This is a genomic window from Streptomyces sp. NPDC004838, from assembly GCF_053600955.1.
In genome coordinates this window covers 266,537-324,207 of the sequence record NZ_JBSGAW010000001.1, presented here as the reverse complement: position 1 = coordinate 324,207, position 57,671 = coordinate 266,537, and the positions used below count along the sequence as shown (strand labels likewise).

Here is a 57,671-nt window from a genome sequence, read left to right as displayed (position 1 = left end):
CCCGGCCGAGATCCTCGACTCGCTGGAGGTGCACCCGGTGACGGACGTCCGCCAGGTGCTGGACATCGCGCTGGCACCGGCGGAGTTGGCGGTTCCGGCAGCCGCGTAGGTCTGGCGACCGGCCGGCGGCCACGGCGGACCGCTTGGGTCTGCCGTGGTCGACCGGCCGGTCGGCCGCGGAGGGTGGTTCCGGGGCCCGCTCGGTACGGGGTGCCTGCCGTGCGGTGGTCCGGGAGTCTTGTCCGGTGCGGGGCCGGACGCTTCAGGCCCGACGCCCGAACCCTCGGGTCCGCTGGGCTCGGGTCTGACGGGCAGTGTGTTTCTCACCCGGTGTCAGGAGGTCGCGGACTTCAGGCTGCACCCCCACCCGGACCACACCGCGCGCCGGCCTCCGAGCCCAGCGCGCGGTGTGCGCGCACGGGTGTCATCCACTGGCGAGGGCCGCAACCCGGTCCAGGCCGCCGTTGTACTTGTCGTGGTCGCCGACGATCGGCCCGGTCGAGGTGTACTGCCACATCGTGTGGGCGTCCCAGCCGGCCGGCAGGGGACCCGGTGTGGTGTTGTACCGGGCGATCCACAGCGGGTTCTGGGCGCCGAAGCCGCTGTAGCCGCCGGTGCACTGGGTCCACCAGCTGGTCGCGGTGTAGATCACCGCGTCCCGGCCGGTTCGGGCCTTGTACCGGTCCAGGAAGTTCCTGATCCAGGTCACCATCCCCGACGGGGTCTTGCCGTAGCAGGCCGCGCCGTACGGATTCCACTCCATGTCGAGAGCGCCCGGCAGGGTCCTGCCGTCGGGCGACCAGCCGCCGCCGTTGTCGACGAAGTAGTCGGCCTGCGCGGCGCCCGAGGCCGTGTCGGGTGTGGCGAAGTGGTACGAACCGCGGATCATGCCGACGTCGTACGAGCCGCCGTACTGCTGCGAGAAGTAGGGGTTCTTGTAGTAGGTGCCCTCTGTGGCCTTGTTGTAGGACCATCTGACGCCGCTGTTCCAGAGCGCGGGCCAGTTGACGTCGCCCTGATGACTGGAGACGTCGACGCCTTCCGTCCCGGTGGCGCGGGCATAGCCCGGCAGACCTCCCTGGCCGTCGTGTGCGATCACGCCCATGCCGAGATGGGCGGAGCCGCGTGGAGGGTGGTCGCCGTCGCCGACGGCCGCACGGGCATAGGACGGGGGAAGGAGAGAGAGGGGGGAGAGGGGGGAGAGGACAGCGAGGAGGGCGCCGACCGCTGTGATGAGCGTACGGCGGGATCTCCTCGACGGACGGTGGGGAACGGTCGTTCCGGATCTCTGCACGGACATAAGCGTGCCTCCGACGGGCCTCGGTGAGAGGCAAGGCCATGTACCGACATTCCCGCGATGGAGCAATTTGCTATGTACATGTCGCATGTGAAGCTACGCACGTAGACCGCGGCCGGTGAAGGGGGGCGGGGTGCTGTCGTCGGTCGACGCCTGCGGAATACTGGCCGAGCTGCGGAGAGGGTGCCGCTGAAAAGAACTTTCAGGAATCGGAAAGCCTGCGAGGGGTGCTGACGTGCACGGAAGCGGTACGGGGAGTGAGGCCGACCCCAAAGATGTGAGTGGTGTGGACCAGGTATTCCTGGCCCTGGAGCGGGAGTTGGCCGTGTTCCTGCGCAGGGCCCGCGCCAATTCCGGCGAGATGGCCCGCGAGGTCCACCCCGGACTGGAGCCCGCCGCCTACGGGTTGCTCGTGCGACTCGAGGCCGCGGGGTCTCAGCGCGCCACCGACCTCGCGGCCTACTTCGGCGTCGGCAAGGCGACGATGAGCCGTCAGTTGCGCGCGCTCGAAGAGGTCGGACTGGTGGCGCGGGAGCCCGATCCGGCGGACGGCCGGGCCTCACTCGTCCGGCTCACGGGAGAAGGTCTGGAGAGATTCCGCCGAGTGAGGGACGCGCGTCGCGACCGCTATGTCCGCAAGCTCGCGGGCTGGGACCGGGGCGAGATCGCGGAGTTGGCGCGGCTGCTCTCCCAGCTGAACCAGCGGGCGGGGCAGTGAGCCGGACGCACGGAGACGGGAGCCGGGGCAGCCCCCGTGTGAGCCGAGTCAGGGGCGGGCGGAAGCGAGCCGGGGAGCCGTGCGTGAATCGGGCGGCAGGCGGGGGAGTGAGCAGGCCGACGGGAGAGGTCGGTCGGACGCGGGGGCGGGGGATCCCCGGACGGATCGCCTACAGCTCCGCGTAGACCACCGCCGCGTCATCGTGCAGCTTCCAGCGGACGACTTCCGTCCGCTCCAGCGCCGCCGCCGTCTCGACCGCGCGGACACGGTCGATCAGGCCCTGGGCGCCTTCCTTCCGCAGGACCGCCACGCACTCCGTCCAACTGCCCTCGGCGAACATGTCCACCCAGCGCGAGGCGCCGTCGGTCAGCGCGGCGATCGCGCGGACCCCGGCGCGGGGGACCCGGCCCGTCACCGCGCGGGAGGCGACCGCCGGATCGGCCGCGGCCGTGAAGAAGCCGCCCTCCGCGTTGCGCAGCGCGTCCGCCGAGGCATGGGTGCGCAGCCGCTCCCGGGGCAGCCGTGCGATCCGGTCGTCCAGCACCGCCCGGACTCCGCCGTCCGGCGACTCCAGCAGCAGCGTCGAGTCGGAGAGCACCAGAAACTCCACGTCCTCCGCCGGCCCGCCCCAGCGGACGACCACCACCGTGGCCTGCGGAGTACGTACGTGAGAAAGGTCACAGGTGGCCCGATGGTGGTCGGCGGTGCGCCGAATTGCCGCGGAGAGGATTTCGGTCAAGGTCAGTTCGTGTCGTGAACCGGACAGTTCGAGCAGGGCACCGCCGAGCCGGGCCGTGAACCACGGAACTCCGTGCACACACCCGTAGTCACCCTCCGGAGGAGTCACCCCGTCGAGCGCCACCAGGGATCCGCCCTGGCCCGAGGCGGGGAGGGCGACGGATACCCAGTCCTCGTTGGGCCGTTCGGCCGAGCCGGGAGAAGTGGCCAGTTCGATACGCATGATTCCCAGTCTGCATGACTCGTTCACGACGTCTGCACAAGCGAAGGATTCATCCGTACGGCCAGGTCAGGCCGTGTTCGGATAGAGTGAACAAGCCAAATCGCGGGCGCGGGCGCGCATCCTGCCAAAGCCGGGCCCGAAGATCCAGTCCGCCTCATCGGAGCCGTCCGTCCGACAACCGAGCGGAGTTGTTCGCCAACTCCTCGGTGATGTTCACTCGTTCAGGTGGCGGAGCGGCCGAAGTGTGCCATCCCTCCCAAAAGCACTGGAATCGTCTGAAGTCGTGCCAGGGGTGGGATCTCGCGTATGACCGGTCGTCATCTCTGCTTCATGGTTCAAGGGCTGGACGAGTCAAGCAGGATTGCGAGCACCGGTGCAGAAGAAGCGGCCTCAGGCCCCCCTGGTCCCTGAGACGTTCCCGGCGCAGGGCGCCGCATCGCCCGTCCCCGTCGCGAGTGGCCGCGCCAAGCGGCTGCGGAGCCGGCTGGTCGTGGGCGTCGCCGTCGTCGGCCTGGTCGTCGTGGCGGCGGGCGCGCCCGGCCTGCTGGACACCTCCCGGGAACTCCACGAGTCCCAGCGGCTGGTGACGCTCGCCCAGCTCAACAGACAGGCCGTCACCCTGGCCCACTCGCTCGCCGACGAGCGCGACGAGGTCACCGCGTACATCGCGGCCGGACGCGACGGACAGAAGGGCTCCGAGGCCGACCGGCGCGAGATCACCGACACCCGGAGCGCCCGCGTCGACCGGCAGATCGACGAGATACGGGACTCGGTCCCCGAAGACCGCGCCACGCTGCGCCGCGATCTGTCGGCCGTGCCCTCCGTCCGCCGCACCGCCCTCACCGGCGACGGCACGGCCATGGAGGCCCACCGGGCGTACTCCACCGTCATCGCCGGTCTGCACGCGCTCGCCGACGAACTCGTCGAGAAGACCCCGCCCCGCGCCGCCGACGGCACCCGAGCGCCGGCGGCACTCGGACTCGCCGTCGAACAGGCTTCCGCCACCCGAGGGCTTCTCCTCGCCGCGCTCTCCGTGCCGCGCGAGGAGCCCGAGGAGAGCTACGACCCCATCACCGGGCTCCCCGTCGAGGAGGAGCCGAGCGAGAGCGGCAAGGCCGCCGAACGTACCCGTGACGGGCTCAGCGCCCTCGCCCAGCAGTCCCGCGTACGGGAACTCGCCGCGCTCTCCGACTTCGACCTGGCGGCGAACAAGGAGGCCCAGGACTCCCTGGCCGCCACCGTCACCGGAGCGGAGGTCAAGAAGGCCGAGTCCTCGCTCGCCCGCCTCACCGACCAGCCCCACCTCACCGACGGCGACCTCAAGACCAACCGGCGGACGCTGGAGACCTCGCTCACCGCCCGCATCGAGCAGATGCGCGGAGTCGAGTCCTCCCTCGCCTCCGAGCGCATCACCAGCCTCGAGAAGCTCCGTGACGACGACGTCACCGCGCTGGAGATCGAGATCGCGATCCTCGGTGGCCTCTTCCTGCTCGCCATCGCCATCCTGGCCGCCCTCCTCCGTACGATCACCCGTCCCCTCGCCGTACTGCGCATCGGCGCGGCCCGGCTCGCCGCCGCGCCCGACACCGAGGAGCCGGTCGGCTTCACCGGCCGCAACGACGAGTTCGCCCAGGTCGTACGCTCCCTCAACACCCTGCACGACAAGGTCCGCGAGCTCGGCGTACGCGCCGGGCGAGCCGAAGAGGACCGGGGCGGGATGGCCGGGGCACGCGACGCCATGGTCACCGAACTCGCCGCCGAGCGCGCCGGAATGCACGCGCGCACCGAGGAGATGCGCCGTCACGCCGACGAGCTGACCGCCGAGATCCAGCGGCTGCGCCACGCAGTCGACCACACCTTCGTCAATCTCTCGCTGCGCACGCTCGGCCTCGTCGAACGCCAGCTCGGTGTGATCGAGAAGCTGGAGGAGCGCGAGCAGGACCCGGAGCGGCTCGCCACGCTCTTCAAGCTCGACCACATGGCCACCGTCATGCGCCGCCACAGCGAGAACCTGCTGGTGCTCGCCGGGGCCGAGCACTCCCACGGGCACCCCGGCGCCGTCCCGCTGGTGGACGTCCTGCGCGCCGCCGTCAGCGAGATCGAGCGGTACGAGCGGGTCGTCATCCAGTCACTGCCGCCGCACGCCCAGGTCGCCGGTTTCGCCGCCGACGATCTGAGCCATCTGATCGCCGAACTGCTGGAGAACGCGACCTCCTTCTCGCCGCCGGACGCGAGGGTCGAACTCTCGGGCTGGCTGCTGGAGAGCGGCGAAGTGATGCTCTCCGTCCAGGACAGCGGGATAGGGATGACCGCGAGCCGGCTCGCCGAGGTCAACGAACGGCTGGAGAACCCGGACGCGTTCGAGACCCCGTCCGGCCGGGAGGAGGGGCTCGGGCTGCGCGTCACCGCGCTGCTGGCCGCACGCCACGGCGTACGGGTGCAGCTGCGCGACCAGAAGTCCGGGGGCTCTCCGCGATCCCAGGGCGCGGGGGGAGGGATCACCTCGGTCGTCGTCCTGCCGCAGACGCTGCTGCCCAAGGAGCCGCCCGCCGAGCACCACATCGGGGCGCACGGGGACACGGCCCCGGTCCAGCTGCCCGGATCGGTCGCCGAGGCCAACTCCAACGCGCTGCCCGCCACCCCCCGGCACGCGGCGCCCACCCCGGCACCCGCACCCGAGCCCGTACCGGCGCCCACCCCGGCGCCTGAGCCCATGCCCACGTCCGAACCCGTACCGGCGCCCGAGCCCATGCCGACGCCCGAAACCGCGCGGGCCCCGCTGGGGATCGCACCGGGCACCGACCCGCTGGTGGAGGCGGCCGAGGCCGCCATACGCAAGGCTGAGCGGGAACGGGAACGGGAATCGGCGCAGGAGGCACACGGGCGGACGGCCGACGGCTACCCGGCCGACGCCTACCCGGCGGGGCCGACGGACCCGGCCTACCCGGCGGAGCCGACCGTTCCGGCACAGGGCATCGGCTACGACCGGACCCCCGGCTACGCGGGGGCCGACGAGGCCACCTTCGAGATGCGGCTGCCGGACCAGGAGCCGTACGGAACACCCACCGTCCCCGCACCCGCGCCCGCGTTCGACGACATCGGTCCCCACACCGCACCGGACCGCCACCACGAGTACGAGCACGAGTACGGGCGCCAGAGGGAAACGGCCGCGGAGTACCAGCCCGCGGCCGAGCCCGAGCGGGCCGGGGAGCCCGCATGGGCGCCCGTGTCCGGTCCGACCGGACCCGTCGACGCACCCACCTGGGACCGCGTCACCGACAAGGGCCTGCCCAAGCGCACGCCCAGGGTCGTCAAGCCCGCCGCCGCACCCGGTCAGCGCACCGGCAGCGTCGACGCCGAAGCCCTGCGACGCAGGCTCGGCGGCTTCCAGCGGGCGGCGGAGGAGGGCCGCCGTGAAGCACGCGCCGAGATCGCGCGCACGGCAGCGCCAGAAGAAGCGGGGGACACAGTCGAGGAGGCACGCAGTTGACTGCGACCGGGACATTCGGCCTGAGCACGGAGGCCCGCAATCTGCACTGGCTGCTGAGCAATCTGGTGGAGGAGGTACCGGGTCTGCGCTCCGTCGCCGTCGTCTCGTCCGACGGACTGCTCCTGCTCTCGTCCGATCCCGACCAGAACGTCGCCGCCCCCGCCCCCGCCGTACGCCCGGAGGGCCCCAGAGGCTCCAGCGCCGACCTCGCCACCATCGTCTCCGGCATCGGCAGCCTGACCGTCGGGGCCGCCCGGCTGATGGACGGCGGCGGCGTCAAACAGACGATGGTCGCCATGGAGGACGCCTGCGTGTTCATCATGTCGATCAGCGACGGCTCGCTGCTCGGGGTCCACGCCGACGCCGACTGCGACATGGCCGTGGTCGCGTACCACATGGGCCTGTTCGTGGGCCGCGCCGGACATGTGCTCACCCCCGAACTCCGCAGCGAGCTGCGCCAGTCCCTGGAAGGCACCCGGTGACCGCCTCGTCCACCCCCGCCGGACTGCCCAGGCGCGGCGAGAGCCGCCGCCCCGCCCGCGTACGGCCCTACTCGCTCACCGGCGGGCGCACCCGCTTCGGCCATGTACTGCTCGTCGAGACGCTGGTGGCCGCGCTCGAAGCCCCCGCCGACCGTCGGGAGCTGCCCCAGGGCGATCTGTCGACACGGGTCATGCCCGAGTTGCAGGCCATCGTCGAGCTGTGCCGCCGTATGCGTACCGTCGCCGAGATCTCGGCGATCCTCAAGATGCCGCTGGGCGTCGTCAGGGTGCTTCTCAGCGACCTCGCCGACCAGGGAAAGATCCGTGTGTACGGCACGGGGCACGGCCCCGGAAGACCGGAACGCGCACTGCTCGAAAGGGTGCTGAGTGGACTCCGCCGGCTCTGACACACTGCCCGCCCCCGAACAACCCCGGACCCCGGCCCAGGCCCAGGTGCCGCGTCAGCCCTCCGGCGCCACCCCGGTCACCGAGGCCACCGAGGCCACCGCGGTCCCCGCGGCCGAAGACGGCCTGCGGGACTGGCAGCTGGACCACGACCGCGCCCCCACCGTCACCAAGGTCGTGGTGGCGGGCGGTTTCGGCGTGGGCAAGACGACCTTCGTCGGAACGGTCTCGGAGATCACCCCGCTCCAGACCGAGGCCCTGATGACCCAGGCGAGCGAGGAGACCGACGATCTCTCCGCCACGCCCGGCAAGCTCACCACGACCGTCGCCATGGACTTCGGCCGGATCACGCTCGACGACGACCTGGTGCTGTACGTCTTCGGCACGCCCGGTCAGCAGCGCTTCTGGTTCATGTGGGACGACCTCGCACGGGGTGCGATCGGCGCGATCGTGCTCGCCGACACCCGGCGGCTGTCGGACTGCTTCCCCGCGCTCGACTACTTCGAGAGCAGCGGGATGCCGTACGTCGTCGCCGTCAACCACTTCGACGGTTCGGAGCTGTTCGAAAAAGAGGACGTGCGGGAGGCATTGACCATACCCGCGCGGGTACCGATCGTGATCATGGACGCCCGGCAGCGGTTCACCGTCATCGAGTCACTGCTCACGCTGGTCGCCCATGCGCTCGAAGCGACTCCCGAATAGCCGTCGGACGGTGAACGCATCCGTGGACGCACTCATGTGCCCACCGGCGGGCTTATGGACACAGCTTCGAGCAGATCTTCGAACGGATTCTTGAACAGCTCTCCGAACCGACGAAAGAGACACCCCGGATGCGGAAGATACTCATAGTCGGAGCCGGTCAGTCCGGTCTCCAGCTCGCCCTCGGCCTGCAGTCGCGGGGCTACGAGGTCACCCTGATGTCCAACCGTACCGCCGACGAGATCCGGACCGGCCGGGTCATGTCGACGCAGTGCATGTTCCACACCGCGCTCCAGCACGAGCGCGATCTGGACATCAACTTCTGGGAAACCCAGGCGCCGAAGATCCAGGGCCTCGGAGTCTCCGTCGCCGGACCCGAATCCCAGGACGCCCCCGGCGGGCCCAGGGGACGGCTCATCGACTGGGTCGGCAAGCTCGACGGCTATGCCCAGTCCGTCGACCAGCGCGTCAAGATGGCCGGCTGGATGGAGACGTTCGCCCAGCGCGGAGGACAGCTCGTCATCCACGGGGCGGCCGTCTCCGACCTCGACTTCTTCGCCCGCACCTACGATCTGGTGCTCGTCTCGGCGGGCAAGGGCGAACTGGTCTCGATGTTCGGCCGGGACGCCTCGCGCTCCCCGTACGACGCTCCGCAGCGCGCCCTCTCCGTCGCCTACGTCCACGGCCTCGGCCCGCGCCCCGAGCACCCCGACTACGACGCCGTCCGCTGCAATCTGGTGCCCGGCGTCGGTGAACTGTTCGTCATGCCGACCCTCACCACCAGCGGCCGCGCGGACATCCTCTTCTGGGAAGGCATCCCCGGCGGCCCGCTCGACGTCTTCAAGGGCGTCAAGGACCCGGCCGAGCACCTCTCGCTCACGCTGGAGCTGATGGAGCGGTTCACCCCCTGGGAGTACGCGCGTGCCACCAAGGTCGAACTGACCGACGCGGGCGGCACGCTCGCCGGCCGGTACGCCCCCACCGTGCGGAACCCGGTCGGGCGGCTGCCCGGCGGCGGACTGGTCCTCGGCGTCGCGGACGTCGTCGTCGCCAACGACCCCGTCACCGGACAGGGCTCGAACTCCGCCTCCAAGTGCGCGGCCTCGTATCTCGCCTCGATCACCGAGCACGGGGAGAAGCCGTTCGACGAGGAGTGGATGCGGTCCGCGTTCGACCGCTACTGGGAGACCGCGCGGCACGTCACCAAGTGGACCAACGCGATGCTCGCGCCGCCGCCGGAGCACATCCTGAACCTGATCGGCGCGGCCGGCCGGCTCCAGCCGGTGGCCGACCGGTTCGCCAACGGGTTCAACGACCCCGCGGACTTCGAGAACTTCTTCTACGACCCGGCGCTCGCCGAGTCCTATCTGGGCGAGGTCGCCGCCCGCGCCACCACGGGAGTCGCGGGGGCCGCGGGATCCTGAGGAGCCTCGGGAGCCGAGGGCGTCACAGGAGCCTCGGGAGCCGCAGGGTTCTCGGGAGCTGAGGGAGTCGCAGGAGCCTGGGGCGCCACAGGATTCTCGGGAGCCGTGGGACCCTCCGCCGGGGCCTTGGCGCCCGAGTAGCCCGTGTCCGGCCCCGCCGTGGCCCCGTCGGGGAGCCGCGGCGGGGTGTACCCGTCCAGCGGGGCGCCGTCCGGATCGGGCCGCACCGCGCCCAGCACCGGGTTCGACGCGAGGGGGGAGACCTTGACCTTCGCGCCGGGCCGCGGGGCCTGGACCACCATCCCGTTGCCCAGATACACCGCCACATGGGTCGCCTCGGGGAAGTAGACCACCAGATCGCCGGGGCGCAGCGAGCGCAGTGCCACCTTCGGCAGATCCCGCCACTGCTTCTGGCTGGTGCGCGGGATCTTCAGCCCGGCGGCGTTCCAGGCGCGGGAGGTCAGACCGGAGGAGTCGTACGCCTTGGGGCCCTGTGCGCCCTGGGCGTACGGCTTCCCGATCTGGTCGACGGCGTACTTGACGGCCTTGGCGCCCTGCGGGGTGGGCTTGCGCTGTTCGTCGGGAGAGCCGAACGCGCCCGACGCGACCAGACTCTCCTGGCCCTGCGGGGAGGTGAGCCCGGTGATCTGCTCGGGGGAGAGCGAGGCGAGGGTCTTCTGGACGTCCTTCAGCCGCGCGTCCGCCGTCGTCCGCGCCTTCTGCTGCCCGGCTGCGAGGGCCCGTTCCTTGTCGAGGGCCTTGTGGGAGGCGGCGGCGAGTGCCTCCGCCTTCTTCGCCCGAGACTCCAGCAGGTTCACGACCGCCATCCGGTTCGCCGCCACGCGCTGCATCAGATGGCGCTCGTCCAGGGCGTGCTGGGGGCTCGGAGCGAGAAGCAGCCGCAGATACGAGGACAGCTCGGAGTGGCCCTGGTACTGCTCCCGCGCCAGCCGCCCCGATTCCGCCCGGCTGGCGTCGAGCGCGTCCCGTGCCGTGGTCAGCTGCCGGCCGAGCCGCGCGGTCTCGGCACGCTGGGCCTTCAGCCGCTTCTCGGCGGCGGCGTACGTATCACCGGCTTCCTCGGCCAGCCGGTAGAGGGTCCCGAGCCGGGCGACCAGCTGGGGAACGGACTCCGGGGGACCGGGGGCCGCCGGGGGCGCGGCGGCTCCGGGATCGCCCGAGAGTTCGCCCCCGGGGGTGCCCTCAGCGCCTTCGGGCTCCTGGGCACCCTCGGGCTGCTGGGGCTCTCCGGCCTCCGGGGGCTCTCCGGCCTCCGGGGAGTCCTGGGAATCGTCGGATTCCTGGGCATCCCAGGAGTCCTGGGGGTACTCGCTGTCGTCTTGGGGGGCGGATTCGTCTTCGCCCTGCCCGTCGGTCGCGGCGGTGGCGTCGTCCGGCTCGACGGTCGCGGCGGCCGGGACCGGGTCAGCCCGGACGCCGCCCGGCGCGGTCGCGATCAGGGTGACCGCCGTGAGCGCCGCCGTGCACACTGTGCGGAGCAATCTGCCTGACACGCCTTCACCTCCGACCGGGGCGCGGCCCCTTGCCGCCCCACACCCGCGATCGTGCGGGCCCCTGGGTCCGTGCGCCTTCCGGGTGGCCGATTCGGCGGAACGACGTCACCCGTCCCAGGGGCAGTCCGGGGGTCCTACGGCGTGTCGGCTCGGCCCTGCGGCTTCGACCAGGGCCACTTCAGCTCGCGGCGCTCCCTGCCCTGTGGCGCGTACTCGTACCGCCAGCCACGCTGGAGCCCGAGCCGCTTGGTGTATCCGGCGGGGACGCGGCGGTAGGCGTGCACCGTCGGCGGGGTGCCGTCGTCGTTCGGCACGGGAATCTCGTACCACTTGGGCGGATGCCCGGTGGGCCCGACGAGCACGGGCAACGTTCGCCCGTCGAGGGGCCCGCCGATGAAGGGCGCGTTCTCGCTTCTCACCCGGCCCAGTCTCCCCCATGCGGGTGGGCCTCCCATGGTGGCCGCGCCCGCGCTCGGGCGAACCCGTGACCGCCTTGCCGGACGGGTTCCGGTGGAGCGGCCCGGCGGTCTGGCCGGTGCTGTGACCGGACTCCTCGGCGTCGTCGGCGTCGTCGGTGCCAGGGGCCGCCGTGGCCCCACGGCCTGCCGGGATCAGGCGAGCAGGCCGGACCGCTTCCACAGCCGCCGGCCCGGCCCCCGCAGCACCCCGATGTCGTCGAGGAAGTCCGTGAGCCGCTTGGCTCCGGACCGCATGACCTCCCGGCGGTGCCCGCTGGCCCGTACCTGGGCGACGGCCTCCCCGCGGTCGAGTCCGACGTCCGCGTACACCCGAGGATTGACGAAGCAGACGGAGAACACCCGCGCCGCGTGCCCGCAGCTGATCCGGGTCAGCTCCCGCTCCCAGCGGGGTGCGGTCACCATCTGGCGGCGCAGCTCCTCGCGGGCGTAACGGACATGACGGGCCTCCTCCACCACATGGATGCGGGTGACTCCGCGGACGAGGGGCTGCACCCGCTCGTCGGGGAAGGTCAGCCGCTGCATCCAGTCGAGTATCTCCTCGCCGAGGAGCGTGGCCGCGAAGGAGCCGGGCGTGGTCGAGACGGTCTTCAGTACGCGTCCCAGCTGGTGATGGACGCGGGGGACGGGGTACGCGGGTGTCCCGCCCTTGCGGATCATCCGGGCGAACATCATCGAGTGCCGGCACTCGTCGGCGATCTCGGTGAGGGCGTACCGCACATGACCGCTGGTCAGGGGCTTGTCGTAGATGTGCCGGACCAGTAGCTGCATCAGGATGATCTCGAACCAGATGCCGAGCGAGGCGAGGGACGCGGCCTCGTGCCGGGCGAGGTCCATCCGCTGTTCCTCGGACATCCGCCGCCAGAGCGGGGTGCCGTAGAGGGAGACCAGCTCCGGCGGCCAGAACCATTTCCCCTCCTCGAAGGGGGAGTCCCAGTCGAGTTCCGCGTCCGGGTCGAAGGAGTGCTTGGCGGAGGCTTCGAGGAGGCGCTGGGCGACCTGCTCACGGTCGCGAAGGGGGCCCAGAGCGTCGTGGAGCAGCGGGGTGTCGCGTTCGGACACTGTTGTCATGACCTTTATCAGACTCTGCGTCAGTAAGCGCGTCAAGCCTCTGCGTACGACTTGTTGACTCGTCGTCTACTAAGGGGCAGCCCCTTGGGGCCGGGCCGGGGTCGCCGGTGGGGCGGCGGGGTCCGGCGGTCAGTCCCGCAGCGCCGCCTCCATGACCGCCTTGGCGATCGGGGCCGCGTCGCCGCCGCCGCTGATGTGGTCGCGGACCGCGTTCGCGTCCTCGACGACGACCGCGACGGCCACCGCGGGCCGCATCGCGTCATCGGCCTGGGCCCAGGAGATGAACCAGGCGTACGGGGTACCGGAGTTGCCGAGGCCGTGCTGGGCCGTTCCCGTCTTGCCGCCGACCCGAGCGCCGGGGATCGCCGCGTTCGAGCCGGTGCCCTCCTCCACCACCCGCACCATCAGACGCCGCAGCTCCCGGGCCGTGGCCGGGTTCATGGCCCGCTGGTACGAGCGCTGGTGGTTCCGGGAGAGAGTGCGGCCGGTGCCGGTGGTCACCCGGTCCACCAGATAGGGGTACTTGAGGTCCCCGCCGTTGGCGACCGCCGCCGAGACCATCGCCATCTGGAGCGGGGTCGCCTTCGTGTTGAACTGGCCGATCGAGGAGAGCGCCAGTTGGTCTGCCGACATCCGGGCGTCGAAGTTGGAGGGCGCGACGCCGGACGGGATCCGGAGCCGGTGGTCGTTGAAGCCGAAGGCGGTGGCGGTGGCGAGCATCCGGGGCAGCCCGATCTGTACGCCGAGGTTCGCCATCACCGTGTTGCAGGACCACTGGAGCGCGTACGCGAGGGACGCGTCGCCGCAGCCCTCCGTGTCGTCGGGGAGCGTGGTGCGGGTGCCGGGCAGGACATAGGGGTCGGGCGTGTCCGTCGGCTCGTCCACGTCCGACACCAGGCCCGAGTCCAGCGCCGCCGCCGCTGTGACGATCTTGAATGCCGAACCGGGTGGATACGTCTGCCGGATCGCCCGGTTGAGCATCGGCTGGGTGCTCAGGGCGTTCAGTTCGGCCCATGCCTTCCTTGCGGCGGGACCGGTGCCGGAGAGCGTGCCGGGATCGTACGAAGGGCTGCTGACCAGCGCGAGGATCCGGCCGGACGAGGGTTCGACGGCGGCGACCGCGCCCCGCTTCCCGCCGAGTCCCTCGTAGGCGGCCTTCTGCATCGCGGGCTTGATGGTGGTGATGACATCGCCGCCCGGCTGCCGGGCACGGCTGAGATCGTTCCAGAGCGGGAGCGTGACGAGCCGGGGGTCGGTGCCGGAGAGCACGGAGTCCGTCGCGTTCTCGATCAGCGATGTGCCGTACGTCTGCGAGGAGTACCCCGTCACCGGTGCGTACAACGGGCCCTGGAGATAGGTGCGTTCGAAGCGGAGTTGCTGCCGGGTGTCCTTGGAGCCGGTGACCGGACGGCCGCCGGCGAAGATGTCGCCGCGCGGCTCCTCGTAACGGGAGATCGCGCCACGGCGGTTGGCCGGGTTCTCGTCGAGCGCGGCGGACTCGAAGACCTGCACCCGTGCCGCGTTGGCCAGCAGGGCGATCAGCAGGACCAGACAGAGCGCGGCGGCGCGCCGGATGTACCGGATCAACGGTCCTCCCCGGGGACCAGGGTGAAGGAACCGGGACCCTGGGGGGCCGCCGGCTCCGGTGCCGGTTCGGGCTCCGGGCGGGGCTCGCGGGCCGAGTCGCTGGCCCGGATGAGCAGCGCCACGATGATCCAGTTGGTGACCACGGACGAGCCGCCCTGGGCCAGGAACGGCATCGCCATGCCGGTCAGCGGGATCAGGCCGGTCACCCCGCCCGTGATGACGAAGACCTGGAGGGCGACGATCGAGGCCAGACCGACGGCCAGCAGCCGTCCGAAGGGGTCGCGCAGACTGAGCCCGGCCCGGAATCCGCGCGCCACGAGCAGTGCGTACAGCAGCAGAATGCCGGTCAGGCCGACCAGGCCGAGTTCCTCGCCCGCCGTGGCGAGGATGAAGTCCGACTTGGCGGCGAAGCCGATGAGGGTGGAGTGCCCGAGCCCGAGGCCCGTGCCGAGCAGGCCGCCCGCGCCGAACGAGAACAGCGACTGGGCGACCTGGCTGGGGCCCTGGCCCGCCTCGATGGAGGCGAAGGGGTTGAGCCAGTCGTCGACCCGGCCGTGCACATGCGGTTCGACCGTCCCGACCGCGAACGCGCCCGCCGCGGCCAGGGCCAGCCCCACCGCGATCCAGCCGGTACGGCCCGTCGCCACGTACAGCATGATCACGAAGAGGCCGAAGAAGAGGAGCGATGTGCCGAGGTCCCGTTCGAGGATCAGCACCATGACACTGATCAGCCAGATCGCGACGACGGGTCCGAGCACCCGCCCCGGCGGCAGCTGGAGCCTCCAGATGCGGCGGCCGGTCAGGGCGAGCGTGTGGTGACTGGCGGCGAGATACGAGGCGAAGAAGACGGCCAGCAGGATCTTCGCGAACTCGCCGGGCTGGAAGGAGAGTTCGCCGAACCGGATCCAGATCCGCGCGCCGTTCACGGAGGGGAAGAAGATCGGTGCGATCATCAGGACGAGGGCCGCCGAGACCGAGAGGTACGCGTACCGCTGAAGGATCCGGTGGTCGGGCAGCAGGGCGACGACGGCGACGCACAGCCCGAAGCCGAGAGCCGACCACACCAGTTGGGTCGGCGCGGCCAGGCTGTCGGGGGTCTCCAGATCGAGCCGGTAGATGAGCACCAGGCCGAGGCCGTTGAGGAGGACCGCGATCGGCAGCAGCAGCGGGTCGGCGTAGGGGGCGCGGACGCGGACCGCGAGATGCGCGGTGAGCGCGAGGAGGCCGAGCCCCGAGCCGTAACCGAGGACGTCCGGCGGTACGGCGTTGTTCCGGGCGAGGCCGACGGCCGCGTAACCGTAGACGGAGATGAGGACGGCGCCGACGAGGAGCGCGAGCTCGACGCCCCGCCGCTTGGGGTGGCGTGGGGCGGGCGGGGAAGCGTCCGCCGTCGTTGCGGTCATGCCACGCAACGTAGCAAGAGGTGGGCTTTATGTCCTTTATGTCATATCCGGTGATGTCCTCTGCGGTGATGTCGTCCGCGTTGATGCGGTGACGGAGGGCCCGGTGACTGAGGGCCGGGTGACGTGGGGGTGCCGTGTGCGGAAGGGCCGGGGGCGGTTCCGGTTCGCCGTAGGACCTGGCTCGCTTGCCCGGTCCTACAGCGCGCCCGTCGCGGGACCCGCCTCGGCGGCGGGCTCCGGCAGGGTCAGCCGGGCCACCGCACCACCGTCCGGGCCGTTCGCGAAGGACAGCCGCGCACCGATCACCGCCGCCTGGCCGACCGCGATCGTCAGCCCGAGGCCGTGCCCCTTGCCGCCGCCCTCCGTCCGGAACCGGGCCGGGCCGTGCTCCAGCAGATACGCCGGATAGCCGGGCCCCTGGTCGGCGACGGTCACCACCGGGCCGTCCACACAGAGCACCACCGGCGGGCTGCCGTGAAGGTGGGCATTGGCGACGAGATTGCCGAGCACCCGTTCCAGCCGCCGCCGGTCGGTCTCCACGGTCGCGTCGCGCACCACCCGCACCCCGGTCTCGGTGCCCGCCGCCCGTGCCACCCGCTCGGCCAGCCGCGACAGCTCGTGCATATCCAGATCCACCGTCTCGCCGCCCGCGTCCAGCCGCGAGATCTCCAGCAGATCCTCCGTCAGCGCGCGCATCGCCCGCACCCGGTCCCGGACCAGCTCCGCCGGCCGTCCCTCGGGCAGCAGTTCGGCCGCCGCGGACAGACCCGTCAGCGGAGTACGCAGCTCATGCGCCACATCCGCGGTGAAACGCTGCTCGCTCAGCAGCTTGGCCTGGAGCGAGGAGGCCATCGTGTCCAGCGCACCCGACACCGTGGCCACCTCGTCCTGCGGGCGGGACGGATTCCTCGTACGGGGGTCGCCGACCCGCGCGTCGAGATCGCCCGCGCTGATCCTCCGCGCCACCTGCGCGGTCAGATGCAGCCGGCGCGTGATCCGGGTGACGGCGAACGCGCCCACCAGCAGCGTCGCGCCGATCGCCAGCACCGACGACCCGAGGATCGCCCGGTCGAGCGCGGAGATCGTCTTCGCGCTCTGGGTGTAGTCGATGCGTACGCCGATCACGCTGCCATCGGCCGGCCCGGCCGCCCACATCGTGGGGCGGCCCCGGAATCTGCTCACCATCGTGCCGCGCTCCCCGCTCAGCGCGAGGGCCCGCAGCGAGCCGGGCAGCCCTGCCGGATCCACGCCCCCGAACTTGGGCAGCGGCTCGCCCGCCTCGTACGCCGCCGACACGTCCGCTAGCTGCTCCAGCGCCTTGTCGCGGGACTCGTCCACGGTCTGCCGGGTCACCCCGACATGGACCAGCACGCCGAGCAGCGCGGCGAGGGTGCAGCACATCACCGTGATGAAGACCGCGGCCTTCCAGGTGAGGGTGGCGGTCCAGCGGGGCCACCGGAGACGCCGGAGCCGCCGGGGCCGGCGAAGTCGCCGGAGCCGCTGGATCCGACCGGACCGGGTCGCACCGGGCCGGGTCGCATCGGGCCGACCCCGCCGAAGAGGATGCTTCACGGCTGCTCGCCTTGTGCCGTTCCGGTCGGCACGGGGCCGGTCGGGCCGTTCCCGTGCTCCTTCGGGAGCGGCTGCACCCGGATGATCTCGTCCCGCGTCGGCAGCATCGCCTGGTGGCGGCTGTCCCAGGACCAGGCCGTCCGGTACTCGTATCCGGGAATGCCCGCCGAGACGGAACGCAGGATGATGTCCCGGCCCGCGAGCTCCACGCTCACCAACTGGTCGGAGGTGGACATGATCCGCGTGAGGGTCCCCTCGGCCGCACCCGTGCCGGGCGTGTAGCCGCGGACCTCCGTCTGCTGCTCGGGCATCCTCACCCCGAGGATCAGTTCCTCCCGCCCGTCACCGGTCAGATCGCGGTAGTACGGCTTGAGCACCGGGCAGGACGCCGGCTTCTCCTCGCAGGCGTCCAGTCTGGCCACGGTCTCCCGTGAGCTGCCGTCGGGGCCGGCGTACGTCATCGGGTAGGCGGCGGCCTCCGCCCGGACGACGGCGAGCGGATCCAGATCCCGCACACCCCCGCCGGGCACCTTGACTCCGGGGATCGGCGCCGTGTCCGTCTCCCCGTAGTCGTACGGGGGAGCGGTGACGGGCGGGAGGTCGGGCCACAGCCGTACGGGCCCGGCGGCCGTGGGCGTCGGGCCCGCGCTCTTCAGCTCGCCCGCGTTGCCGCACGCGGACAGCGACACGGCGGCGGCGACCGTCAGCAACACGGCGTACAACGGGCGGTGGGGGCGCGGTCGCAAGATTCTCCTAGCCGGGCGGGGGTGTGCCCGAGGCCGTCGTACGGTGATCCCGCAAACCCTATTACCCGGAGATTCCCTTTTCGTCCCACACCGCCCGCGCCACCCTCGCCGCCCGGCTGCGGCTCTGGTGTTCCGAGGTGCGCGCCGGGACGGGTGACTCAGCGCTGATACGGGTTCTGCCCCTGGCCCTGCTGCCCCTGGGGCTGGCCGTAACCCTGGCCGTACCCCTGGCCGTAACCCTGGCCCGGTCCCTGGCCCTGCCCCTGAACCGGGCCGCCGGTGCTCTGCGCCACCAGCTGGTCGGCCTGCTCCTTGGGCACCTGATGCTCCGCGCCGCAGAACGTGCACTGCGTCGAGTACTTCGTGGAGTACGGGAACACCGGCACGAAGAAGAGCGTGAACTTCGAGACCCGCTTCCGCAGCGTGTGCGCCGCCGGATTGCCGCACTGTCCGCACACGAGGGTGAGTATCGCCAGTTGGTAGAGGTACCCCTTGGTACCGAAGATGATCATGCTGTCGGCCCCTCCCACGTCAGCGCCTGCCGGCAGAGGGCCAGCAGCTTCTCATCCCTCACGATGTCATGGCTGCCGTATCCCCCGTCTATGGCATTGTGCCGTCTGACGCATGAAATCTCGGAGCGGAGCAGCCTCTTGGCCCCCTCCGCCCCGCACTCCGCCGACGCCGCCGCGCCGTCGCAGGCCCGGCCCGCCAGCAGCTCGGCGGTCGGGACACGGGTGCTCGGCATCGTCTCCCACGCCGCCCTGAGCACCGGCCACGCCCGCTCCGGATCGCCCGTGACCTGCCAGAGCGCGATCGCCGCGTCCACACGGGTCCAGGGGTCGGCCGACCACACCAGATCCTCCAGCGCGGGGGCGGTCGTCACGGCGGCCGGACCCATGGCCCCCAGCACCGTGGCCGCCGAGCGCCGCGCCCCGGAATCGGCCGCCCCCAGGGTCTTGCGCAGCACCGGCAGCACGGACTCCGCGTCGCCCTCGATCGCCCAGAGAGCCGCCGCCGCCTTCGCCCCGAACGCCCCCGACAACGACCCGGGCGCTCCCGGAAACGTCACGGTGAGCGAATCCGAGCGGGCGGCCCGGACCAGCAGCTGCCGCAGATCCGGTATCGCCTCCCGCGCGTTCGGGCCGAAGGCCGTGAGCGCGCGCAGCACCAGTTCGACCACCCACTCCCTGCGGTACTCCGGCGCACCCCGCAGCACCCGCAGCACCTCCGGCATGGCGTCCGCGGCCCCGAGCGCGGTGAGCCCGTAGAGCAGCGGACCGGCCAGATCGTAGAGCCGGTCGTCCAGCTCGATACGGGCCAGCCGTGCACGCAGCGCGGGCGCGAGCGGGGCCGCCGCCGCGCCCAGCTGATCCAGTACGTAGCCGAGGTCCTGGGGGGCCTCGGGCAGCTCCAGCATCTGCTGGAGCACCGGCACCACGCGTGGATCGCCTGTCCGCGCCAGCGCCGCGACCGCGCTGCCGAGCATGCGCGGTCCGCTGGCCCACTCCTGCATCCAGCATCCGGGGTCCGCGGCGACGAACTCCGCGAGCGCGTCCGCCGCGGGCCGGGCGAGTTCGAACAGTTCGCCGAGCGCACCGGCGGCGGCGTCCGCGAGCCGGGGCTCCTTGTCGGTCAGCTGCTCGCCGATCAGGCCCACCAGTTCGCCGTACTCGCCGCGCCAGGTGCGCAGCAGCCCGCTGCTCATCCGTACGGCGTCGATCCGCTGCCCCCAGTCGGGGCTGCACAACTGGTCGGTCAGCAGCGCTATCCGGTCGTCGACGCGGTCGCCGAGGCCGGAGTGCAGGGTGCGCAGAAGATCGCCCGTCCAGGGGGCGGGACGGCCGGCCATCTCCGACTCGCGGCGCTCACGGAGCTGCCCCAGCAGCGTCGGCGGAGAAGGCGGAGAAGACGAGGGAGGTTGAGGAGGTACGGAGGGGGCGGCAGGCGCGGAGGGATCCGCGGCGGGTACCGAGACCGGCTCGGCGCGCAGCTCCCGCAGCAGGCATGTGACGTCCGGGACCACATCGGGGGGCAGGGTGTGCGGAGCGCAGCGGGCGAGCTGGGCGATGGCGGACAGCCGCAGCCCGGCGTCGTAGGCCGCCCTGGTGCCGCGCGCCTGCCCGTTGGCCGTCGCCCGGCCGCCCGGCTCCTCGCCGCCTGGCTGCCCGTCGTACGACTCGCTGCCGGAGGGCCGATCGTCATGCGGCGGTTGCCCGTCACGCGTGCGGTCGCCGTCGAGCGCCGGGGCGGCGGCGTCCTCGGGCCCGGAGCCGTGCGGACCGCCGGACCCGGCGGACGGCGACCCGTCGGGGCGGGGCGGGCAGGGCCGGGAGCCACGGGGCCCGGAGCCGTATGACTCAGATGGCTCAGAGCCGTATGACCCGGAGCCGTATGACCCGGAGCCGTATGACCCCGAGCCGTACGACTCGGGGTCGTACAGCGAGGGCTCGGCATCGGGCGGGACGCGCGTCAGCCCGGTCAGCCAGGCGACGACCTCGGAGTTCAGCCCCTCGTGCCGCAGGGCTATCCGGCCTCCCGCCTCCACGCAGGCGAAGCGCACCTCGGGGTCCTGCTCGACCTTCAGCCGTTCCCTTAACAAGCCGAGCACCAGCTCCGGTTCGCCGTGCAGCGTGGCGAGCGCGAGCGGCACGGCGAGACGCACACCGCGGTCGTCGGAGTCGACCAGCGAGAGGAAGACGTCCGCGCCCGCGGTCACCGCCGAAGCGGCCATGGCGTAGTTCGCCGCGTACTCGAACTCCTCGTCCTCCGGGTCCAGTTCGTCATCGCCGTCGAGATCGATGCCGCCGATGCTGGTCAGCAGCTCGACGATGCCGCCGCGGTCCGGGACCGAGGGGTCGCCGGCCAGCTCCAGCAGGAAGGGGATGCAGGCGAGCGTCGCGTCGTAGACGTCGCCCTGATGGTGAACCGTCGCATACAGCCCGTCGAGCGCCAGTTCACGCATCTCCGGGTCGGCGGACGCGAGCCCGTGCAGCAGCCCCGGCACATCCTCGGCCGGACCGTAGGCATGCTCCAGCGCGGCCCAGTCGACCTCGTCGATTCCCTCGAACAAGCCCGCCCCCTCCCCAAAGCCCTCCGGACCGAAGACTCACAGGCGTACGCCCGGAAGCGGTCCGTCCGCAACCCCTTCGGCTCACAATCCGGCCCGGACGCGATCCGGCTCGGACACAACCCTGTCCGGACGCACCCCTGTCCGGCACAACCGGTCCGGACTTCGCGCCCCGAACCGTGAGCCCCAAGAATCGTGGCCACGGGGGTTGTGCGCCAGAGCTTTGCGCAGGATCCGCGCGCTTGTGGAGAGTCTGCACCACCGCCCGGACATCGCGAGGATATTGCCCGGAAGGGCCCGTGGCTGGTCCCATGGTCCAGAAGCGATGACGGGCGGACGACAGGCGGCTGAGGATGGGCGAATGACTGCGTTACTGCGCGTCACACCGGCACGCGCGGGGAACGGCGCCGGGTCCGACCGGCTGTACGTCACCCTGCCGGACGGCCGTCACGTCGCCTGGTACGACCGGGACGCCCCTCGCGCCGGAGACCGGGGGCGGGACGGTATGAGTGACGGCGTCCGGGACCGCGACGCCGAGGACGGTGACGCCGAGGACGGTGGTTCTTACGGCGGTGGTTCGGGCAGCGGCGGTGACGGTGGCCGGATCTCTCTGGTCCATGAGCGGCTGCGCGACGAGGTGCTCGCGGTTCTCGCCCCGTATCTCACCGGCGACTGGACGGTCGGCCCGCCGCCCGTGCCCACCTCGGACGACCTCGCCCGGCTCTCCCTGCACCCCGACGACGACCTCGCGCCCAACCGGCCGGGCGAGGCGCTCCACGCCGAACTGGATCACCTCCCGACGCCCGGCCGCTTCAGCCGCGACCCGCGCCGCGCCCGGCGTGCCCAGCTCGCCGCGGAACACCTCCTGGGCGGCGCGCTGGACCGGCTCGACGGAGCGGGCTGGCGGATTCTGCACTCGGTTCCGCTGCCGGGCGGGGACCGTATCGACCATCTGGCCATCGGCCCCGGCGGTGTCCTGGCCGTGCACACCCTCGCCGCGCCCGGACTGCGGATCCGGGTCACCGACCCGCTGGTCCGCGCCGGCCGCTCCGAGCCCGTCCCGCTGCTCCGGCTGACCCGCCGACGTGCCGAACGGGCGTCCCTGGCCCTGGCGACGGCGGTACGTCCCGTTCTCGCCGTGACCGGAGCGGCGCGGCTGGACGCTCCGTCGCCCGCGCCCGTGGACGTACGGATCCTCAACGAGAACGAGGTGCCTGCGCTGGCCCGGCTCGGCGGGGTCCACAAACCGGCCGACATCGAGGCGTTGTACGCGGTGGCGCGGGATCGCCGCACCTGGCTGCGGACCTGACCCGACCGGCACGGCCGCCACAGCTGACCCGACCGGCACGACCGGCACGACCGGCACGACCGGAGCGAGGGGCGCGACCGAGGCGGCCGATACGGTCACGGCGGTCACGGCGGTCACGGCGGTCACGGCGGTCACGGCAGTCACGGCAGTCACGGCAGTCACGGCCGGTCACGGCAGCGGGCGGGCCCGTCCCGGATCGAGGAGCGGGGCCAGCAGATCCCCGTAACGGTCCAGCCGGGGCGCGATGTCCTCCAGCCGGAACGACAGCTCCAGCCGCGCCTCCACCTCCTCCCAGGTCACGGGCGTCGACACGGTCGGCTCGCGTCGGGCGCGCAGGGTGTACGGAGCCGCCGTGGTCTTCGCGGCGGCGTTCTGGCTGTGATCGACGAAGACCTTCCCGGGCCGCAGACTGCGGGTCATCCGGTGCAGCACCAGCTTCGGCAGCGCGGCCTCTCCCTCGACGGCCAGCCCCTTCGCGTACGCCGAGACCGCCTCCGAAGGGGTCGGCTCCAGCGGTACGAGGACATGCAGGCCCTTGGCCCCGGACGTCTTGGCGTACGCGTCGAGGCCGTCGGCCGCCAGCCGCTCCCGCAGCCATACGGCGACGGCACAGCACTCGACGACACCGGCCGGGACCCCCGGATCGAGGTCGAAGACCAGCCGGTCGGCCACGGCGGGCGCGTCGGCGGTCCACTGCGGCGTATGGAACTCCACGACCAGGTTCGCCGCCCAGACCAGCGACGCCAGATCGTCCACGACGACCTGGCGGGCCCCCGGATCCTCGGAGTGCGGCACGGGAACCGTGCGTACCCACGATGGCGTACCGGGCGGCGGATTCTTGGTGAAGAAGAGCTGGCCGCCCGGCCCGTCCGGATAGCGGAGGAAGGAGACCGGCCTGTCGCGGAGATGGGGGAGCAGCGCCTCCGCCGTCACGGCGTAGTAGTGCAGGATCTCGCCCTTGGTCGTCCCGGTGGCCGGGTGGATGACCTTCTCCAGATTGCTGAGCGCCAGCCGCCGCCCAGCCACCTCCGTGATCGGCGTCATACGATGAGAATCCCATAAATACTGATAAAACGACCGAATCGGATGAGAGGGATCAACGTGCGATCCATCTGGAACGGTGCGATCTCCTTCGGCCTGGTCTCCATCCCGATCAAGCTGGTGAACGCCACCGAGAACCACTCGGTCTCCTTCCGCCAGATCCACACCGCCGACGGCGGCCGGATCCGCTACCGCAAGGTCTGCGAGCTGGAGGACAAGGAGGTCCCGGCGGCGGAGATCGGCAAGGGGTACGAGGACGGGGACGGATCGATCATCCCGATCACGGACGAGGACCTGGCCTCGCTGCCGCTCCCCACGGCGAAGACGATCGAGATCGTGGCCTTCGTGCCCGCCGACTCGATCGACCCGCTCCAGATGGACACCGCGTACTACCTCTCCGCCGGTGGCATCCCGGCCGCCAAGCCGTACACGCTGCTGCGGGAAGCCCTCAAGCGGAGCCGGAAGGTCGCCCTGGCGAAGTTCGCGCTGCGGGGGCGGGAGCGGCTCGGCATGCTGCGTGTCGTGGACGATGTGATCGCCATGCACGGTCTCCTCTGGCCGGATGAGATCCGCCGTCCCGAGGGCGTGGCCCCGGAGATCGAGGTGAAGGTCCGCGATGCCGAACTCGACCTCGCGGACGCCCTGATGGACACCCTCGGTGAGGTCGACATGGAGTCTCTCCACGACGATTACCGCGAAGCCGTCGAAGCCATGATTACCAGGAAGGTCGAGGGCGGCGGAGCTGTTCCGGAGTCCGCCCCCGCCGAGGCCGGCGGGCAGGTCATCGACCTGATGGCCGCGCTGGAGAGCAGCGTACGAGCGGCCAAGGAGGCGCGCGGGGGAGAAGAGGTCGCCGAGGTGACCCCGATCAAGACGCGGAAGCGGGCGGCCTCGAAGAAGAAGTCCGAGGAAACCGCGGAGACCGCGCAGACCGCGGAGACTGAGGAGACCGCGGAGACAGCGGCTGCGGGCGCGGGCGCGGCGAAGAAGCCCGCGAAGAGGTCGGCGTCCCGGACGGCCGGGAAGGCCGCGGAGGCGCGGGCCGCGGAGACCCCGGCGAAACCGGCGGCCAGGAAGGCATCCGCGAAGACGGCGGCGAAGACGCCCACGGACACTGCGGCGGACACGGCGGCGAAGAAGTCCACCGCCAAGAAGGCGGCGAAGAAGCCCTCGCGGAAGCGTGCGTCCGCGTAGCCGTGCTCATGGACAGCTCGCGTTGACGGACGGCGCGTCCGTCGATCCCGCCGTCGGCCGGTGGCGGAAGGGGCGGGGGCGCGGACTCCAGCAGCCGGTCTGTGAGCTGCTGGAGCCGCGTGGCCCCACCGGGCGGCCGTGGTCAGCGGCCGCGTCCCGGACGAGGGCTCAGCGGGTGTCCGTGCCACGGATACCCGGATCGAACGCCGACTCGCCCGGAGGAACCAGGACTTGGAGCGGGTTCCCCGCCCGCCTGTCCGCGTGCCGTCCCCGTCCGTCCCGCCCGTACGCGACCTGCGCATGGGGATCCCCCGCACGCACTTCCGGGACGTACGGATACGGATCGAAGGGATCCGGCCAGTACGGGTCCGGAGCGTTCCCGTCCGGGACGTACGGATCCGGCGCATAGCCGTCCCGGCCGGACCCGCCCTGAGCGGACGGATGCCCGGTGTACGCGGACGGATTTCCGGAGTACGCGTCCCCTCCCGCGTACGATCCCCCTCCCGCGCCGCCCGGTTCCCACTGAGGCATGGGCGGCACGGCGGCCGTCGGCGAAGCGCCGCCGGAGCCGTCGAGGGAGACCTCGGCCCCGCCCTGCCGGGTGCCCCACCCCGTGTTGGAGCAGGTGGCGGCCCCGTACCAGCGCATGAAGCGGAGCACGGTCCAGGCGAACACCACCGCCAGCGGCATGAGCATCCAGGTCACGATCCGCTCGCGGATGCGCTCGTCGGACCGGATGATGCTCAGATACCTCAGCCCCTGGGCCCAGCCGATCAGGAAGGGAAGCAGCAGGAACGAGGCGTCCGGGACATTGCCGTACTTGAACGGCTCGACCAGGAGCAGCCACACCAGGACCGAGGTCGACAGAGCGACCTGGAACCAGCGCAGCAGATGGATCCAGTAGGCCAGACCGGTCACCGGCAGATACCGCATCCGCCACAGCGAGCGGATGGTCGACCCGCGCATCCACCGCAGATACATGCGGCACAGATGCCCGAACTTCTCCGGCATCGCGGAGAAGACGACGGCGGTGGGCTGCTGGACGGTCCGCCCGCGGAGCAGCGCGTACAGGGTGAGGAGGCTGTCGTCGGAGAGCATGACCGGCCGTCCTCGGAAGGTCTCGCTCAGATACGCGTCGAGGTTGTCGCGGATGATCTCGGCACGGTACGCGGCCAGCGGCCCCGAGTTCACCAGGACGGCGCCCACCGAGGAGAGCGCGGACCGGTCCACGAGCTGCCCCGTCAGCAGCCAGAGGTCGGTGACCCGCGCCAGCAGATTGACCCGGTGGTTGGTGGCGAGGACGATCCCCGCCACCGACTGCACCGACGCCCGGCCGAACGGCAGCAGCACCTGCTCGATGGCGTTGGGCGCCAGACAGCTGTCGCTGTCGAGCGTCACATAGATATCGGCGTCCGGACTCACCCGCACACCGTGCCCCTGGGCGTGCCGCTTGCCGCCGTTGGGGACGCGCTGCCAGGTCGTCTTGATCCCGGCTCTGTCGGCGGCGGCGAGCCACCACCGGCGTACCGCCTCGTACTCGGTGCTCGTCGACCCGTCGTCGACGATGTGCACACTGTCCGGCAGCCGGGTCTGGTCCAGGAGGGACTGGAGACCGAGGCGGAGATAGCCCTCGTCCTCGTTGTAGACCGGTACCAGGACCGATACGTGCAGCCCGGCCAGCATCCGGGTGATCCTCGGGGTGGCCCGGTGCGGCCGGTCGAAGTGGTACATCAGGGTCTGCGTCATCAGCAGGACGAAGGTGACGGCCCACACCACGCCGAGCCGGCCACGGGTGGCGTCCCCGTAGTGCGTCGCCGCGATGGCGTGGTGCGCCGCCCACGCCGCGGCGGCGGTGAGCGCGATCGCTCCGGTGAGGACCGTGCCGGAGTGATGCGGATGGGCGGCGAGGGGTCTCGGGGTCATCGCTGACCGGCTGCGCGGTCGCGACGGAAGCCGAAGCGGATCAGGACCGCACCGGCGCAGACGACGAGGGCGGCTATGCCCAGCAGCCACCAACCGGTGATGACTGTCCCGCCGACGATGATGGCGCCGGCCGCGGAGCCGGTACGGGCGAGCTGGCCGTTCTCGGACATGGGGGGATTCCTCACTTCTTCTGCTGTCGCGCAGATGTACTGGTGGGGGGAGAGGGGGGTCAGAGCTGCTCGACGTGGGCGCCGGCGGGAACCGCCCGGCGGGTGTCGAGAACGTAGGAGGCGTTCTCCCGCACGGAGTCGAAGTCGAACTCCGGATGATCGGTCAGCACCAGGACGGCGTCCGCCGTGGCGAGGTCCAGCGCGGTGAGCGAGGTGCGGTGCCGCATGCCCGGCTCGGAGACGATGTAGGGGTCGACGACCGTGCAGTGCGCGCCCTTGGCGGTGAGCAGCTCGACCACACTGCGCGCGGGAGACTCACGGGTGTCGGCCGTGCCGGGCTTGTACGTGAGCCCGAGGGCGAGGACCCGCGAGCCCTTGAGGGGCTTGCCCGACCGGTTGAGAGCGCTCTGAAGCCGTTCGACGACATAGGCGGGCTGACGCTCGTTGACCTCCTGGGCCAGTTCCACGAACCGGAAGGTCTCGCCGAGCTGCTGCCGCACATGGTGGGACAGGTACACGGGATCGATCGGGAGGCAGTGACCCCCGACGCCGGGCCCCGGTGTGAACCGCATGAACCCGAAGGGCTTGGTGGCGGCGCAGTCGAGCGCGTCGCCGACGTCGATGCCCAGCAGATGCCCGAGCTTCCCGAGTTCGTTGACCAGCGCGATGTTGACGTGCCGGAAGGTGTTCTCGAAGACCTTGGACAGCTCGGCCTCCTCCAGCCCCCGTGCGGGCACGGTGACTTCCACGAGCGTGTCGTAGAACTCCTTGACGTGTTCGAGGCAGACGTCGGTGAGCCCGGAGACGATTTTGGGAGTGTTCTCGAACCGCCAGGTCGCATTGCCGGGATCGATGCGCTCCGGGCTGAACCCGACATGGAAGTCCTGCCCGGCGACAAGACCGGAACCCTCTTCGAGGAGAGGGATCAGGACGTCACGGGTCGTTCCCGGATACGTCGTCGATTCGAGAATGACGGTCGACCCCGGCTCTATGTAACATGCAAGAGCGCACGCCGCCTCACGGACGCAGGTCAGGTCCGGGGCGCGGTTGGTGAGAGGGGTGGGGACCGTGATGACCGCTATGTCGAAGCCCTTCATATCGCGCGGGTCATGCGTCGCCCGATAGGAGCCGACGGTGAGCGCGTCGCGCAGACGTGTTGAAGGAATGTCCTCGACGTATGAGTTACCCGAAGTGAGCTGAGCGCAGCGCGCGGTATCCGGTTCGTATCCGGTTACCTGATGTCCGGCCTCCGCCGCGCGCATGGCGAGCGGAAGTCCGACGTAGCCCTGTCCCAGAACGGTTATGTTCATGCGGATAGAGGTCTTTCTGGTCTCGTGCGGTTGTGCGCGAGCCGAACTTCACGAGCGCGGGCCGAACAGGCGCCCCTTCGCGTGACCGTCCGTCAGGACGCGGTGCACGCGGGGCACTCCGGCCGTTCGGGGAAGGCCGAGCTCCCGCTTGATGGCATGGATATGCCGAGTGGTGAACCCCCTTGTTGTCCACAACCTCCCTTCTCGGTGTTACGGGTGGGACCACTGGGATGTAAGTGATCGTTGTGAACCCGTTGTTGTTCTGGGACAGTACGCCGGTTTACAAGCCGTTGGGCGACTCCTGCTTGATTACGCGGGAGATGACTCGCACCATCAGCGCGGATGAGAGAGAACATGGGCAACTCTCATCGAATCGCCATGGTGGAAGCCTGTCTTCCGCCGCTCGCGTCCGATTTCCGGGCCTCCGGGATCCGGGAATCCGGCTCCGGGATCCCCTGTGCGCCGTCAGGCCGCCACTCCCTTTCGGGCGAAGTTCGTCCTTCGTTTCGGGGCCGGATGGCCGGAGTTCTACGGTCGTCCGGAACGGCGAAAGGGGAACCGGGCGCTTGGACGGTTTCACCGAGGCGGATCCGAGGGGTATGGGCCGGTTTCCGGGTATTCGAGCGCGGTACGGGCCTTCTGGACGCGGTGACCGCCATGGGGGCCGGTGGCGGGCGGGTCACCGTGACGCCGTCCATGGCGCGGACGCGCCTCGGGGCCGCCGAGGCTTCGCCACGTACCTCATCGCGCTCCGCGCACCGGTCGGCGGCGTGAACGCGACCTCATGCGGCTCCTCGACGAGCACGGCACGGCACGGGAACCCCCGGCCGGTGCCCGGCCCGTGCCCGCCGAGGGCCGCCCGGCCGGGGTACGGGCAGGGCGTTCCCGGCCGCCGCCGTCGCCGCCGTCGTTACCGGGTCAGATCTCGATCAGCACCTGGTCCAGCGATTTGCGCACCAGATCCGGGACCTGGCAGTCGGCCGCCGGATAGCCGACCGGGACGACGGCGAACGCCTTCTCGTTCGGCGGGCGTTCGAGGACCTCCGAGAGGAAGCGCATCGGGCTCGGGGTGTGGACCAGAGCGGCCAGCCCGGAGAGATGCAGGGCGCTGAGCAGCATCCCGACGGCCATGCCGACGGACTCGTCGACGTAGTAGTGCTTGCGTTTGACGCCGTCCTCGCTGAGCCAGTAACGCTGCTGGAAGACCACGATCAGGGCGGGCGCGTCCGTGAGATGCGGCTTGACCCGGTCGGTGCCGAGGGGGCGCAGGGCGGCGAGCCACTCCTCGCCGAGCCTGCCGTCGTAGGAGAGCCGCTCCTCCTCCTCGGCGGCCTCCCGTATCCGCCGCCGGATCCCGGCGTCCTGGACCAGGACGAAGGTCCATGGCTGCTGATGGGCGCCCGAAGGGGCCGTGGCGGCGCAGGCGATGGCGTCCCGTACCGCCTGCAGCGGCACCGGATCGGCGGAGAACTGCCGTACCGTACGCCGTTCGTCCATCCGGACGCGCAGCTCCGCCGCGCGGGCCAGGGACTCGGACGGCGGGATTCTGTCGGGGCGGTAGGGGACAGGGTGATAGGGGTCGCCGTGGGTGGGGACCCAGTGCCGCGTTGATGGGGACATGCCGCTGAGTCTGCCGGGCAGCGGACGTACGAAACAGAGGGCCGCACCGCCATGGGCGTACGAAACAGAGGGCCGCACCTCCGTCCACGGCCGCACCCCACGGCCGCACCTTCGCCCAGGGCCTCCCCCGCCCCTATCGGGTGACCGCTTCCGGGGCGCGCCTTCCCGTCCACGCGGTCCGCACCGCCCGCAGCAGCAGGAAGACGAGGAGGGCGAAGGGGGAGAGCAGGACGGTGAAGACGAGCAGCGGGCCCATGACCAGGGGGTGGATTCCCAGCCGACGGGACTCCAGGAACATCCACTGCCCGACCAGCAGATCCCAGGCGATGATCTGCGCCCAGACCGCCCCGGCGCCGTCCGCGATCTCCACCAGGTCCTGGAGGCCGCCCAGGGTCGGCTCGCTCACCAGGGACCACAACTCGGGCAGGACGGGAAGGACGAGGGCCGTATAGACGACCAGGATCGGCACGGCCGTCAGCGGTGAGGCCGCGATACGGGCGGTGACCCGCCAGGACGGCGCGAAGATCATCAGCAGCCAGACGGGGACCGCCAGCAGAAACGAGAGATCGAAGAGGAAGTCGGTCATGCCGGCAGCCTCGTTTCGGTGCGTCCCCCGTTGTCGTTGCCGTTCCGGTCGTCGCCGTTCCGGGCGTCGCCGTTCGGGTCGTCACCGTTCCGGTCGTCACCGTTCGGGTTGTCGTCGTGGCGGGGGGACGTCGCCCCGCCGCGCAGAGAGACGTGAACTCCCAGCGCGCCGCCCGCGAGAATGACGGCGGCGGCGGTGAGGGTCGCGCCGTCGGGGTGGATCAGCGACTGACCGCGCAGGGCCTGCCAGGTGACCAGAGCGAGGAGGGCCGCGTACGCCCCCGAGGCCGTGAGCACCAGCCGCAGCCGCACGCGTTCGTCACCCAGCCTGGGGAAGCGGGACGCCAGGACCACCAGGGCGAGCAGCAGCAGCGGCAGGACCTGCAATGCGTGCATCCCCACGAAGTGCGGAATGCGCAGATCTCCGCCGGTCGTCGACCAGCCGGTCAGCGGCATGGAGGCGCCGTCGTCGGGCACGCCGACGCTATGGGCGCCGACGGTGTCCCCAGGCGTCGCACGCTGTTCCGATGTGGGCAGGGTCATCAGGACGCCGAGAGCCGCGCCGATGAGGGCGATGACCGAACCGAGCCGCAGCGCCCAACGGGATGCCCCGTCGTCGATGCGGGAGCGGAACAGCAGCACCGCGATGACCACCGCCGCGATCCACAGGGTGACGATCGTGAACGCCATGATGTCGTAGAGCCGGGAGTCGAAGTCGGTCTCCTGGTTGAAGTGGCTGCGCTTGCCGCGGACGACCTGTCCGATGATGACCACCATCTCGACGGCTCCGGTCACGGCGACCGTGGTCCCGGCCCACCAGCCCGTCCGCCTGGCGCGGGTGGTGAGCGAGAGCATCCACGCCAGCGACACCGCGTACACCATCAGCGACACCGAGAACTTGAACGGCTTGAACCAGATGTGCGAGCCCACCAGCATCCGGTCGTCGATCAGCATGCCGACCGCGGACACGGCCGTCGTCACCGCCATGCACGCGGCGAAGAACATCAGTGGTCGGTGCCAGGAGCGCCAGGAAGGCATGGAAGACCCCCGTCGATTATGGATAGTGGAGATGCCTGCTATCTGTTAGTGCCACTATCTATGATGGGGGGCGACGCGGGCAAGGGTGGAAGGTGAACGTGCGGTGCGCATCGGCGAGCTGAGTCGCAGGAGCGGGGTTCCCGTTCCGACGATCAAGTACTACGTACGCGAAGGGCTGCTGCCGCCGGGGGAGTTGACCAGCCCCAACCAGGCGTCCTACGGCGAGTCGCACGAGCGCAGACTGCGGCTGATCCGTGCCCTGCTGGACGTCGGCGGGCTCAAGATCGCCGCTATCGCGGATGTCCTCGCCGCGGTCGACGACCCCGGCAAAACGGTGCACAAGGTGCTGGGCGTCGCGTCGGATCTCCTGGTGCAGCGCTACCCGGAGGGGGAGCCGGACGAGGCGCTCACGGCCGCGCGGGCGCAGGTCAGGGAGCTGGTCGACCGGCGCGGCTGGCAGAGTGTGGACGACTGCCCCGCGCTGGAGTCACTGGCCTCGGCCCTGGCCACGCTGCGGCGCGTCGGCCACGGCGACTACGCGCGGACGCTGGACGCCCACGCGGACGCGGCCGAGGCCGTCGCCCGCGCCGACCTCGACTTCCTCGCGACCAAGGAGTCCCTGGACAGCGTGGTGGAGGGGGCCATCGTGGGGACCGTGGTGGGGGAGGCGATGCTCTCGGCGCTCCGTCATCTCGCCCAAGTGGACCGTTCCTTCCGGACGTACGGAAGAGTGGGCGGCCACGGGCGGCCCGCGGAGGACGGTCAGGGCGCCGCGCGGAGGGAGCGGTCCGCCGGGCAGGGAGCCTGACCGGACCGACGCGCTGCCCGCGGCCGGATCTCCCCGGCCTTGAGGGAGCGCCCGCCGGGAGGGGGAGTTCCGCGTCCGCGACGGGGACTCCGGGGGCGGAGGCCGCGCCGCGCCCGTGCCGCGCATGGCCCGACGTACGGCCCGCGCATAGCCCGACGCACGGCCCGCACATGGCCCGACGCGCGGCCCGCGCATGATCCGCGCGGGGTGATTCGACGGTACGGGCCACGGGGATCGCGTCCCCGCCGACGACACGAGGTTTATTGCCTCATGTGATCGCTTTGACGCTGTTATCGTCGCGAACGCGGATTATGTGTAATTTGCACTTTTCGTGCGGGGTGTGAACGCGAGCCGTCTGCCGTGGCGTCTCAGCCGTCCCGTGTGGGGGGCGGTCGGGCGCCGGACGTGGGACGGATCGAGCCGCGCGCGCTTCGGGGCAGTCGTCGGGCGGGGGCTTTCTCCAAGGGGGGAATCGGTGTCGTATCAGGGGAGCGCCGTGCGGACGAGAGCGATGCGGCACCGTGTCGCGCTCGCGCTGGCAGCAGTCTTCGCCATGGTGGCGGGGGTGTTCGCCCCGGTGCCGGGGGCGCTCGCCTCCAACCACGCGGTTCTCGGCATCACCGTCGAGGCGGTCGACGCGCTCACGTCCGCGCCGCAGACGGAAGCCTCCTACATGGAGCACAACAACCAGGTCGGGTACCGGATCTCGTACTCCTGCGCCGCGGCCGACTGCGCGGGCGCCACCGTCCGGATGTCGCCCTCCCAACCGGACCCGTACGGTCTGCTGTCGGCGGAGCGGATGCTGTCGTACGCGAACTGGACGCTGCCCGCCGGGGTTTCCGGCGCGACGATCGGCGGGACGGACACCACGGGCAAGACGATCACGCTCGGTGATCTGCCGGCCGGCACCTCCGGTACCTTCCGGGTCGTCTACGACATCCTCCACGAGGGCTCCTACACCACCGCCCGGCCCGCCCAGTACTACCCCTCCGGGTTCGAGATCGAGATGTCGGCCACGTTGACCTCGTCCACCGCGACACGACCGGTGACGTCCGACGCGAATCCGGTGACCTGGACCAGCGAGGTGCCGCAGCCCGACATCAGCCAGAGCAACCCCGGATCCTCCCGCCCCGGCGTCGACGTCTCCTGGCAGGTGGCGATGGGCTCGGGCGCCTTCCAGCGCTCCAGCGCCACCCGTGTCGTCGGCACCTCCGAGTGGACCGCCGCGGGCAGTTACACCGTCGTCGAGAAGCTCGATCCCCGCGCGGTGTACGTGTCGAGCACGGGCGGCGGCGTATACGACAGCGCCACCCACACCGTCACCTGGTCGACCGGGACCAAGGAGAACCCCTCCTACGACGCGGCGGGCGGCTGGGGCTTCTCCTCCAACTCCGGCTGGACCTCCCGAGGCCCCTACTACCCGCGCGCGGTGACGGTCAGATACCCGGCGAGCGCGTTCACCTCCGATCCGAGCGGCTGCAACTTCGAGGAGACGGTGACCAGCCGTGCCGAGGTGTCGCTCACCTATCTCGACGCCGAACGCACCACGAAGACGGCCTTCCACGAGATGTCGCACCTGATCTCCTGCTACGACCCCTTCGCCCGCGCGAGGATGGGCAAGGACAGCACCAACAACGGCAGCTCCGGCGCGGTGCGCATGCTGAACGTGCCGCCGGACGTGGCCGGTACGACCTGCCCGCCCAGCGGCCGTGACGACTGGAGCCGTACCTGCACGCCCGGCCAGGCCCTCGCCCCCTTCCCGGACAACACCTACTACTGGAGCGTGCCGGCCTACAACGAGTCCAACGTGCCCGGAGTCGCGGTCATCGAGGACGACACCCTCGGCCAGGCGGACGCGCGGGTCGGCCGGATCACCACGACCGCCACCACACCCCCCGCCACGATCGAGTGGACGCTCGACGACGGCACGACCGGCGCCTCGAACGGAACGGCGAACGCCCCGGCCGGCCGCTGGTTCACCAAGGCCAAGGTCACCAGCGGTGCCATCGCCGCGCCCAACACCCGCCCCAGTGACAACCGTTCGACCGCCTTCAACGCCTCCTTCCACTACACCGTCACCAAAGACGCCCCCGTCGGCGAGCGGCGCACCAACACGGCGCGGGCGACGATGTCGTGGCCCGACAGCGGGCTGGACGACATGAAGCTCGGCCCGGTCTCCCGGACCGTCCAGTTCCGGGCGACGCCCAAGTCGACTCAGAAGCCCGACTTCACCGCGGCCTTCGTCTCGCCCGCCCAGGTCGAGGGCGGCGGCAACGCGGTGCCCGGCAAGGACGTCGCCTTCACCGTGCGCGGCTCCACGGCTGACGTCCCCCAGGACGCGGACATCACGCCGCAGTACGTGTTCATCGCGCCGGCCGGCTGGACGGTCGATCCGGGCTCCGCGACCTTCCCCGCGAACTCGGTGCCGCAGGGTCTGCGCTTCGACTACTCGACGAAGACCGTCGGCGGCGTCGAACGCGATGTCGTGGTGGCCACCTGGCCCGACGACGTCTCCTTCGGGAGAAACACCACCTGGCCCACGATGACGGTCGTGGCGCAGCCGGGCTTCTCGGTCGCCGCCGGCACCAGGAGCGCCGCGAACGCCTGGACGGGCGACTCCCGGCACACCTGGGACGACACCCAGGCCGACTACGCGGGCCCGGTCCAGGACACCACCGACGTCGACGGCGACGGCGACACCCAGGAGTGGTTCTCCAGCGCCGCGCAGAACGTGCTCGTCTCGGCCGCCGACGGACTGCGTGCGGTCAAGGAGATCTGCCGGCCGGACGCCGCCGCGTCCGACGGCTGCGCGTGGATCTCCAGCCCCGACGAGATGGTGGGCGTGGCGCCCGACGCCACCGACATCCGCTACCGGGTCACTCTGAAGAACACCGGCAACACCACGCTCAGCGATGTGGTCGCCTACGACGTCCTGCCGTACGCCGGTGACACGGGCACCAGCGCGGGCACCGCCGACACGCCGCGCGGCAGCACCTTCGACGAATCCCTCTCCGACGTCCTCGACGTCTCCGCCAATCTGCGACTCGCCTACTCGGCGTCGACCAACCCCAAGCGCGACCAGGTCTACCCCTCCGCGCCCGGCGCGGTCGACGACTGGGGCCCCGGCCACGTCGGGAAGAAGGCGATCCGCGCGACCGTCCAGGGGAACCTCACCCCGGGCCAGACGGCGGTGTTCGGTTTCGTCGCCTCCGTCAACCCGGGAGCCGTCGCCGACGCGGTGGCGTGCAACTCGGTCGCCCTGGACAGCGCCCAGACCCTCCCCGCCGAGCCGCGCCCGGTCTGCGCCACCACGCAGGAGGCCGACCTCAGCGTCTCCGTACCGGACCGGCTGCCGCTTCAGGTCGGACGACCCGGTGTCGTCCCCTTCACCGTCGAGAACGGCGGCGGATCGCAGGAGAGCGCGGCGACGGTCACCGTGTCGGTGCCCGCCGGGCTGACCGTGACCGGCCTGGCCCCCCGTGGCTGGGCGTGCACCACCGGGTCGAACACCACACCGTACGCCGGTCCCGTGACGCTGACCTGCAAGCCCGTCGACGACGACGGCGAGCCGGCCAAACTCAAGAAGGACGTCGGAGTCCCGCTCGACATCCCCGTGGTGCCCACGTCGGCCGGCACCCTGTGTGTGCCGGCCTCCGTCACCGGTCTGATGACGGACCCCGACCTCACCGACAACGAGGCGACCGGGTGCACCCTGGCAGAGGCCGCGACCGCGGGCCTCGGGGTCGGGAAGACCGACGGCCGTGTCGTGGCCGCCCCCGGCGACACGTACACGTACACCCTGGACGTCGAGAACCTGCTGCCCGGCGAGAAGGTCACCGGCGTGGTCCTGAAGGACACCCTGCCGGCCGGTCTCGCCTTCGTCTCCGCGACCGGCGGCGGGACCGCCTCGGACCAGGGGCCCGAGGACGCGTACGGCAACCAGCCCGGCGGCACGGTGACCTGGTCCCTCGGCGACCTTGGCCCCGCCGCCGCCCCGACCCCCGGCGGAGACGGGTCCGGCGGCGGCGAGGACGCCACCGCCGAGGTCCGGGTGACGGTCCGGGTGCTGCCCGGAGCCGAGGGCGACATCGTCAACACCGCCGAGGTCACCGCGCCCGACCCCGCCGACGACACCAAGACGCTCACCGCCGACGCCCTGGACTCCGACGGGCTGCGCACGCTCGCCCTCACCAAGACGTCCGACGCCAGGGCGTCCGGGGTGAGCACCGGCGACACGGTCACGTACACCGTCACCGCCACGAACACCGGAACCGCCGACTACACGGCGGCCGACCCCGCGGTGGTGGCCGACGACCTGAAGGGCGTCCTCGACGACGCCGGCTTCACGGCCGGCTCGGCGACCGCCACCGTCGACGACTCCTCCCCGCAAGCCGTCGCGGATCCGGACGACTCCGTCCTGACCTGGCGGGGCGCGCTGAAGGCCGGGGCCACGGTGACGCTGGTCTACCGGGTGAAGGTGAAGGACGGAGGCGATCACACGCTCGCCAACGCCGCCTTCGGGGCCGCCTCCGGCACCTCGTGCGACGCCGGGACGGGCCGCGACCGCACCGGAGTGCCGTGCGCCACGACCAGCGGTGGTTTCGCCCCGACGCTGACCAAGACGGTGCGTTCCCTGGCCCAGCGCGACGACGGACGCTGGACCGTGGAGTACGGGATCGGCGTGGCCAACCCGAACCCCGGCGGGAAGGTCACCTACGGCCTCCTCGACGACCTGCGCTTCGGCGAGGGCATCGACGTGGCCGACGCCGAGGTGACCGGCGCGCCGGACGGCCTGAGCGCCGACGCGGAATGGAAGGGGGCCGGCTCCATCGTCACCGGCGCGGAACTGCCCGGCGGCCAGGAGCACGAGTGGACCGTGACGGTGACCGCCGACGCCCACGCCACGGCCGGAACGCCCGCCGGCCGGTGCGCCGACGGCGAGGCGGCCGGCTTCGCCAACCGCGCCACGCTGGTCCTCACGGACGACACGCGGCGTACCGCCGACGCCTGCGCCGAACCGGCGAAACCGTCCGTCACCAAGACCGTGGACGGAGCACCCGAGCGCAACGAGGACGGAAGCTGGGAGATCCCCTACCTGATCACCGTCGCCAACGCGGCACGGACCCCGTCCGGCGGACTGGCCTACCGGCTCGACGACACGCTCTCACTCCCGAGGGGGGTCGCCGTCACGAAGGTGGCCGCCACCGGCGACGACGCCCCGCTGAACCCCGGGTTCAACGGTGGCCTCACCACGGTGGACGGAGCCGCCGTCACACCCGACACGGCCCTGCTGACCGGGACCGACCGTGTGCCCGCGGCGACGGCGGACGGTCCGGGGAGCCGCGCGTACCGGGTCACCGTGACGGCGAGGACGAACCGTGAGCTGGACGAGCGGGACGTCGCGTGCGGCCCGGAAGGAGTGCGGGGTTACGGAAACGCCGTCACCCTCTCCTCGACGGACGCGGTCCTCGCGACGGCCGACGCCTGCGCCGACATCGCCGTACCGGAACTCCGCTTCACCAAGACCGCCGACAAGAAGGGACCCGTCCGTCCCGGCGATGTGATCACCTACACGATCACGGCCACGAACACCGGTGACGCCGACTTCGTCGCCGCCGAACCGGCCGTGATCGAGGACGACATGACCGACGTCCTCTCGAACGCGGACTACCGCGACGACGTGGAGGCGAGTGCGGGCGAGGCCGTCGTGGAGGCTCCGGTCCTGCGGTGGTCCGTGCCGATCGAAAGCGGCGGGACGCAGACGCTCACCTACTCCGTGGAGGTCGGTGACGTCACGGAGGAGGGGCGCATCCGGAACAGTGTGACGGTCCCCGGAATCCCCGCGACCGGTGAACCGGTGGCATGCCCGGCGGAGGCGACGCTCGCGCCCGGAGCGGTGTGCACGGTCACGACGGACTTCGAGCCGGAGCCGGAGCCGTCCCCCTCGCCGTCGTCGTCCGAGCCGGAGCCGTCGCCCTCCGGATCGTCGTCCGAGCCGGAGCCGTCCGTGTCGGCATCGGAACCCGAGACCAGCCCCTCGGCGACCGAGCCGGAGCCGTCGCCGTCGGCATCGTCGTCCGGGCCGGAGCCGTCCGTGTCGGCATCGGAGCCCGAGACCAGCCCCTCGGCGACCAAGCCGCAGCCGTCGCCCTCCGGATCGTCGTCCGCGGCGGCCGTGCCATCGGCCGGACCCAGCCCGGAACCGACGCCGACGAAGCCGAAGGGCTGGCTGCCCAGAACCGGCGCGTCCGTCGCGATCACCGGAGCCGTCGCACTCCTGGCGCTCCTGGTCGGCACGATCACCTTGATCGCCGTACGGCGCAGGACTCCTCGCGACGGGGCCTGAGGGCCGTCCCCTTCGTGACGGGTCCTGAACACCGGACCCGTCACGAAGGGGCCTGAAGCACCGCTCCCGGCCAGGGGCTTGACCGAGGGCGGCGAGCACCCCGCGTCGCCGCGACACAAGAGGGCGTCCGCTTCGGCGGGCGCCCTCTTCGCCGTGGGCGCGGGCGAATTCCTCGCGCTGGGCGCGGGTCCGACGGTGGCCCGATGCACCGCGCTCGCGACGGCCTCCGGGACGGGCCGGACCATGAGCCGGTCAAGAGTTAGGTTAGGCTAAGCAAAGTTGAAGATCCCCCGCAGTCCCATCGCCTGACGGTGTCGGCTGCCCGGAATTCCTAGGAGTCGTCCGCCGTGCGATCCGTTCGTTTTCGCAAGACCACTGTTGTGACCAGCGCGGTTCTGTGCGCGGGATTGGCGCTGAGCGCCTGTGGGGAATCCGGCGGGGGTTCGGATTCGGGCAAGGGCGAGGGCAAGAGCCAGGGCAACGTCACCGTGGCGACCGCCAAGGGCGACCTCGAAGTCCCCCGCGAGCCCGCCAGGGTCGCCGCGCTCGACAACACGTCGTTCGCGACGCTCAAGGCGTTCGGCATCAAGCCCGTCGCGGTACCCAAGGGCCTGCTGCCCAAGGAAGGCTTCGAGGACTGGAAGAACGACTCGTCCATCAAGGACGCGGGCACCCACCACGAGCCCAAGTTCGAGGCGATCAACGCCGGTGAGCCGGACCTGATCATCGGCGGCTACCGGTTCACCGACCACCACGACAAGCTGTCCAAGATCGCCAAGACGGTCGACATCGCTCCGTCCGACGAGGCTCAGGGCGGATACGTCAACTCGCTGAAGACGCAGACCGAGACGCTCGGGAAGATCTTCGGCAAGGAGGACGAGGCCAAGGAGATCGTCGCCGCCCTGGAGAAGGCCCAGGGCTCGGCCACCCAGGCCACCAAGGGGGAGAGCGTGTTCCTCGCGGTCGCCAGCGCCGGCAAGATCGACAACGGAGCCAGCCGCATCGGGCGTCTCGCCGAGCCGCTGAAGCTGAAGAACGTGCTCAGCGCCGAGGGCGAGGACAGCACCTCCGTACACGACGACTCGGGACTCGCCCCCGAGACGGTCGCCCAGCTCAACCCGGACTGGATGATCGTGATGGACCGGGACGCGGCCGTGGGCGGCGAGGGCGCCGAATCCGCCGCGGCGAAGAAGATCGTGGACGGCATGGAGGCGTGGGAGAAGACCACGTTCCGTCAGAAGAACCAGGTCATCTACCTGAAGAGCGATTTCTATGTGACCGAGGGCGCGCAGGCGTACACGGCCGCCTTCGACCAGGTGGCGACGGCGTTCAACGCGGCCGGCTGACCCTGCGGCTGGCCGACCCCGCCGTCCGGCTGACACTCCCACTCCGGTGCGGCCCCGGCCTCGTCACCGGCCCTCGTCACCGGCCTCGTCACCGTGCCGCTCAGCCCACCCGTCCCGGAAGCCCCATGCGCCGACTCCCACTCCTGCTGGCCACGCTGCTGGTGCTGGCCCTGGTCACCGCCTCACTTCTCATCGGCGGATACGACATCGATCTGCACGGCCTGTTCACCGACCCCGACGCCCGGAAGATGTTCCTCATCTCGCGGGTGCCGCGCACGCTCGCACTGATCTTCGCCGCCGCCGCGATGGCCGTCTCGGGCGTGATCATGCAGATGCTTGTGCAGAATCGATTCGTCGAGCCGACCACCACCGGCACCAGCGAGTGGGCGGCCCTGGGCGTGCTGCTGCTCACCATCCTCGTACCGGCGGCGTCGCCGATGGTGAAGATGGGCGCGGCCAGCGCCTTCGCGTTCGCGGGCGCGCTCGTCTTCCTGGTCGTCCTCGGGCGGATCGCGCTCAAGTCGCAGGTCATCGTGCCGATCGTGGGCATCATGCTGGGCGCGATGGTGAGCGCGGTGACGCTGTACATCGCCGCGTCCACGAACCTCCAGCAGATGCTCGCCACCTGGCGCTCGGGCGGGTTCAGCTCGGTGGTACGCGGCAACTACGAGCCGCTGTGGGTGGTGGGGGCCATCGTCGTCGGGCTGTATCTGGCGGCGGACCGCTTCACCATCGCGGGGCTCGGACGGGAGACGGCCACCAGCCTGGGGCTGCCCTACCGGCGCATCCTGTTCATCGGGCTCACCATGGTCGCCCTGGCGACGGGCGTGACCACCGTCGTCGTCGGGTTCATCCCCTTCCTGGGGCTGATCGTGCCGAACCTGGTCTCGATGGCGCGCGGCGACGACGTCCGCAGCAATCTGCCGTGGGTGGTGCTCAGCAGTGTGGCGCTGATGATCGCCTGCGATCTCGTCGGGCGGCTCGTCGTCTTTCCGCTGGAGATTCCGGCGACGGTGGTGCTCGGGGCCGTCGGAGCGGTCGTGTTCGTCGCGATGATCCTGCGTCAGCGAGGGAAGGCCCATGTCTGAGAGCCAGTCACCGGCGGTGCCCACGGACCGGATAGCACCGGGCGGCACAGGCACAGGCACAGGCACCGGCCGCCAAGGTCGCATCGGCGGGGCGGCGGCACCGGCGGCCCCCGCCCGCCGGGGACTTCCCTCCGCCGCGCGGCTCGCCGTGGCGGGCGGACTCACCGCCGTCGCCGTCGTCTGCTTCCTCTTCCTCTTCATCGAGGGGTCCTTCGAGTTCGCCTTCGAGCGGCGGCTGACCGTCCTGGGGACGATGGTGGTCGTCGCGTTCGCCCAGGCGGTGGGCACGGTGGTGTTCCAGACCATCACCCACAACCGGATCCTCACCCCGTCGATCATGGGGTTCGACTCCGTCTACACACTGATGCAGACCCTCATGGTGGCCGTGTTCGGCGGCGGCGTGCTCGCCGCGACGGACGGACTCCCGAAGCTCGTCACCCAGACGCTGCTGATGGTCGCCTTCACCATGCTGCTGTTCCGCTGGCTGTTCTCCGGGCGCAACGGCAGCATCCATGTGATGCTGCTCGTCGGCGTCGTCCTGGGACTCGCCTTCGACAGCCTGTCGGACTTCCTGCAGCGGCTGCTCTCACCCGCCGAGTTCGACGTGCTCTCGGCACGGCTGTTCGGGCGGCTCAGCAGCGCCGAGGTGTCGTATCTGCCCCTGGCGGGCGCCGTGTGCCTGATCGCCGGCGTCATCGTCTGGCGGCGGCGCCACCGGCTCGACGCCCTGCTCCTCGGCCGGGACGCCGCGACCAACCTCGGCATCGACCACAAGCGGGAACTCACGGCGATGCTGATGGTGATCGCCCTGCTGATCGCGATGTCGACCGCCCTCGCCGGCCCCATGACCTTCTTCGGGTTCGTCACCGCGATGCTCGCCTACCAGATGTCGGGCACCCACCGGCACGCCGTCGTACTGCCGATGGCGTTCCTCATCGGGCTCCTCACCCTGGCCGGCGGGCAGTTCGTCATGGAGCACGTGTTCTACGCCTCCGGCATGCTCACCGTCGTCATCGAGTTCCTCGGCGGGGCGGTCTTCCTCGTACATCTGCTCCGGAAGGGCACCCTGTGATCGAGTTCACCGACGTCAGCAAGGCATACGGCGACGACATCGTGCTCGGTCCGGTGTCCGGGCGGATCCCGGCGGGCGGGGTCACCTCGCTCGTCGGCCCCAACGGAGCCGGGAAGTCGACCCTGCTGACCATCATCGGCCGGCTCGCCGAACCGACCTCGGGCACCGTGACGGTCGACGGCCTCGACGTACACCGGGCCAAATCCCAGGACGTGGCCCGCACGCTCTCCATCCTCCGCCAGGAGAACCACTTCACCGCCCGCGTGACGGTACGGGACCTGGTCTCCTTCGGACGCTTCCCGCACAGCCGGGGGCGACTGACACGGCAGGACATCGCCCATGTCGAGGACGCACTCGACTTCCTCCACCTCGGCGACCTGCAGCACCGCTATCTCGACCAGCTCTCCGGCGGCCAGCGGCAGCGCGCCTACGTCGCGATGGTCCTCGCCCAGGACACCCGGTACGTCCTGCTCGACGAACCCCTCAACAACCTCGACATGAAGCACTCCGTACGGATGATGAGCCAGCTGCGCCGAGCCGCCGACGAACTCGGCAAGACCGTCGTCCTGATCGTGCACGACATCAACTTCGCCGCCGCCTACTCCGACCGGATCATCGCCCTCCGCGACGGCCGCGTCGCGGCCTCCGGCACCGTCGACGCGATGATGCGCGCCGAGGTGCTCAGCGAGGTGTTCGACACCCCCGTCGAGATCCACGAGGCCGACGGGAAGCGGACCGCCGTGTACTACCGCTAAGCCACCAGCCAGCCCGACGGCCCCGGCGTCCGCCGCCCCACGCGCGCCGGTGCACGACCGCGGAACAGGAACTCGTACGCGGCCCCGCCCTCAAGGTGGACGGGGTCGCGGTCCCACGGGTGATACGTCGGGTCAGGACACGTTGGCCCGCATCGGGTCGCCGAACAGGTTCTCGGTGTAGGTCACGTATTTCGGGGTGAAACCGCCCTTGCCGGTGACGGTGCCGGTCATGTTCTCGCCCGGGGCCAGGTTCGCGGTGTCGATCTGCTGCTCGTCCACGCCCAGTTCGGCCTCGTGCCTGGTGCCGTAGTTGTCGGTGATGGAGAAGTAGAGCGGATTGACGCTGATCGCCTTGCCGCTGTTGTTGGTGATCGTGATCTTGACACTGGTGTAGTCGCTGCCGTCGGCGAGCACGCTCTTGGAGAACGTCGTCTTCTTGGCGGTGATCTTCACGGGCGCCGCTTCTGCGGTGGGCTCGGGCTCGACCGCGGCGCCGGTCTTCTCCGGCGCCGCGGCGGTCGGAGCGGTGTTCTTCGCCGTGCCGGCGTTGTCCTCGTTCTTGTCGCCGTCACCGCCGCCGAGCGCGGCGGCGACGCCGATCAGGACGAAGAGCACGACAACACCGAGACAGCCGAGGCCCACGATCTTCCCGACGGACTTCTTCGGCGGCTGCGGCTGTGGCTGCGGCGCACCGAAGCCGGGCTGCTGTCCGCCCCAACCGGGCTGCTGGGGCTGCGGGTACTGCGGCTGGCTCATGATTCCCTCGGTAGTCGGCGTTGTGAACTGCTCCTAGGGAACAGGTGAAGAAGATGTGTGGTTGCCGCAGTCCGGTGAAATTCATCTGATCGTGATATTCACGTTGAAAGATGGATCAATCAGTGAGTCGGCCACTGATTGCGCCATCTATGCCGGGCGTCACTCGCCGTCAACTGCCGTACAGCCCAGACCACTCGGCGTGCCGCCCCACCGGCATGAGGGTCGCCCGAGAAGCGCGTAACGGACCTCTCTCGCAGGATCGGTGACTGTCTGTCGACTGAGTCACCGGGGGCACGCCAGGGCGTAACCCCTGTTGACCAGGCCGGTTGGGCCGCGTCGGGGCGGCTTGTACGGCTTGGACCCCGGTCTGTACGGGGCGCGTCCCGTGACGGGAGCGCACGCCCCGCGTTCACCTTGGACCGCGTAAGCCGCACAACGGCACGAGGGGACAGGGACGCATGAACGAGGGATCACAGGACGCCAAGGCGTCCTCCTGGAGACTCTGGAGCACCAGCATGTCGGATACCTCGAAGCCCAGGAGGTCGGCTTAGTGATCAGCGACCCCGCGAAGGTCAGCACCCTCGGACTGAGGTATGGCAAGCTGCGGTCGCAGGCCCTCAACGTCGAAGAGTCTGCGCGTCTCATCGGGCGTCTGGCGGGAGCAGCATGAAGATGATGCAGGCCACTGAACGCGATGAACAGCTCAGGTGGCACAAGAGCAGTTACAGCGGGTCCGGCGGTGGTAACTGTGTTGAGGTGGCCGCCGGGGCCGACGTGATTCATATCCGCGACTCGAAGAACCACGGGGGGCCGATAGTGACCCTCTCGTCCCGGTCGTGGGCGGCCTTTCTGGCCTACACGGGGAATCACCGCCCCAACTGAGACCCGGCTCAGGCTCGCGGCACCAGCCGTGGCGGAAGCCCACGCGGCGGACTCTCGCGTACGCCGCGTGGGCCCGCGCCCGCCTCCCGCGCCCGCCTCCCGCGCCCCCAGACCACGCCGACGGCTGACGACGGTGGCGCCGCGCGACCATCCGGGTTCCGGGTCGGCCGGAGTGTCGGCGGTAGGGACGAGACCAGCGGGAACGTGCGAGTCGCCGCCTGCCGAGCTTCCGTCGCGGTCGACCGCGACGGACCCGAGTGGGATGCTGGATACAGCTGGGAACTGCGCGAGGCCCACCTGTCTCATGTCGGCGTCGGCCCGACAAGGACGGGCTCGAAGGACGAACTCGACAAGGACGAGGCCGCGCTGCCGCTGATCGATCATCGGCCGACCTACCGCCTCTGGTCCGTGAACCGGAACGGCGAGGGCAGCGCCCCCTGGGCGCGTATCGCGGAAAGGACAAGACCAAGAAGGGACGAAACCATGCGGGCAGCAGTACTCGACCCCACCACGGGAGCGCCCCGGATCACCGATGTCGATCCGTCCCCGGCCGTCGGGGGGTCCACCGTGGCCGTCGTCGCGGCCCCGCTGAACCCCGTGGACCTGGCGATCGCCGCCGGCCGCATCCCGTTCCGCAGGCTTCCCGAAGGTGCCGTCCTCGGCATCGAAGGCGTCGCCGAGACCGAGCCGGGGAAGTACGCCTACTTCTCGGGCCCCACGCCACCGTGGGGCTCCCTCGCCGAGCGGGTCGACCTCAGCGGCGCCGAGACGGTACCGCTGCCCGGCGGGGTCGCCCCGGCCGTCGCCGCGGCTGTGGGCGTCCCCGGGATCGCGGCCTATCTGGCACTGACCAAGGCAGGGCGCTTCACGGCCGGAGATCGCGTACTCGTGCTGGGCGGGACGGGCAGCGTCGGCCGGATCGCCGTCCATGCCGCGTTCGCCCTCAAAGCCGCGGCCGTGGTCGGTACCGCCCGAGACGAGGACGGCATGAAGTTCCTGGAGTCGATCGGGGCCGGTGCGGTCTCCAGCGCGAGCGCGGACGAGCTCTCCGACGGTCTCGGCCGGCTCGGCGGCGACGGCTTCGACGTCGTCATCGACACCCTCTGGGGCGACTTCGCCGGTGTGGCGCTGACCCATGTGCGCTCCGGCGGCCGGCTCGTCCAGGTCGGGAACACCGCCGCCCCCACGGCGTCGTTCGCCGCGGCGGACTTCCGCAACCGCGGCGCCGGCGTCATCGGGCACTCCAACTTCCTGGTCACGCCCCAGGAGCGTGCGGACGCCTACTCCGCCGTGATCGAACTCGTACGGCAGGGACACGTCACAGCCGAGCCCCGCGTCGTACCGCTCGCCGACCTCCCCGGGGAGTGGGCCGCCCTGGCGAGCGGCACGGGCCGGGGCAAGACCGTCATCGTCCCCTGAACGACCGGCCCGCGCGCGGCACGGATCGCGGAACCGGCACCACGACACACACGCCAAGTGCCGCACCGCGACGCACGGGGACGAACGCGCGGACGAGGACCTCATCAGGACGGTCGTCTCCCCGTACGGCCGCCGTACCGATCACCTCGGCGGCGCGCCGACCGGCTCGTCCACCCCGGCGTCGCCCTGCGGACCGATCGCCACGCGCGGGCCATGGTGCTCCGCGTCCGCCGGACGGACTGAGAAGAGGGACCATGAAGGAGATCACGTTCGACTTCAGCGGCAAGGTCGCGCTCGTCACCGGAGGCTCGACCGGTATCGGTCGCGCGACGGTCCTCGCGTTCGGAGAGGCGGGCGCGTCGGTGGCGCTGGCCAGCCGTGACGAGGACACCGGCAGGGAAGTCGCCCGCCTGATCAACGAGGCGGGCGGGCAAGCGTTCCACCATGTGGCCGACGTCAGTCGCGACGAGGACGTCGCCGGACTCGTCCGGACCGTGGTCGACCGGTTCGGACGGCTGGACATCGCGTTCAACAACGCCGGCACGCTGCCGCCGACCGGGCCGCTCCTCGCCCAGTCCGACCAGGACTGGGCCCGCACCATCGGAGTGGATCTCACCGGCGTCTTCTTCAGCCTCCGGCACGAGATCCGCGCCATGCTCAGAACCGGCGGCGGCGCCATCGTGAACACCGCCTCGGTCGCGGGACTCATCGCCGACCCCGGCATGGCGCCCTATGTCGCCGCGAAACACGGTGTCATCGGGCTGACCAAGGCGGCGGCGATGGACTACGCCGAACACGGCATCCGGGTCAACGCGATCGCCCCGGGTCTGGTGCGCACACCGATGCTCGAGAGCTGGCTCAACGACCCCGAGACACGAGAGACGGTCCTGGCCTACTCCCCCCAGCGCCGGGTGTCGGAGCCTGAGGAGATCGCGGCGACCGTGCTCTACCTCGTCTCCGACGCGGCGTCGTTCGTCACCGGCAGCGTGATCACGATCGACGGCGGCCAGACCGCTCACTGACGCGCCCCGTCCCGCCGAGAAGCCGACAACGCCGACGGCGGCATGAGGCACATCCGGTGAGCCGCGTTCGCGAAGCCCTCGCTTGCTGCTGCACATGCTCGGTCGCCGCGGATCTCGGGAGGACTCGTTTCTGCCCCGCCCTCGCGCCACGCCGTGGACCCGGACACCGCGAGACGTTCACTCTGGGCTCATTCACGAGTGCCGAGAACGCGGACGGCAGGAATACGTATGCCAGAACTTCGGACGGCGATGTCGAGAACCCGTGGTCGGCTCCGTCCCAGCCGCGAACGCGACCAGAATGGGTCGCACCAGCACCGAGGAGAAACACGATGGCCAAGTACTTGCTGCTCAAGCACTACCGCGGCGCTCCGGCCGCGGTCAACGACGTGCCCATGGACCAGTGGACGCCGGAGGAGATCTCGGCGCACGTGCAGTACATGAACGACTTCGCGGCCCGGCTGGAGGAGACCGGCGAGTTCGTCGACGGTCAGGCGCTCGCCCCCGAGGGGATGTTCGTCCGGTACGACGGCGAGGGACGCCCCCCGGTCACCGACGGCCCGTTCGCCGAGACCAAAGACCTGATCGCCGGCTGGATGGTGATCGACGTCGACAGCCACGAGCGCGCCATCGAGCTGGCCGGAGAACTGTCGGCCGCTCCTGGAGCGGGCGGGAAGCCGATCCACGAGTGGCTCGAAGTACGCCCGTTCCTGACCGCGCCGCCCACCATCACCGAATGACCCCATCCATGAACGAGGCCCTGCTGAGGAGCCTCACGCCGAGCGTGCTCGGGATCCTCGTCCGCCGCGGAGCCGACTTCGCGGCGGCCGAGGACGCGGTGCAGGACGCGCTGGTCGAGGCGGTCCGCGCCTGGCCGGCCGACCCCTCCCCAGGCGCTTCGAGCAGGGGATACCCCATCCGGGACCCGAAGGGCTGGCTGGTCACCGTGGCCTGGCGCAAGTTCCTCGACGCGACCCGGGCGGACGCCGCCCGCCGCCGACGCGAGGACCTCGCCGACGAGGAACCGGCGCCCGGGCCCGCACCCGCCAGGGACGACACGCTCCAGCTCTACTTCCTGTGCGCCCACCCGTCACTGACGCCCTCGTCCGCGGTCGCGCTCACGCTGCGCGCCGTCGGCGGGCTCACCACCCGCCAGATCGCCCAGGCGTACCTGGTGCCCGAGGCGACCATGGCGCAGCGCATCAGCCGTGCCAAACGCACCGTCTCCGGCACGCGCTTCGACCAGCCCGGCGACATCGCCACCGTGCTGCGCGTCCTCTACCTGGTCTTCAACGAGGGCTACTCGGGCGACGTCGACCTCGCCGCCGAGGCCATCCGGCTCACCCGGCAGCTCGCGGCCGCGATCGACCATCCCGAGGCGGCGGGGCTGCTCGCCCTCATGCTGCTGCACCACGCCCGGCGCGCTGCCCGGACCGCGCCCGACGGCAGCCTGGTGCCGCTCGCCGAGCAGGACCGCGACCGGTGGGACACCGAGACGATCGCCGAGGGCGTCGTGATCCTGCAGGCGGCCCTCGCCCGCGACCGGCTCGGCGAGTTCCAGGCCCAGGCCGCCATCGCGGCACTCCACGCCGACGCGCCCACCGCCGAGGAGACCGACTGGGTGCAGATCGTCGAGTGGTACGACGAGCTCGCGCGCCTGACCGACAGCCCGGTCGTCCGGCTCAACCGCGCGGTGGCCGTCGGCGAGGCCGACGGACCGCGCGCCGGGCTCGCGGCGCTCGCGGCGGTGGACGACCGCCTGCCCCGCCACACCGCGGTGGCGGCGTACCTCCACGAGCGCGACGGCGACCTCGCGACGGCGGCACGGCTGTACGCCGAGGCGGCCCGAAAGGCGCCCACCCTCGCCGAGCGCGACTACCTGACACGCCAGGCCGCCCGGCTCAACGCCCGCCGGTCCCGCTGACGCGCCCTGCGCAGGCGGCCCCATCCGCGACGCTTCGGCTGCCTGAAGAGCGGCACGACATTTACACACCGCGCCTGACGGGCCTCGGTCACGCTCGACTTACGCCGCCGGCGTCGCGCCCCGGAATGCAGAACATCCGACTTGGGAACACACTGGGACTCAGCCAGGTGTATGCCGGTGAGCGTGGCGCAGCCCAGGAAACCATCGCCCCTCACAGTTCAGCCGCCGGCAGATGCAACGGGCCGATGCGCCCTTCTCTCGGGTATGGGAATCCGAGCCATTCCGGAAAGTTCCGAGCAATCCTCGCTGTGTGGCCGCTCAGTAGAAGGTTGGACCAAGCGACACGTCATGAGGTGGACACCGTCATGGGAAACAACCGATCCCGTCCGAGACGGAAAGCGTTGCGCGTATCACTGGTGACCGCGCTTCTTGTAGGGCTCGGCTTGCTGGCGCCCACGTCGGCATCGGCGAATCACATGGGCACCTTCATCTACTCCCAAGGCTCCGGCCTCGCACTGGACGTGCTCGGCGGGCAGACGAACGACTACCAAGGTCTCGTCCTCTACCGGCAGCAGGATTCCGCGAGGAACCAGCAGTTCGACATCCGGGACGTCGGCGGCGGTCAGGGGTACGAAATCATCGCTCGCCACTCAGGCAAGTGTCTTACCCACTACGGAAGTTCCGTCTTTCAAGCTGGCTGCGGGGTGACTCCGACTCAGCGTTGGGAGTTCGTGGACCTGAAGAACGGATGTCCTCCGGGCGGAGGCTGCACTGAACGCGTGGCAGGGTACCTGATCCGCAGCAAATGGAACGGGCGATGCCTCGATGCGGGGAACGCGGACTTCCCCAATCCGCCGAAGGAGTGGGCCGGTATTCAGCTGTGGTCCTGTGCCGAGACCACGGCTGACCCGAAGTGGGTCAACCAGGCATGGAGGCTGGAATCGGGTCGGGGGCACCCCGGTGCGAATTCCGAACCCGCCGCTCTTCCCCCTATCCCTTCCGGCGCCAAAAGCCTGGTGGACCAGGTCGTGGAGGCGCGACGTGCCGCGGGTTGTCAGAAGCCGGCGGATGTGCGCCTTGACCCATGGCTCAGCGAAGTGGCGCGTAAGCACAGCGCGGATCTGGCCGTCAACTACGCGACACTCATCGACGGTCAGTCGGACAGAGGAAAAAGAGGCCACATAGGATCCGACAATTCAATGCCGGTGAATCGGGTACAAGCAGCGGGGTTCGTGCCCGCGCAGCGTCCTGAGAACTGGAGCTACGGCACCAACCAGACGTACGCGGGGGCGATGGATCTATGGATGAATCACGACGAGGCATCCAATTGGGGCCATAGGCTGGCCATCATCGACTGTCAGTACACGGTTCTCGGTGTGGGCATGGCCAACGGCCACAACAACCGCGTCTACTGGACACAGAATTTCGCCCTCCGGTGACCCGCGTGGTTCACCGGAGCCGAGCCGCGGCCACGACGGAACGCCGGGGCGCCCCCGCCGGCACCTCCACCGCCGGACAGGGCACCGCCGCCCTCCCCGCCGCCGTCGAGGCCGCTGGACCGGACCGGCCTGGGCGGCGGGCGGAGCGTCGAGCACCGACGAGTCGAGCGCCGATAAGGTGAGGGCCGCCGAACGGGGGCGAACAGGGGGGCGGGGAGCCGTGGACGTTCTTACCGAGGCGGATCTCAGGTCGCTGGCCGGAGCGCGTTCCTTCGAGCGCGGGCTCGGTTACGTCGACGCGGTGTCCGGGGTGGAGGTGGGCGACGACTGGATCAGGGCGTCGGTCCACGGCACCGAGCGGTACGTGGCGGAGCTGATCCTGGGCGGGCGCGGGGGACCGGCGGGGGAGTGCGACTGCCCGTACGGCCGGGAGGGCAACTTCTGCAAGCACCTGGTCGCTCTCGGTTTGACCGTGATCGCTCGACAGGCAGACCTCCCCCGGCAGCGGAAGACCGCCCGGGACCGGGCGAGCGGCCTCGACACCTGGCTGTCCGGACTGCCCCGTGAGGAACTGCTCGCTGTCGTACGGGACGAGATCGCCGAGGACCCGAACGTGCGACGCCGCCTGGAGTTGCGGGCGGCGAGCGCGCGGGGCGACGTGGCGGAGGTCCGGTCCCGAATCCGCGAACTGCTCGACATCGGCCCGTTCGCGCAGTACGGCCATGTCGAGTACGCCGACGCCCGCGCTTACGCGGACCAGGCCGCGCAGGCGGTGTCCGCGGTCCGGTCGCTGACCGGCTCCGGCCGGGCCGCCGACGCGATGGCGATGGCACGAGAGGCGATCGGGCTGCTGGCCGGGGTCGTCGAAAGCGTCGACGACTCCGACGGGTGGCTCGGACAGATCGGCGCAGACCTCGCCGAGGCCCACCGGGACGCCTGCCGTGCGTCCCGCCCCGACCCGGACGAACTCGCGTACTGGCTGGTCACTCACGCGCTCGACGACGCGGCCGACCTGACCGACATCGATCCGCTCGACTACGAGGACCTGCTCGGGGAGCGGGGAATGACCGCCCTGCGCCGCTACGCGGTCGACGCGTGGAAGGCCAACCGCACCGGCTGGGCCGAGAAGCACCTGATGCAGCGCCTGGCGAAGGCCGGGCGGGACATCGACACGGTGATCGCCGTGCACGCAGCAGACCTCGCGCCGAACGGCCACACGCACCTGGTCATCGCCCGCGAACTGGACACCGCCAGCCGCCCCGCCGAAGCCCTGGAGTGGGCCGAGCGCGGTGTTCGCGAGTCCGAAAGCCTCGCCACCGTCGACACCGCCCTCGTCGACCACCTCACCGACCGCTACACACGGACCGGCCGGCTCGCCGACGCCGTCGCCCTGCGCCGCGACCACTTCGCCGCCCGCCGCACCCTCCTCGCATACCGACAACTGCGCGCCGCCGCCCAGGCCGCCGACCGCTGGCCGGCCGAGCGGGAGAACGCCCTGGCTCTGCTGCGCGCCGACGCCGACCGGAAGGACACTTACACCGGCTCCGTCCTCGTCGACGCCCTGCTCGACGACAAGGACACCGACGCGGCCTGGCAGGCAGCCACGGCGTTCGGCGCCCACAACGGCCAGTGGCTCACCCTCGCCGACCTTTCCCGCGCCTCCCGCCCCGCCGACGCCCTCGCCGTCTACCTCCGCCTGGCCGCCCCGCTCACCCGTCAGACCGGCAACAACGCCTACGAGCAGCTCGTCAGCCTCCTGCTCAGCATCCGCGACTGCCACCGCCGCCTCGGCACGCCGGACGACTTCACCGCATACGCCACCGCCCTGCGCGCCGCCCAGAAACGCAAGCGCAACCTGATGCGGCTGATGGACGACCACGGGCTGTGAGGCGTTCGCGATCCGCTCCTACCCTGCGGCTCGCGGAACGCTTCACCCAGCGTCGTGAGACCAAGGGGCTGGAGACCCACCGCCAGGCGACAGAGAGGGCCGCGCGCGCGGCTGGAGGCGGTCCGCAAGGCCGCCATGATCAATGCAAGACCTGCGCTGGCTGCCGGGCAGGATTCGAACCTGCGCACACGACTCCGGAGGTCGTCGGCGTCCCAGGTGTTCGTGCAGGTCAGAAGGTTGTTTGATGCACTGTCAGGCCCCTGGTCCCGCGCGTAACCTGCGAGGAGAAATTTCTCGCTTCGCCGCCACGTGCAGATCACCCGATAGGTGATGTCGTCAGATCTGGATGATGGTGGCGCGCCCGCCGCAGAGCGTGGTGAGGTCCTCGGTATCGGAGGTGAGGATCGTCGTGGGGCCGGGTGCGGCGAGGGCGGTGGCGCTGAGCATGGCGTCGATGGCGTACTCGTGCCCGTGCAGGCCGGCACTCGCGAGCAGGGCCGCCGCATGGCGGGCCGCAGCCTCGGTGACCGGTTCCACGACGATGCGCGAGAGGGTCCACTCCAAGGCGGGGCGGTTGATCCGCGGGTGGACGACTTCCACCAGGGTGGCCGCAGAGGTGATCACGCGAAGGTCGTCCGCGCGGGCCAAGGCGAGCCAGCCGGTGACCGCGCGGTCGCGCAGGACGGCCTTCGCCAGCCCTTCGCTGTCGAGCACGAGGGTGCCGCCGGGGTTGGCGGGGGAGCGGGTCACGCGGCGGTCGCCCCGCCCTGCGCCTGCTGATTCCGGGCCTGGTGAAGCTGCTCGCGCAGCGACTGGATCTCCTCGTCGGTGACGGGGCCGTGCTCGGCTTCGGCGACCTGGATGATCTCGTTGAGGTTGTCGCGCTCGATCTGGCGGGCGACGGCGGCGGCCACGTACGCGGACAGACCGGAGGGCCCGCTACGGGCCTTGGCGGCCTCGGCGATATCACGCGGCATGGTGATCGAGTACTTCCCGGTAGGCTCGCTCATGCTACCTATCCTACCGTCGATCTCCCGTGAGGTGTCGGCATTGCCTCACAGCCCCGGTGGGCTCACCGATGGGAGAGGCGGTGTTCGTCGTGAGGACAAGGCGGACGCAGGCAAAAGTCTGCGGTGCAGGGCGAGTCGGCTGAGGGGCTCGGCCACGTCGAAACTGACCGATATGGCGCCGAGTCATTGGTCATCAGTGGCCGGTTCTGCGTCGTAGGGCTCGAAATCGATGTAGTCGAGGGGGTCCTCGTCGCGGCGTCCGAGCGGGGGCAGGCCCTCGGTCGCGAACCGGCCGCGCAGCCACTCCAGCAGGGTGTCGGTGAGGCCGGTGCTGAGCGGTGGGCCTTGGTCGGCATGGCGCGGTACGACGATCAACGGCCAGTCATCCGGCGTAGCACCTTTGGTCAGCCAGCACAGTTGGTCGCCGTCGATGGAGTCGGCGAAGGGCAGGATTCCCCCCGGCTCGGGATAGACGGCCAGGGGGTGGAGTTCCGGGAACTCGGCTCTCTGCCCCCGGTAGGTGTCCGCGTACCACTCGGCCCACGGCGCGAGCGCGTATCGGTCCTCGTCGAGTGGGGTGTTGAAGCGCAGCCAGCCGACCCAGGAGCCGGCCCCGTACTGCTCCATCAGCCGTAGGTACTCGCCCGGCAGCCGTGTATGCAGCCGTCCGTACAGCCAGTCCCAGTTGTGCTTACCGAGCGCGGGTGTTTCCGGCGGTGGGACGAGGGCGATCAGGGCCTCCAGCCCGCTGCCCGTGGTGAGCGCCGCACGCTGCTGAGCGGTTGGCTCCGGTCGCCGAGGCGGCGGTGTCCATGGGGTGCACTCCAGGTCAGATTGCATGCCACTTCGGGCGGCCACTGGGCGCATTCCGTCGGCCACGAGCCGGGCCAGCGTCGGCACGAGCGGGGTCGCGAAGCGCCGCCAGGGGTCGCGGCCCGCGTTCTCGTCGTCCTGACAGTGCATGACGACCGGCCAATGGTCGGGGTTGTCGGACGCTGTGGTGTCCCAGTAGAGGGTGTCGGCGGTACGGGTGGCGCCGAAGGGAAGGACACCAGGGGCGTCGCGCCGAGCCTGCTGCACCCAGTCCCCGTAGTCGAACCACCCGCGGTTGACGCATGGCATGTGAAGCCAGAGCCACGCGCCGATGTCGAGTGGGCCGTAGGCGGCGGCGATGGCCTTGTAGTCGGCGGGCAGGCGCATCCCCAACCAGGTCTCGACTGCTGCCCAGTCGACAGGGACGGCGAAGTCGGCCGGCGGTTCGCCGAAGATCTCGGCGAAGGCGTTGACGTGCGGGTCTGAAGCGCTCACGGGTTTATGGACCTTCACCGGGACCGAACGGTTGCGCCTGAGCGGCGGTCACTGTCAGCAGACACTGGCTTGGCGGGGCCCAGGGCTCGCTCGCCACTCACTCGCGATCAGTGACGCGTAACGACAAAGGCTCGGACTCAGCGGGACTGAGTGCGAGCCTTTGCACTTGGCACTCTTGCCGGCCAGCGGCTTGATCAGGCTGTCCGAGCTGGAGTGCCCCCGGCAGGATTCGAACCTGCGCACACGGCTCCGGAGGCCGTTGCTCTATCCCCTGAGCTACGGGGGCGCATCCTCCGCCTGGGCCGGGGCCCTTGGCGGTGACGGGTAGAACCCTACCAGCATCGGAAGGGTCCCCGTGAACAGGTATTTCGGGGATCGGGGTGGCGCACGCGGGTGGAATCGGGTCGCTCGCGCGGGGTGGAAGTGGGGAAAACCCGGACGTGGCCCTGGGGGCGGACCTACTCTCGAGTTGTGTCAGGTGCGTCCGGCCGCGTGCTCGTTGTCGATGACAACCGGGTCATCCGGCAGTTGATCAGGGTCAATCTTGAGCTTGAGGGCTTCGAGGTCGTGACCGCGGCCGACGGTGTCGAGTGCCTGGAGGTCGTGCAGCGGGTGCGGCCCGACGTCGTCACGCTGGATGTGGTGATGCCGCGGCTGGACGGGCTGCGTACCGCCGCGCGGCTGCGGGCCGACCCGCTGACCGAGCAGGTGCCGGTGGCGATCATCAGCGCGTGTACGCAGTACGAGGGGGAGAGCGGCATCGCCGCAGGCGTGGACGCGTTTCTCGCGAAGCCCTTCGAGCCGGCCGATCTGGTGCGGCTCGTACGGCAGTTGATGCGCAGGGAAGGGCCGCCGTCCGTGGACGGCAGGCATCAGGCAGGGCGGGCCGAGAGCACGCGGGGCTGACCGCATCGCGAAACCGGTTCGCGAAACGCACCCCTTCCTCCCCTACGCTTGTCCCGTGACGCCCGCCGAACTCTCCCGTACCGTGCTGCACGTCGTGTGCCGCGCGGTGGCGGACGGTGCGCTGGCCGTGCCCGTACCGGAGAGCGTCGGCGTCGAGAGGCCGAGGCCCGGGGGGCGCGGGGACTACGCGACCAACGTCGCACTGCGGCTCGCCGCGGCGGCCGGGCAGCCCCCCAGGGCCGTGGCGGAGACACTGCGGGAGCGCATCGGCCGCGAACCGGGCATCGCGTCGATCGAGATCACCGGCCCCGGCTTCCTCAACATCACCCTTGAGCAGGGGGCTCGGCAGAAGCTCGTGCGGCGCGTTCTGGAGCAGGGTCTGCGGTACGGGCACGTCCCGTACGGGCCCGAGCACCCCGTCGCACCCCTCCGGGCCCACCGCGTCGGCGCCCACGCCGGAGCGAACCGCCCTTCCGCGCCCCCCGCCGCCGATTCCCCCGCCTGCGGAACCCGCGGCCGGATCTGGGACCTCACCGTCAGCCGTCTGCGCCGGGTCCGGGGCATGGACGCCACCGGAGGGCCCCCGTACCCGGCCCCCGTACCCGGCCCGGCCCATCCGCCGCACCTCGGGCCCGACCCCGTCCGCTGGGCGTATCTCTCCGTGGCCGCGCACGACCGGGTGCGGCTCGGGGCGCACCTCCTCGTCCAGCGGGAGAGCAATCCGCTCTTCCAGGTCCGGTACGCCTACTCCCGGACCCGCGCCCTCACCCGTAACGCCGCCCTGCTGGGGTTCACGAGCGGGAGCGCCGAGGACGCCGGGAGAGCCGAAGGCGCGGGGGCGGACAGCGCTACGGCCGGCCAGGGGACGCAGCGCGTGGAAGCCGAGCGCGCGAAGACCAACGACGCGGGGACGGAGTACGACGCCGGGACGCAGCACGTGGAGGCGGGGCTCACCCGGCTCACCCACCTCATCGCCGACTACCCCGAAGCCCTCGCCTCCGCCGCCCGGCTCGGCGCGCCCGACCGGGTCGCCCGGCATCTGGAGAGCACCGCCGACGTCCTGCTCGGCTTTCAGCACACCGTGCTGCCGTCCGGCGGGGAGAAACCCACGGCCGCCCACCGATCCCGGCTGGCCGTCGCCGAGGCCGCCGGGACGGTGCTCGCCGGTGGCCTGTCCCTGCTCGGCGTCAGCGCACCCGAATATCTGTGAGCACGTGAGAGAGACACCATGAGCCGTTCCGCACACCCCGCCGGGCCCCGCCACGCCGACGTACTCCCCGAAGGCCACTACTCCGCGCCGCCCGCCGACCTCAATGTGCTCCACGAGAAGATCTGGTCCCGGACGGTCGGCCGCGACAGCGCCGGAGTCGTCACCGTCGGCGGAGTGGAAGTGACGCGGCTGGCCGAGGAGTTCGGCACCCCCGCCTACTTCCTCGACGAGGACGACTTCCGCGCCCGCTGCCGTGCCTGGGCCGACGCCTTCGGCAAGGACGCCGATGTCTTCTACGCCGGGAAGGCGTTCCTCAGCAGGGCCGTCGTGCGGTGGCTCCACGAGGAGGGGCTCAACCTCGACGTCTGCTCCGGAGGGGAACTCATCACGGCCCTCGACGCCGGGATGCCCGCCGAGCGCATCGCCTTCCACGGGAACAACAAGTCGCCCGAGGAGATCGAGCGCGCCGTGCGCGCGGGCGTGGGCCGGATCGTGCTCGACTCGTTCCAGGAGATCGTGCGGGTCGCCCATATCGCCCAGGGGCTCGGCAAGCGCCAGCGCGTCCAGATCCGGATCACCGTCGGAGTGGAGGCGCACACCCATGAGTTCATCGCGACCGCCCACGAGGACCAGAAGTTCGGGATTCCGCTCGCCGGGGGGCAGGCCGCCGAGGCCGTACGAAGGGCGCTCGGCCTCGACGGGCTGGAACTGATCGGCATCCACTCCCACATCGGCTCGCAGATCTTCGACACCTCCGGCTTCGAGGTGGCCGCGCACCGCGTCGTCGGGCTGCTGAAGAGGATCCGCGACGAGCACGGCGTCGAACTGCCCGAGATCGACCTCGGGGGCGGCCTCGGCATCGCGTACACCCCGGAGGACGATCCGAGCGAGCCGCACCACATCGCCAAGGCGCTGCACGAGATCGTCACCCGCGAGTGTGACGCGGCCGGTCTGCGCACCCCCCGCATCTCCGTCGAGCCGGGTCGCGCCATCGTCGGGCCGACGACCTTCACGCTGTACGAGGTCGGCACGATCAAGCCGCTGGAGGGACTGCGGACCTATGTCAGCGTCGACGGCGGCATGTCCGACAACATCCGCACCGCCCTGTACGACGCCCAGTACAGCGTCTCGCTCGTCTCCCGCGCCTCCGACGCGGCTCCCATGCTGACCAGGGTCGTCGGCAAGCACTGCGAAAGCGGTGACATCGTGGTCAGGGACGCGTTCCTGCCCGCCGACATCGCGCCCGGCGATCTGATCGCCGTACCCGCGACCGGCGCGTACTGCCGCTCCATGGCCAGCAACTACAACCACGCGCTGCGGCCGCCGGTCGTGGCGGTGAGGAACGGCGAGGCGCGGGTGATCGTCCGGCGTGAGACGGAGGAAGATCTCCTGC

48 protein-coding genes and 1 tRNA gene (2 of these 49 running past the window's edge) are annotated in these 57,671 nt (G+C 70.9%); 26 read left to right on the top strand and 23 right to left on the bottom strand.

What is annotated here, in order from left to right:
• A protein-coding gene (lon, locus tag ACWEFL_RS01320) for an endopeptidase La (RefSeq protein WP_451705695.1) crosses the window boundary here: on the top strand, positions 1 to 109 show its end. Its footprint begins 2,306 nt before the window's first position; 109 of the gene's 2,415 nt are visible here — the last part of the coding sequence; its start codon lies off the left edge, out of view; its stop codon occupies positions 107 to 109.
• Positions 110 to 424: 315 nt separating this feature from the next.
• Here the strand turns inward: lon and ACWEFL_RS01315 are convergent, their stop codons facing one another.
• A complete protein-coding gene (locus tag ACWEFL_RS01315; RefSeq protein ID WP_451705692.1) occupies positions 425 to 1,300 on the bottom strand; it encodes a lysozyme in 876 nt (291 codons plus the stop codon).
• Between the two features lie 283 nt (positions 1,301 to 1,583).
• On the opposite strand from ACWEFL_RS01315, the gene ACWEFL_RS01310 reads away from it, so the two are divergent.
• Complete coding sequence (locus ACWEFL_RS01310) at positions 1,584 to 2,015, top strand: MarR family winged helix-turn-helix transcriptional regulator (RefSeq protein ID WP_451705690.1); 432 nt, start codon at positions 1,584 to 1,586, stop codon at positions 2,013 to 2,015.
• A 169-nt stretch (positions 2,016 to 2,184) separates the two neighbouring features.
• Here the strand turns inward: ACWEFL_RS01310 and ACWEFL_RS01305 are convergent, their stop codons facing one another.
• Entirely contained in the window at positions 2,185 to 2,976 is a 792-nt protein-coding gene (locus ACWEFL_RS01305) for a hypothetical protein (RefSeq protein ID WP_451705688.1), read from the bottom strand.
• A 373-nt stretch (positions 2,977 to 3,349) separates the two neighbouring features.
• On the opposite strand from ACWEFL_RS01305, the gene ACWEFL_RS01300 reads away from it, so the two are divergent.
• The 5 genes from ACWEFL_RS01300 (at position 3,350) to ACWEFL_RS01280 (ending at position 9,476) form a co-directional block, all read left to right on the top strand.
• Entirely contained in the window at positions 3,350 to 6,466 is a 3,117-nt protein-coding gene (locus tag ACWEFL_RS01300; protein ID WP_451705687.1) for a nitrate- and nitrite sensing domain-containing protein, read from the top strand.
• Complete coding sequence (locus ACWEFL_RS01295; protein ID WP_451705685.1) at positions 6,463 to 6,948, top strand: roadblock/LC7 domain-containing protein; 486 nt, start codon at positions 6,463 to 6,465, stop codon at positions 6,946 to 6,948. The genes ACWEFL_RS01300 and ACWEFL_RS01295 overlap by 4 nt, the downstream gene beginning before the upstream one ends.
• On the top strand, positions 6,945 to 7,355 hold the full coding sequence (locus ACWEFL_RS01290; protein ID WP_451705682.1) for a DUF742 domain-containing protein: 411 nt from the start codon (positions 6,945 to 6,947) through the stop codon (positions 7,353 to 7,355). The genes ACWEFL_RS01295 and ACWEFL_RS01290 overlap by 4 nt, the downstream gene beginning before the upstream one ends.
• Positions 7,336 to 8,055: a GTP-binding protein gene (locus tag ACWEFL_RS01285; protein WP_451705680.1), complete on the top strand. Its 720-nt coding sequence runs from the start codon at positions 7,336 to 7,338 to the stop codon at positions 8,053 to 8,055. Before ACWEFL_RS01290 ends, ACWEFL_RS01285 begins: the two co-directional genes overlap by 20 nt.
• Positions 8,056 to 8,183: 128 nt before the next feature.
• Complete coding sequence (locus tag ACWEFL_RS01280; RefSeq protein ID WP_451705677.1) at positions 8,184 to 9,476, top strand: styrene monooxygenase/indole monooxygenase family protein; 1,293 nt, start codon at positions 8,184 to 8,186, stop codon at positions 9,474 to 9,476.
• Here ACWEFL_RS01280 and ACWEFL_RS01275 read toward each other — a convergent pair.
• From ACWEFL_RS01275 to ACWEFL_RS01235, 9 genes are all read right to left on the bottom strand, one after another.
• On the bottom strand, positions 9,416 to 10,990 hold the full coding sequence (locus ACWEFL_RS01275) for an NlpC/P60 family protein (RefSeq protein ID WP_451705675.1): 1,575 nt from the start codon (positions 10,988 to 10,990) through the stop codon (positions 9,416 to 9,418). The genes ACWEFL_RS01280 and ACWEFL_RS01275 overlap by 61 nt on opposite strands.
• A 134-nt stretch (positions 10,991 to 11,124) precedes the next feature.
• Positions 11,125 to 11,409, bottom strand: a complete 285-nt coding sequence (locus tag ACWEFL_RS01270) for a hypothetical protein (protein WP_451705672.1) — start codon at positions 11,407 to 11,409, stop codon at positions 11,125 to 11,127.
• A gap of 192 nt (positions 11,410 to 11,601) precedes the next feature.
• Entirely contained in the window at positions 11,602 to 12,537 is a 936-nt protein-coding gene (locus ACWEFL_RS01265) for an AurF N-oxygenase family protein (protein ID WP_451705670.1), read from the bottom strand.
• Positions 12,538 to 12,666: 129 nt separating this feature from the next.
• A complete protein-coding gene (locus tag ACWEFL_RS01260) occupies positions 12,667 to 14,124 on the bottom strand; it encodes a penicillin-binding transpeptidase domain-containing protein (RefSeq protein WP_451705667.1) in 1,458 nt (485 codons plus the stop codon).
• Positions 14,121 to 15,527, bottom strand: coding sequence for an FtsW/RodA/SpoVE family cell cycle protein (locus ACWEFL_RS01255; RefSeq protein ID WP_451705665.1), 1,407 nt, complete (start codon positions 15,525 to 15,527; stop codon positions 14,121 to 14,123). The genes ACWEFL_RS01260 and ACWEFL_RS01255 overlap by 4 nt, the downstream gene beginning before the upstream one ends.
• Positions 15,528 to 15,722: 195 nt before the next feature.
• Positions 15,723 to 16,928 (bottom strand): histidine kinase dimerization/phospho-acceptor domain-containing protein, encoded by a 1,206-nt coding sequence (locus tag ACWEFL_RS01250; RefSeq protein ID WP_451705662.1) that lies wholly within the window; start codon positions 16,926 to 16,928, stop codon positions 15,723 to 15,725.
• A gap of 167 nt (positions 16,929 to 17,095) precedes the next feature.
• Positions 17,096 to 17,845 (bottom strand): hypothetical protein, encoded by a 750-nt coding sequence (locus tag ACWEFL_RS01245; RefSeq protein ID WP_451705659.1) that lies wholly within the window; start codon positions 17,843 to 17,845, stop codon positions 17,096 to 17,098.
• Positions 17,846 to 18,003: 158 nt separating this feature from the next.
• The gene (locus tag ACWEFL_RS01240) at positions 18,004 to 18,357 is read right to left on the bottom strand and encodes a zinc-ribbon domain-containing protein (protein ID WP_451705656.1); all 354 of its coding nucleotides are present in this window, start codon (positions 18,355 to 18,357) and stop codon (positions 18,004 to 18,006) included.
• Positions 18,354 to 20,915, bottom strand: a complete 2,562-nt coding sequence (locus ACWEFL_RS01235; RefSeq protein WP_451705655.1) for a hypothetical protein — start codon at positions 20,913 to 20,915, stop codon at positions 18,354 to 18,356. The genes ACWEFL_RS01240 and ACWEFL_RS01235 overlap by 4 nt, the downstream gene beginning before the upstream one ends.
• A 358-nt stretch (positions 20,916 to 21,273) precedes the next feature.
• On the opposite strand from ACWEFL_RS01235, the gene ACWEFL_RS01230 reads away from it, so the two are divergent.
• A complete protein-coding gene (locus ACWEFL_RS01230) occupies positions 21,274 to 22,221 on the top strand; it encodes a nuclease-related domain-containing protein (protein WP_451705653.1) in 948 nt (315 codons plus the stop codon).
• Positions 22,222 to 22,389: 168 nt separating this feature from the next.
• Here the strand turns inward: ACWEFL_RS01230 and ligD are convergent, their stop codons facing one another.
• The gene (ligD, locus tag ACWEFL_RS01225) at positions 22,390 to 23,265 is read right to left on the bottom strand and encodes a non-homologous end-joining DNA ligase (protein WP_451705650.1); all 876 of its coding nucleotides are present in this window, start codon (positions 23,263 to 23,265) and stop codon (positions 22,390 to 22,392) included.
• 57 nt (positions 23,266 to 23,322) lie between these two features.
• Between ligD and ku the strand changes: the two genes are divergently transcribed.
• The gene (gene ku / locus ACWEFL_RS01220) at positions 23,323 to 24,456 is read left to right on the top strand and encodes a non-homologous end joining protein Ku (RefSeq protein WP_451705648.1); all 1,134 of its coding nucleotides are present in this window, start codon (positions 23,323 to 23,325) and stop codon (positions 24,454 to 24,456) included.
• 168 nt (positions 24,457 to 24,624) lie between these two features.
• Here the strand turns inward: ku and ACWEFL_RS01215 are convergent, their stop codons facing one another.
• From ACWEFL_RS01215 to ACWEFL_RS01190, 6 genes are all read right to left on the bottom strand, one after another.
• Entirely contained in the window at positions 24,625 to 26,379 is a 1,755-nt protein-coding gene (locus tag ACWEFL_RS01215) for a glycosyltransferase family 2 protein (RefSeq protein WP_451705645.1), read from the bottom strand.
• The gene (locus ACWEFL_RS01210) at positions 26,376 to 26,549 is read right to left on the bottom strand and encodes a hypothetical protein (protein WP_451705643.1); all 174 of its coding nucleotides are present in this window, start codon (positions 26,547 to 26,549) and stop codon (positions 26,376 to 26,378) included. The genes ACWEFL_RS01215 and ACWEFL_RS01210 overlap by 4 nt, the downstream gene beginning before the upstream one ends.
• Before the next feature lie 59 nt (positions 26,550 to 26,608).
• Positions 26,609 to 27,859, bottom strand: a complete 1,251-nt coding sequence (locus ACWEFL_RS01205) for a nucleotide sugar dehydrogenase (protein ID WP_451705640.1) — start codon at positions 27,857 to 27,859, stop codon at positions 26,609 to 26,611.
• Between the two features lie 918 nt (positions 27,860 to 28,777).
• Positions 28,778 to 29,479 carry a nitroreductase family protein gene (locus ACWEFL_RS01200; protein WP_451705637.1) on the bottom strand — a complete coding sequence of 234 codons (702 nt, stop codon included), beginning with the start codon at positions 29,477 to 29,479 and terminating at the stop codon, positions 28,778 to 28,780.
• A gap of 133 nt (positions 29,480 to 29,612) precedes the next feature.
• The gene (locus ACWEFL_RS01195) at positions 29,613 to 30,065 is read right to left on the bottom strand and encodes an ABA4-like family protein (RefSeq protein ID WP_451705635.1); all 453 of its coding nucleotides are present in this window, start codon (positions 30,063 to 30,065) and stop codon (positions 29,613 to 29,615) included.
• The gene (locus ACWEFL_RS01190; RefSeq protein WP_451705632.1) at positions 30,062 to 31,102 is read right to left on the bottom strand and encodes a hypothetical protein; all 1,041 of its coding nucleotides are present in this window, start codon (positions 31,100 to 31,102) and stop codon (positions 30,062 to 30,064) included. The genes ACWEFL_RS01195 and ACWEFL_RS01190 overlap by 4 nt, the downstream gene beginning before the upstream one ends.
• Before the next feature lie 103 nt (positions 31,103 to 31,205).
• Between ACWEFL_RS01190 and ACWEFL_RS01185 the strand changes: the two genes are divergently transcribed.
• From ACWEFL_RS01185 to ACWEFL_RS01160, 6 genes are all read left to right on the top strand, one after another.
• Positions 31,206 to 31,910 (top strand): MerR family transcriptional regulator, encoded by a 705-nt coding sequence (locus tag ACWEFL_RS01185; RefSeq protein WP_451705629.1) that lies wholly within the window; start codon positions 31,206 to 31,208, stop codon positions 31,908 to 31,910.
• A 511-nt stretch (positions 31,911 to 32,421) separates the two neighbouring features.
• Positions 32,422 to 38,256, top strand: a complete 5,835-nt coding sequence (locus tag ACWEFL_RS01180) for a DUF7927 domain-containing protein (RefSeq protein ID WP_451705628.1) — start codon at positions 32,422 to 32,424, stop codon at positions 38,254 to 38,256.
• A gap of 380 nt (positions 38,257 to 38,636) precedes the next feature.
• A complete protein-coding gene (locus ACWEFL_RS01175) occupies positions 38,637 to 39,602 on the top strand; it encodes a siderophore ABC transporter substrate-binding protein (protein WP_451705626.1) in 966 nt (321 codons plus the stop codon).
• Between the two features lie 125 nt (positions 39,603 to 39,727).
• Entirely contained in the window at positions 39,728 to 40,690 is a 963-nt protein-coding gene (locus tag ACWEFL_RS01170) for an ABC transporter permease (RefSeq protein ID WP_451705624.1), read from the top strand.
• Positions 40,683 to 41,762: an iron chelate uptake ABC transporter family permease subunit gene (locus ACWEFL_RS01165; RefSeq protein WP_451705621.1), complete on the top strand. Its 1,080-nt coding sequence runs from the start codon at positions 40,683 to 40,685 to the stop codon at positions 41,760 to 41,762. The genes ACWEFL_RS01170 and ACWEFL_RS01165 overlap by 8 nt, the downstream gene beginning before the upstream one ends.
• Positions 41,759 to 42,517 carry an iron ABC transporter ATP-binding protein gene (locus ACWEFL_RS01160; RefSeq protein WP_451705619.1) on the top strand — a complete coding sequence of 253 codons (759 nt, stop codon included), beginning with the start codon at positions 41,759 to 41,761 and terminating at the stop codon, positions 42,515 to 42,517. The genes ACWEFL_RS01165 and ACWEFL_RS01160 overlap by 4 nt, the downstream gene beginning before the upstream one ends.
• Before the next feature lie 132 nt (positions 42,518 to 42,649).
• On the opposite strand, the gene ACWEFL_RS01155 is transcribed toward ACWEFL_RS01160, so the two are convergent.
• Positions 42,650 to 43,273: a DUF4352 domain-containing protein gene (locus ACWEFL_RS01155; RefSeq protein ID WP_451705618.1), complete on the bottom strand. Its 624-nt coding sequence runs from the start codon at positions 43,271 to 43,273 to the stop codon at positions 42,650 to 42,652.
• 469 nt (positions 43,274 to 43,742) lie between these two features.
• Between ACWEFL_RS01155 and ACWEFL_RS01150 the strand changes: the two genes are divergently transcribed.
• From ACWEFL_RS01150 to ACWEFL_RS01115, 8 genes are all read left to right on the top strand, one after another.
• Complete coding sequence (locus tag ACWEFL_RS01150; protein WP_451706161.1) at positions 43,743 to 43,943, top strand: Scr1 family TA system antitoxin-like transcriptional regulator; 201 nt, start codon at positions 43,743 to 43,745, stop codon at positions 43,941 to 43,943.
• Positions 43,940 to 44,155, top strand: a complete 216-nt coding sequence (locus tag ACWEFL_RS01145) for a DUF397 domain-containing protein (protein ID WP_451705615.1) — start codon at positions 43,940 to 43,942, stop codon at positions 44,153 to 44,155. The genes ACWEFL_RS01150 and ACWEFL_RS01145 overlap by 4 nt, the downstream gene beginning before the upstream one ends.
• A gap of 204 nt (positions 44,156 to 44,359) precedes the next feature.
• Positions 44,360 to 45,574, top strand: a complete 1,215-nt coding sequence (locus tag ACWEFL_RS01140; protein WP_451705613.1) for a zinc-binding dehydrogenase — start codon at positions 44,360 to 44,362, stop codon at positions 45,572 to 45,574.
• A 254-nt stretch (positions 45,575 to 45,828) separates the two neighbouring features.
• Complete coding sequence (locus ACWEFL_RS01135) at positions 45,829 to 46,596, top strand: SDR family NAD(P)-dependent oxidoreductase (protein ID WP_451705610.1); 768 nt, start codon at positions 45,829 to 45,831, stop codon at positions 46,594 to 46,596.
• Between the two features lie 329 nt (positions 46,597 to 46,925).
• Complete coding sequence (locus ACWEFL_RS01130) at positions 46,926 to 47,333, top strand: YciI family protein (protein ID WP_451705607.1); 408 nt, start codon at positions 46,926 to 46,928, stop codon at positions 47,331 to 47,333.
• An 8-nt stretch (positions 47,334 to 47,341) separates the two neighbouring features.
• Complete coding sequence (locus ACWEFL_RS01125) at positions 47,342 to 48,517, top strand: RNA polymerase sigma factor (protein ID WP_451706159.1); 1,176 nt, start codon at positions 47,342 to 47,344, stop codon at positions 48,515 to 48,517.
• A gap of 365 nt (positions 48,518 to 48,882) precedes the next feature.
• Entirely contained in the window at positions 48,883 to 49,956 is a 1,074-nt protein-coding gene (locus ACWEFL_RS01120) for an RICIN domain-containing protein (protein WP_451705604.1), read from the top strand.
• A 220-nt stretch (positions 49,957 to 50,176) separates the two neighbouring features.
• Entirely contained in the window at positions 50,177 to 51,844 is a 1,668-nt protein-coding gene (locus tag ACWEFL_RS01115; RefSeq protein WP_451705602.1) for an SWIM zinc finger family protein, read from the top strand.
• A gap of 336 nt (positions 51,845 to 52,180) precedes the next feature.
• Here the strand turns inward: ACWEFL_RS01115 and ACWEFL_RS01110 are convergent, their stop codons facing one another.
• The 4 genes from ACWEFL_RS01110 to ACWEFL_RS01095 all read right to left on the bottom strand — a co-directional run bounded on the left by ACWEFL_RS01110 (position 52,181) and on the right by ACWEFL_RS01095 (position 54,448).
• Positions 52,181 to 52,594, bottom strand: a complete 414-nt coding sequence (locus ACWEFL_RS01110) for a DNA-binding protein (RefSeq protein WP_451705600.1) — start codon at positions 52,592 to 52,594, stop codon at positions 52,181 to 52,183.
• Positions 52,591 to 52,854: a CopG family transcriptional regulator gene (locus ACWEFL_RS01105; protein ID WP_451705598.1), complete on the bottom strand. Its 264-nt coding sequence runs from the start codon at positions 52,852 to 52,854 to the stop codon at positions 52,591 to 52,593. The genes ACWEFL_RS01110 and ACWEFL_RS01105 overlap by 4 nt, the downstream gene beginning before the upstream one ends.
• Positions 52,855 to 53,037: 183 nt before the next feature.
• Positions 53,038 to 54,162 carry an SMI1/KNR4 family protein gene (locus ACWEFL_RS01100; RefSeq protein WP_451705596.1) on the bottom strand — a complete coding sequence of 375 codons (1,125 nt, stop codon included), beginning with the start codon at positions 54,160 to 54,162 and terminating at the stop codon, positions 53,038 to 53,040.
• A 214-nt stretch (positions 54,163 to 54,376) separates the two neighbouring features.
• Positions 54,377 to 54,448: transfer RNA gene (locus ACWEFL_RS01095), tRNA-Arg, on the bottom strand.
• A 137-nt stretch (positions 54,449 to 54,585) separates the two neighbouring features.
• Between ACWEFL_RS01095 and ACWEFL_RS01090 the strand changes: the two genes are divergently transcribed.
• The 3 genes in view from ACWEFL_RS01090 to lysA are tightly spaced (at most 55 nt apart) and all read left to right on the top strand, a layout consistent with a single transcriptional unit that may run on beyond the window.
• Complete coding sequence (locus ACWEFL_RS01090; protein ID WP_451705593.1) at positions 54,586 to 55,068, top strand: response regulator; 483 nt, start codon at positions 54,586 to 54,588, stop codon at positions 55,066 to 55,068.
• A gap of 55 nt (positions 55,069 to 55,123) precedes the next feature.
• The gene (gene nrtL / locus ACWEFL_RS01085) at positions 55,124 to 56,278 is read left to right on the top strand and encodes an ArgS-related anticodon-binding protein NrtL (RefSeq protein WP_451705591.1); all 1,155 of its coding nucleotides are present in this window, start codon (positions 55,124 to 55,126) and stop codon (positions 56,276 to 56,278) included.
• Positions 56,279 to 56,296: 18 nt separating this feature from the next.
• Positions 56,297 to 57,671 carry the 5' portion of a diaminopimelate decarboxylase gene (gene lysA, locus ACWEFL_RS01080; protein WP_451705588.1) on the top strand. Its footprint extends 17 nt past the window's final position, so only the first 1,375 of its 1,392 coding nucleotides appear in the window; the start codon lies at positions 56,297 to 56,299; the stop codon falls past the right edge of the window.

What these genes read in the sequence shown, in the direction of transcription:
- ligD (WP_451705650.1), bottom strand. Translation starts at nt 23,265, where the DNA reads ATGACGCCGATCACGGAGGTGGCTGGGCGGCGGCTGGCGCTCAGCAAT.
- ACWEFL_RS01195 (WP_451705635.1), bottom strand. Translation starts at nt 30,065, where the DNA reads ATGACCGACTTCCTCTTCGATCTCTCGTTTCTGCTGGCGGTCCCCGTC.
- ACWEFL_RS01230 (WP_451705653.1), top strand. Translation starts at nt 21,274, where the DNA reads ATGACTGCGTTACTGCGCGTCACACCGGCACGCGCGGGGAACGGCGCC.
- ACWEFL_RS01125 (WP_451706159.1), top strand. Translation starts at nt 47,342, where the DNA reads ATGAACGAGGCCCTGCTGAGGAGCCTCACGCCGAGCGTGCTCGGGATC.
- ACWEFL_RS01180 (WP_451705628.1), top strand. Translation starts at nt 32,422, where the DNA reads ATGCGGCACCGTGTCGCGCTCGCGCTGGCAGCAGTCTTCGCCATGGTG.
- ACWEFL_RS01210 (WP_451705643.1), bottom strand. Translation starts at nt 26,549, where the DNA reads ATGTCCGAGAACGGCCAGCTCGCCCGTACCGGCTCCGCGGCCGGCGCC.
- ACWEFL_RS01240 (WP_451705656.1), bottom strand. Translation starts at nt 18,357, where the DNA reads ATGATCATCTTCGGTACCAAGGGGTACCTCTACCAACTGGCGATACTC.
- ACWEFL_RS01130 (WP_451705607.1), top strand. Translation starts at nt 46,926, where the DNA reads ATGGCCAAGTACTTGCTGCTCAAGCACTACCGCGGCGCTCCGGCCGCG.
- ACWEFL_RS01155 (WP_451705618.1), bottom strand. Translation starts at nt 43,273, where the DNA reads ATGAGCCAGCCGCAGTACCCGCAGCCCCAGCAGCCCGGTTGGGGCGGA.
- ACWEFL_RS01105 (WP_451705598.1), bottom strand. Translation starts at nt 52,854, where the DNA reads ATGAGCGAGCCTACCGGGAAGTACTCGATCACCATGCCGCGTGATATC.
- ACWEFL_RS01200 (WP_451705637.1), bottom strand. Translation starts at nt 29,479, where the DNA reads ATGTCCCCATCAACGCGGCACTGGGTCCCCACCCACGGCGACCCCTAT.
- ACWEFL_RS01215 (WP_451705645.1), bottom strand. Translation starts at nt 26,379, where the DNA reads ATGACCCCGAGACCCCTCGCCGCCCATCCGCATCACTCCGGCACGGTC.
- ACWEFL_RS01135 (WP_451705610.1), top strand. Translation starts at nt 45,829, where the DNA reads ATGAAGGAGATCACGTTCGACTTCAGCGGCAAGGTCGCGCTCGTCACC.
- ACWEFL_RS01190 (WP_451705632.1), bottom strand. Translation starts at nt 31,102, where the DNA reads ATGCCTTCCTGGCGCTCCTGGCACCGACCACTGATGTTCTTCGCCGCG.
- ACWEFL_RS01120 (WP_451705604.1), top strand. Translation starts at nt 48,883, where the DNA reads ATGGGAAACAACCGATCCCGTCCGAGACGGAAAGCGTTGCGCGTATCA.
- ACWEFL_RS01265 (WP_451705670.1), bottom strand. Translation starts at nt 12,537, where the DNA reads ATGACAACAGTGTCCGAACGCGACACCCCGCTGCTCCACGACGCTCTG.
- ACWEFL_RS01205 (WP_451705640.1), bottom strand. Translation starts at nt 27,859, where the DNA reads ATGAACATAACCGTTCTGGGACAGGGCTACGTCGGACTTCCGCTCGCC.
- ACWEFL_RS01165 (WP_451705621.1), top strand. Translation starts at nt 40,683, where the DNA reads ATGTCTGAGAGCCAGTCACCGGCGGTGCCCACGGACCGGATAGCACCG.
- ACWEFL_RS01250 (WP_451705662.1), bottom strand. Translation starts at nt 16,928, where the DNA reads ATGTGCTGCACCCTCGCCGCGCTGCTCGGCGTGCTGGTCCATGTCGGG.
- ACWEFL_RS01255 (WP_451705665.1), bottom strand. Translation starts at nt 15,527, where the DNA reads ATGACCGCAACGACGGCGGACGCTTCCCCGCCCGCCCCACGCCACCCC.
- ACWEFL_RS01280 (WP_451705677.1), top strand. Translation starts at nt 8,184, where the DNA reads ATGCGGAAGATACTCATAGTCGGAGCCGGTCAGTCCGGTCTCCAGCTC.
- ACWEFL_RS01305 (WP_451705688.1), bottom strand. Translation starts at nt 2,976, where the DNA reads ATGCGTATCGAACTGGCCACTTCTCCCGGCTCGGCCGAACGGCCCAAC.
- ACWEFL_RS01315 (WP_451705692.1), bottom strand. Translation starts at nt 1,300, where the DNA reads ATGTCCGTGCAGAGATCCGGAACGACCGTTCCCCACCGTCCGTCGAGG.
- ACWEFL_RS01145 (WP_451705615.1), top strand. Translation starts at nt 43,940, where the DNA reads ATGAAGATGATGCAGGCCACTGAACGCGATGAACAGCTCAGGTGGCAC.
- ACWEFL_RS01170 (WP_451705624.1), top strand. Translation starts at nt 39,728, where the DNA reads ATGCGCCGACTCCCACTCCTGCTGGCCACGCTGCTGGTGCTGGCCCTG.